The organism is Enterobacter sp. EGD-HP1 (assembly GCF_000733275.2).
Taxonomy (GTDB): domain Bacteria; phylum Pseudomonadota; class Gammaproteobacteria; order Enterobacterales; family Enterobacteriaceae; genus Enterobacter.
Genome location: NZ_AVOP01000036.1, coordinates 57,672 through 113,999 on the forward strand (window position 1 = coordinate 57,672; position 56,328 = coordinate 113,999).

The window sequence follows — 56,328 nt, forward strand, 5'->3', positions numbered from 1 at the left end:
GCCATGGTGGGCGATAAACTGAAACGCCTCCCAGCACTGCCCCTCGTTCAGCTCGCCGTCACCGACGATGCAGAAAACCCGATTCGGTCGCCCCGCCAGCCTGTGCGAGAGCGCCATCCCGCCGGCAATGGAAATCCCCTGCCCCAGCGAGCCGGTGGTGGCGTCCACGCCCCGCGTTTTAAGGCGGTCCGGGTGGCTTGGCAGGCGCGTGCCGTTCTGGTTCAGGGTGCTCAGCTCTTCCACCGGGAAGTATCCCTTGATCGCCAGCGTGCTGTAGAGCGCCGGGCCCGCATGACCTTTCGACAGGACAAAATAGTCTCGCTCCGGCCAGTCCGGATCCGCCGGGTCGATTTTCATCACCGCGCCGTACAGCACGGCCAGGGTTTCGACCACCGACATACTGCCGCCGTAGTGCCCAAAGCCCAGCTGCGTCAGGGATTTTAGCGTCTCAAGACGGATCTGACGCGCGAGTTCGGTTATCTCTTTCTCATTCATGATTTGGCTCCGGTGTTTTCCTGCGCGTTACCGCCGGCAGGTTTGTTTTTCGCGAAGACGTTGTACGCCACCAGCAGCGCGAACAACGCCACAACCAGCCCGGTGATGGCAAGCGGCGACAGGAAGCGCGCCAGGTTGCCGAGGACAATCCCGACCGCGCCGAAGTCGGCGTCCGAGAAGGTGGTGTTGGCAAAGCCAATGGCGCCCAGCACCGGCAGCAGCAGGACCGGCAGGAAGGTGATCAGCAGGCCGTTAGCAAAGGCGCCAATCATTGCCCCGCGACGTCCGCCGGTGGCGTTACCGAACACGCCCGCCGTGGCGCCGGTGAAGAAGTGCGGCACCACGCCCGGGAGGATCAGCACCCAGCTAAACTGACCGCAGATGAACAACCCTACAATCCCGCCGAGGAAGCTGAACAGGAAGCCAATCAGCACCGCGTTTGGCGCATACGGATACACCACCGGGCAGTCCAGCGCAGGACGCGCGTTAGGGACCAGCTTTTCCGAGAAGCCGGTAAAGGCCGGAACGATCTCCGCCAGAATCAGGCGCACGCCCTGCAGGATGATGAACACGCCCGCCGCAAAGGTGATCGCCATGATGATGGCGTAGACCAGGTAGTTCTGGCCGCCGCTGAAGGTGGCCTCCACGTACTCGCGCCCGGCGCTCACCGCCAGGATGAGGTAGATAATCATCATGGTCAGGGAGATGGAGATCGAACTGTCGCGCAGGAAGCTGAGGTTCTTCGGCAGGTTCATCTCTTCGGTTGAGCGGGAGCCTTTGCCGACCTTGCTGCCAATCCAGCCGGACAGCACGTAGCCCAGCGTGCCGAAGTGTCCGAAGGCAATTTCATCGTTGCCGGTAATGTGCTTCATGTAGCGCTGGGCAATCGCCGGGAAGAAGGCCATGATCAGTCCGAGGATCAGCGAGCCGGTAAAGACCAGCCCCACGCCCTCGAAGCCCGCCACCGTCAGGATCACGCCAATCATGCACGCCATATAAAACGTGTGGTGTCCGGTCAGGAAGATGTACTTCAGGCGAGTAAAGCGCGCGACGATAATATTCGCTACCATGCCGAAGGCCATAATCAGCGCGGTCGCTGCGCCGTATTTTTCCAGCGCAATTGACACAATCGCTTCATTGTTTGGAATAATGCCCTGAATCGTAAAGGCGTGCTCAAACATACCGCCCAAAGGATTTAATGACCCCACCAGCACCGTGGCGCCACCGCCCAGCACAATAAAGCCCAGTATGGTTTTAATCGTCCCTTTCACCACGTCCGAAAAGGCTTTCTTCTGCGCAACCAGACCAATTAGCGCAATTAAACCGACCAGCACCGAAGGGACTTTTAAAATATCAACAACGAAATTCAGCGTTTCAAGGATAAACATATCCACCTCGCCTTATCAGGATTATTGTCTGTCGAACCAGGCGCGCAGCTGCGCTTCAAGTTCGTTGATGTCGATGATGTTATTAATCACCACCAGCTGGCTTTCCGGCACGCTGGCGCTGGCCGCAATGTCCTTTGCCATCACGAAAAGATCGGCTGCGCCCGGTGTGGCCGAAGAGAGATCGGAATGTTCAACCTCAGCCTCAATCTCCAGTTTTTTAAGCACCTTTTTAATATTCATTTCGACCATAAAACTACTGCCCAGGCCGGAGCCGCAAATAGCCATGATTTTCATTGTTGTCCCCTTATTTTGAGTAGAGCACGCCCCATCACGCTGGCGCGTAATGTTGTGAATAATCGGATTAAAGAATTAAATCAGAAGCGGTCAATAATCGTTTTAATTTCCTCCAGGGTATTCGCCTGATGCAGTTCAGCCATATCTGCATCGCTGGAAAATAATTCAGCCAGCGATGAGATCATCTCAATATGGCTATTTTTGTCGGGTGCCGCGAGCATAATAATGACATCGACAGGGTCAAACTCACCGGCACCAAACGAGACGCCCTGTTTTAGTTTTAATAAAGACAACCCCAGTCCTTTGGCGCCTTCCTCCGGCCGCGCATGCGGCATCGCCAGCCCTGGTGCCAGCACATAATAGGGTCCTAACGTGTGGTGCTGCTGGATGATGGCCGTGACGTATTCAGGTTCAATCACCTGCAAATCCAGCAGCGGCTTCGCGCACAGCTCCAGCGCCTGCGGCCAGTTTTCCACGCTATCCTGCAGCGTGATGGTTGTATCATATATCCATTTTTTGAGCACTTTTCACTCCCGCTACACGCTAAAGATGAGCAAACTTTATTCAACACATCGCTGAATGACTGCGATCGCGATCACAAAGATAGCGCTACCAACCGTTAACATGCAGAAATGTGATAGCGCTATCAAATTGCAATCAAGGTGCTAAATCACAGCAAAAAAAGGGATTTAAGGCGTATACTGCCTGTCACGTGAAGCGAAGGAAATGAAGAACGCGTCTGGTCAGCAGGAAGGTGTATGTCTCTAACCCGAAAACGGCGCAGTACTGGTAAAGTGACACTCGCCGATGTCGCACAGCTTGCCGGTGTGGGCACGATGACCGTGTCCCGTGCACTCCGCACGCCCGAACAGGTTTCCGATAAACTACGAGAAAAAATTGAAGCTGCCGTGCAGGAGCTGGGCTATATGCCTAATCTTGCTGCCAGCGCGCTGGCCTCGGCGTCGTCATGGACGATAGCCATGGTGGTGCCTAATCTCTCCGAAGCCGGCTGCTCGGAGATGTTCGCCGGGCTGCAGCAGGTGCTACAGCCTGCCGGGTATCAGATCATGCTGGCGGAATCCCAGCATCGTCTTGAGCAGGAGGAGAAATTGCTTGAGACGCTGCTGGCGTCGAATATTGCCGCCGCTATCCTGCTCAGCGTTGAACATACCGACACCGTTCGCCACTGGCTGAAAAATGCCTCTATTCCGGTGATGGAGATGGGTGCCATGCGCGCTGACCCGATTGATATGAATATCGGGATTGATAACGTAGCGGCCATGTATGAACTGACGGAAATGGTGATTAAGCGTGGCTACCAAAATATTGGCCTGCTGTGCGCCAACCAGGAGCAGTGGATTTTCCAGCAGCATCTGCAGGGCTGGTACAAGGCCATGCTTCGCCACCATATGTCGCCAAACCGTGTCATTAACGCGGCGATGCCGCCGAGCTTCTCGACCGGCGCGGCACAGCTGCCAGAATTCCTGCTGGCATGGCCGGAGCTGGATGCGCTGGTGTGCGTCTCTGACGAGCTGGCCTGCGGCGCGCTGTACGAGTGCCAGCGCAGGCGAATCAAGGTGCCGGACGATCTGGCGGTAGTAGGCTTTGGCGATAGCGACGTGAGCCGCGTCTGTCAGCCGCCGCTGACGACGATGGCAGTGCCGCATCGTAAGATTGGAATTGAAGCCGGGAAAGCGTTGCTGGAGCGTCTGAATGACGGTGACTGGCGCGATCAAAAGCCCATCGCGTCCAGTCTGTGTCTGAGAGAGAGTTGCTGAATCTTACTCAGCCTCTTCCTCTTTCTCTGATTTGGTCGATTCGTTTTTGGCGTTGCGGGTCATCCACAGCGCCAGCGCTTTTAATGAATCCGGCGTAAACTCGTCGCAGCGCGCGGTGATCTCTTCCGGCGTCATCCAGCTGACTTCACTCACCTCTTCTTCCTGCAGGGCAAACGGGCCGTGAGAAACGCAGCTAAACAGCCCGCCCCAGACGCGGCAGTTTTCGTCTTCGAAATAGAACTGACCGTGCTCGGCAAACGGCACGCCGGCAATACCTAACTCTTCTTCCGCTTCACGACGCGCGGAATCCAGCAGCACTTCATCTGCCTGGACAACCCCACCTGCGGTGGCATCCAGCATACCCGGGAGAAAATCTTTGGTGTCCGTACGGCGCTGAACCAGAATTTTGCCCATCCCGTCATGCACAACGATGTACGTTGCGCGGTGACGCAGACGCTCCGCACGCATTTGTTCGCGGCTGGCCTGCGCGATCACTTCATTCTCTTCGCTGACAATGTCAACCCACTCTGTACTTGCCAAATGACTCTGCTCCACCATCGGGAAACCTTCTCTTCTAAGCGCTCTTTCGGCGCGTTTGCAGTTGAGGTGTAACTTACGGATTAATCGCTATCTGCGCAATAACTTGCTGATCATTAAGTGCGATAACGCTCAGGGTATTTCCATCCAGCATGCCGTAGCTCGCAGGATAACCGCCTTTCGGTATGCTGACCGAACCCGGATTGAAGTGATAAATCTCACCGCGTTTTTCAGCAACCGGAATATGAGTATGACCGTAAACCAGGACATCGCCAGCCGCGAGCGCCGGGAGATTATCCGGGCTAAAAAGATGCCCATGGGTCAGGAACAGGCGGCTTTGTTCCAGCAGCACCTGTTGCCATGGCGCGGTAAGGGGAAAATGCAGCAGCATCTGGTCCACTTCGCTGTCGCAGTTGCCGCGAACGGCGATAATGCGCGAGGCAAACGGGTTAAGCATTTCCGCGACCTGCGCCGGGGCGTAGCCCTCCGGCAGCGCGTTGCGCGGGCCGTGATTGAGCACGTCCCCCAGAATAATCAGCCACTGCGCGCCGCTTTGTGCAAACAGGGAGAGGACACGCTCGGTAGCGGGCAGCGATCCATGGATATCCGACGCAAACATCAGTTTCATCAGTCACTCCTCGGGAAAACAGACTGCCCCCATCATACCTGAAGCGTCAGGGCTTATCAGCCCGCGCGCTTAGCCGAGAGTGCCACATAGCGCTGCACAGAGGCGCGCTGCCACTGAAACGCGGCATAATCCACCAGCAGCTGCGGCACCTCATCGCCGTTGAGGATCAGGCGGTTAAGCATCAACGCCAGATCGGCGTCGGCAATGCACCACTCGCCGAACAGGTTCGGATTGCCGTGTGCGAGGAGCGAGGTGGCGGTTTCAATCAGTTTTTGTGCGCTTTCACGGCCTTCAGCGCTGAGCGCTGGCTTTTTCACCCCGGCGAACACGACGTCCGTCGAGCGTTCCACGCGAATTGGCACCAGATCGCTTCGCAGCCACGCCTGGATCTGCCGCGCCCGCGCGCGTTTTTGCAGGTCGTGAGGATAGATGCGCTCCCACTCCGGCGGCGCAAACCGATCTTCCAGATATTCATCGATCGCCGACGATTCGCTCAGGGCAAAACCGTCGATCTCCAGCACCGGCACGCGTCGGGTCAGGTCGTAGCCCTGCCACTGCGGTTTGAGATGTTCACCGCCGTCGAGATCGACGGTCTTCAGCGTAAAAGTAAGCCCCTTTTCGGCCAGCGCAACGTATACGCTCATAACATAGGGAGAAAAGAAATTGGCATCGGACCACAACGTGATGACGGGCTGGTTCATAACATCCTCATAGGCTGATCGGTTTTTACTCAACATATAATCTCTTTGCCTCGCTGTCACTTGATGAAAACTCACGATTTACAACAACCACCTATACTCATTTGTCATGGCACCCCTCTTCGCATGGACAGGAGTTGAGAATGATCGACCTTTATTATGCCCCTACCCCAAACGGCCATAAGATCACCCTCTTTCTTGAAGAAGCCGAGCTGGATTACAGGATCATTCGCGTGGATATCAGCAAAGGCGAACAGTTCAGCCCTCTCTTTCTGGCTATCTCGCCAAATAATAAAATCCCGGCCATTATTGATAACCGGCCTGCGGACGGGGGCAGACCGCTGAGCCTGTTTGAATCCGGTGAAATTTTGCTCTACCTGGCGGAGAAAACCGGCATGCTGCTGAGCGGCGAACTGCGCGAGCGTCACCATACCCTGCAATGGCTCTTCTGGCAGGCAAGCGGGCTGGGACCCATGCTGGGTCAAAATCATCACTTTACCGCTTACGCCCCGCAGCCCATCCCTTATGCGATAGAACGCTATCAGGTTGAGACTCAACGGCTGTATGACGTTCTGAACCGTCGGCTGGAGAAAACGCCGTGGCTCGGCGGCGATCATTACAGTATTGCCGATATCGCCTGCTGGCCGTGGGTGAATACGCATGAAAAACACCGCATTGACCTGGCTTCTTACCCGGCGGTGAACAACTGGTTTGAGCGCATCCGAACCCGTCCGGCCACTGAGCGAGCGATGCAAAAAATCCAGCAGATTTAACCGTCTATGAGGCTGGGTGCCCGCGAGCCTCTCATGTATGATGAGCAGGAAATACTGACACGGAGAAGACCTGCAATGTCACAGCCAGATGCTGTTATTCGTATAAAAAATTTACGCTTGCGTACCTTCATCGGTATCAAAGAGGAAGAGATCGCCAACCGTCAGGATATTGTCATTAACGTGGTTATTCACTATCCCGCAGACAAAGCGCGGGCCAGCGAAGACATCAACGACGCGCTGAACTACCGCACAATCACCAAAAACATCATCCAGTACGTGGAGAATAACCGCTTCTCTCTGCTGGAAAAATTAACTCAGGATGTGCTCGATATCGCACGCGAACATCACTGGGTCACTTATGCTGAAGTTGAGATCGATAAACTTCACGCCCTGCGCTACGCCGATTCCGTCTCCATGACGTTAAGCTGGCGACGCCAGGCGTAAACCTGGAGGTTGTATGAAGATTTTGCTGACCGGCGGTACAGGCCTGATTGGTCGTCACCTCATTGCGCGTCTGCAGGCCTTGCATCACGACGTTACCGTGGTCACGCGCAGCCCGGAGAAAGCGCGCCAGGTGCTGGGGGCGGGCATCGATATCTGGAAAAATCTGGCCGAGCAGCAAAATCTGGACGGCTTCGACGCCGTCATTAACCTCGCGGGAGAACCCATCGCCGATAAGCGCTGGACGGAAGAGCAAAAACAGCTGTTATGCAGCAGTCGGTGGAACATTACCGAAAAGCTGGTCGAGCTGATCCGCAATAGCCACACCCCGCCTTCGGTGCTGATTTCGGGCTCAGCGGTGGGCTATTACGGCGATCTCGGCGAGGTGGTGGTGACCGAGGAAGAGCCGCCCCATAACGAGTTTACCCATAAGCTCTGCGCCCAGTGGGAGCGTATCGCCTGTGCGGCGCAGAGCGATCGCACCCGCGTCTGCCTGTTGCGGACCGGCGTCGTGCTTGCGCCGAAAGGCGGTATTCTGGCGAAGATGCTTCCTCCTTTCCGGCTCGGACTCGGCGGCCCCATCGGCAATGGTCGTCAGTACCTGGCGTGGATCCATATCGACGATATGGTCAACGGTATTCTCTGGCTGCTGGATAACGATCTGCGCGGACCGTTTAACATGGTTGCGCCGTATCCGGTGCGTAATGAACAGTTTGCCCACGCGCTGGGACATGCCCTGCACCGCCCGGCGATATTGCGCGTGCCTGCCACGGTCATTCGCCTGATGATGGGTGAAGCGTCCGTGCTGGTATTAGGCGGGCAGCGGGCGCTGCCAAAACGGCTGGAAGCGGCCGGCTTTGCGTTCCGCTGGTATGAATTAGAAGAAGCGCTGGGGGATGTGGTGCGGTGAATATGTTACAGTGACAGGCCATGTTCCGAAGAAATGGCGTAACAATGGCAACAATCACCACACCCCGGCTTCACCTCACCCCTTTCGAACCCACTGACTGGGCCTTCTTCCGCTCGCTGCGAGAAGATCGCAGTATCATGCGCTACATGGCCGCCATCGCGCCGGAAAAAGAGACCCGACGCGTGTTTGCTGCACGCCTGATGTCGGAGCATGTCTTCGTGATCCGCTCTCTGGAGGACGATACGCCGCTGGGCGATATCGGCCTGCAAATCAGCTCTGAGAACCGTGAAGAGGCGGATATCGGCTACACGGTTGTGCCTGCCGCGCAGGGAAAAGGCATCGCCAGCGAGGCGCTGCGCGCGGTATGTGACTATGCGTTTAGCCAGACCAGCGTAAAAGCGATTAACGCATATGTGCTGGCGGATAACGGCGGTTCAGTGCGGGTGCTGGAAAAAGCGGGATTTGTACGTACGCAGGTGCTGGACAAGGCGTATGAAATTGACGGCGTGCGCTATGACGACTGGGTGTATCGACTGGAGTATGCCGGCCGGCAACGGAATTTGTAGGCCCGGTAAGCGAAGCGCCACCGGGCGATTGGGCTGCACTGCGGTTTGATGCCCTCACCCCGCCCCTCTCCCACAGGGAGAGGGAGAAAGGCAAAATCTACTTCAGAGATCCTTTGAGGAACTGCTGCAAACGCGGGCTTTGCGGGTTCGCCAGCACCTCGTCCGGGTGGCCCTGCTCTTCAATTTTCCCCTGATGCAGGAAAATCACGTGGTTCGAGACGTTACGGGCGAAGCCCATCTCGTGCGTCACCACCACCATCGTTTTGCCCTCTTCGGCCAGCTTCTGCATGATGCGCAGCACTTCGCCGACGAGTTCCGGGTCCAGCGCGGAAGTCGGTTCGTCGAACAGCAGCACCTCAGGCTCCATCGCCAGCGCGCGCGCGATGGAGACACGCTGCTGCTGACCGCCGGAGAGATGCACCGGGTATTTCATCTGCTGGCGCTCGTCGATACCCACTTTCGCCAGGTATTTCACCGCGCGCTCGCGGGCTTCCTGTTTGCTCAGGCCCAGCACCTGAATCGGCGCTTCCATCACGTTCTCCAGCACCGTCATGTGGCTCCAGAGGTTGAAGTGCTGGAACACCATCGTCAGGCGCGTACGCAGCAGGCGCAGCTGGTGTTTATCCGCGACCTTCAGCTGGCCGTCTTTGTCACGGACCAGGTTAATATTCTGCCCGCTCACCACAATCGAGCCTTCGCTCGGCTTTTCGAGGAAGTTAATGCAGCGCAGGAAGGTACTTTTACCCGAGCCGGATGAGCCGATGATACTGATCACGTCGCCCGCATTCGCCTGCAGCGACACCCCTTTCAGCACTTCATGTTCGCCGTAGCGTTTGTGCAAATCAATAACGTTTAATTTGTTCTCAGCCATCATCTTTCTCAGTGCGTCGAAGAAGGTTTTATATGCTGCAACCAGCGTTTTTCAGCCTTACGGAACAGGCTAATCAAAACATAAGAGATAATTAAATAGAGCACCGCCGCAATGCCAAACGCGGTAAACGGCTGATAGGTCGCGGAGTTAATATCGCGCGCGATTTTGAGCAGATCCGGCACCGTCGCGGTGAAGGCGAGCGCGGTGGAGTGCAGCATCAAAATCACTTCGTTACTGTACGCCGGTAATGCGATACGCAGCGCCGACGGCAGAATAATGCAGCGGTAAAGTTTCACCGAGGAAAAGCCGTACGCGCGCGCCGCTTCTATTTCACCGTAAGGGACAGAGCGAATTGCCCCGGCGAAAATCTCGGTGGTGTAGGCGCAGGTGTTGAGCGTCAACGCCAGCACCGTACAGTTCAGACCGCTGCGGAAGAACGCATTCAGCATCTCAGTGCCTTTTACGATCTCAAGCGTATACATCCCCGAGTAGAACACCAGCAGCTGCACGTACAGCGGCGTACCGCGAAACACGTAGGTAAACAGCCAGATCGGGAACTGGATAAATTTATTGTTCGACACGCGGCCAATGGCAAGAAACACCGCCAGAATGCCGCCCATCACCACGGAGGAGATCAGCAGCCAGAGCGTAATCGCCACGCCGGTAAAGCGGTAGCCATCCGTCCACAGCAGCGATTTCCAGTATTCCTGAATAATCTCAATCACAGGTCAGCCCTCTTCACACCCACGGAGTAGCGACGCTCGAGCAGAAGCAGCACACCATTGGAGGCGGTCGTAAAGACCAGATAAATCACGCCACAGACTACCGCAAAGTAGAACGGCTCCCAGGTGCTCTTGCCCGCCAGCTGAGTTGCTTTCACGACGTCTTCCAGACCGAGCAGCGAGACCAGCGCTGTCGCTTTGAGGATAACCTGCCAGTTGTTGCCGATGCCCGGCAGCGCGTAGCGCATCATGGCCGGGAACATAATCCGACGAAACGTTTGTGAAGAGGTAAAACCAAATGCGGTTGCCGCCTCAATGTGGCCTTTCGGCACGGCCATGTAGGCACCGCGGAAGGTTTCGGTGAAGTAGGCACCGTAGATAAAACCGAGGGTAATAATACCGGCCACCATCGGGTCGATATCTATTTGTCCCATGCCCATCGCGTCCGTTACGCTGTTAAGCGCAATCTGCAGACCGTAAAAGATAAGCAGCATCAGCACCAGATCGGGAACGCCGCGAATAAGCGTGGTGTAGCCTTCAAATATGAGCGCCAGCGGTTTGTTAGCCGAAAGCTTCGCCCCTGCGCCCGCCAGACCTATCAGCACCGCCAGCACCACGGAGCTGATAGCCAGCTCAAGGGTGACAAGCGCGCCCTGTAAAATAACGCCAGAAAATCCGTACAGCATACCGCGAGCCCTGTCGTATCGTGAGTGGTGGAACCGTGTCTTTTCCCCTCCCGCATCGGGAGGGGCCGCACGTTATTTGACGGGGCGATTAGCCGCCGTAAACATTAAAATCAAAGTACTTTTTCGCCAGCTTGTCGTAGGTGCCGTCAGCGCGCATTTCAGCAAACGCTTTGTTCAGCGCCTCACGCAGCTCGTTGTCTTCTTTGCGCAGGCCCATACCGGTGCCCACACCAAACAGCTTCACGTCCTTAATGGACGGGCCGCCAAACTTGTAATCTTTACCCACCGGCGTTTTCAGGAAGCCTTCGCTTGCCGCGACTTCATCCTGGAATGCCGCATCAATTCGGCCTGCCGTCAGGTCAGCGTAGATATTTTCCTGGCCCTGATAGGAGACGATTTCAATCCCCTTCGGCGCCCAGTGTTCGTTGCCGTAGGTTTCCTGCGTGGTGCCCTGCAGCACGCCGACGCGTTTGCCTTTCAGGGACTCCAGCGTTGGCTGCACGTCAGAGGATTTAGCCACCACCAGACGAGAATCGGCCGCGTAGAGTTTGTCGGTGAAGGCAATCTCCTGCTGGCGTTTTTCGGTGATGGAGAGCGAGGACATAATCACGTCGATTTTTTTCGCTTTCAGGGACGGGATCAGCGCATCCAGCGGGTTCTCAACGTAGGTACACTGTGCTTTGATGCGTTTGCACAGCTCATTGGCCAGATCGATGTCAAAACCGACCAGTTCACCCTTTGAATTCTTCGATTCGAATGGCGCATAGGTTGGATCGGTACCAATCCGAATTTTCTGCGGAATGGCTGCGAATGCCGCGGTGGCGCTGGAAAAGGCCAACACCAGAGATAGTGACAACACGAGTTTTTTCATATTTGTCCTCAACAAACTGTCTTCATACGGGATTTTTACGACGACGGGGTGGTGCTAATGTGCCATCAATTCCCTCTGTCAGGCAAAGACTAATGCCCTTCAGCCGGGAATTTTTGCATTATAAATGCGTAAGTATGCACAAAGCGATCCAATACGGTGCAAAAAACGCACCGTATTGGGTCAACCGCTCCCGTAACGCACCTTTGCGGTGCGTTAGCGCCGGGTATTATTCACCGTATACGTTGAAGTCGAAGTATTTCTTCGCCAGTTTGTCGTAAGTACCGTCTTTACGCAGCTCTGCAAAGGCTTTGTCGAAAGCGGCTTTCAGCTCGGTATCATCCTTGCGCAGGCCAATACCGGTGCCGTCACCAAAGTATTTTTTGTCTTTCACCGACGGGCCAGCAAACGCATAGTCTTTGCCCGCAGGCTGTTTCAGGAAGCCTTCGCTCGCGGCGACTTCATCCTGGAATGCGGCATCCAGACGGCCTGCGGCCAGATCAGAGTAAATCAGATCCTGGTTCTGGTAAGCCACCACGTCTACGCCCTTCTCACGCCAGGTCGCATTGGCATAACCTTCCTGAGTCGATCCCTGAAGCACGCCAACATGCTTGCCTTTCAGCGAGTCGATGGTGGGCTTAATCGGGGAGCCTTTCGGCGCAATCAGGCGAGAATCCGCGGCGTAGAGCTTGTCAGAGAAGGCGATCTCCTGCTGGCGTTTTTCGGTGATGGAGAGAGAAGAGATAATGGCGTCGATTTTCTTGGCTTTCAGCGACGGGATTAACGCGTCAAAGTCGCTGCCCACCCATGTGCATTTCACCGCAATGCGTTTGCACATTTCATTTCCCAAATCGATATCAAACCCCACGAAATCGCCTTTCGCATCCTTAGAAGAGAATGGCGCATAGGTTGCGTCTGTACCGATACGAACCGTCTGTGGAAGCGCTGCGTAGCTACCTGCTGCCGCACTTAACCCCACGAGCAAAGACAGAGCCAGAACCGTCTTCTTCATACATTTACCCTCAAGTACCGTGATTTTATTATGTATTGTGTTGTGTGTTGTGTTGCAGGCTTCATCTTGCAGGTCTTATGCCACATTGCCGTCTGGTCAAAACTTCGACGTTAAATATGTTAATAAAACGTTGCGATATTGCCTTAATGGTGAAAGATAGCAGGTCTGCCGAACGAACCGGAGAGAGAAAAAGGGAAAAAACGAATTAAATGTCGAGGATATGATCGCCGTTGCATAATTGCCCTGAAACAGGGCAACGTCTCTTTTCACGCACAGCATTTGTGCACAGTATCAGGCCCCTTGCCAGCGGATGAAGAGATCTTCCGGCAGATCGATGTCAAACTGATCCAGCACGCGGTTAACGGTCTGGTTAATGACATCGTCCAGCGACTGCGGGCGATGATAGAACGCCGGAACCGGCGGCATGATGACGGCCCCAAGCTCCGCGGCCTGGGTCATTAAACGCAGGTGGCCGAGGTGCAGCGGCGTTTCCCGCACGCAAAGCACCAGGGGACGACGCTCCTTCAGTACCACATCCGCCGCGCGCGTCACCAGGGTGTCGGTATAGCTGTTCACAATGCCGGAGAGCGTTTTAATTGAACAGGGCAGGATAACCATGCCGGCCGTTTTAAACGAGCCTGAGGAGATGCTGGCGGCGATATCACGGGCATCGTGAACGACATCCGCCAGTGCCTGAACTTCGCGCAGGGAAAGATCGGTTTCCAGTGAGAGGGTCTGCCGCGCCGCCTGGCTCATCACCAGATGAGTTTCGACCTCCGCCACGTTACGCAGAACCTGTAACAGACGTACGCCGTAAATCGCGCCGCTGGCACCGCTGAGCCCAACAATGAGTCGTTTCATGATTTTCGCCCTTACTGATTTCAGGGCAGACTGTGCAGGATTTTACGGGGAGTTGCAAGTGAGGGCATAGGCCCTCACCTGCCGGAGCATCAACCTTCGTTGTGCATCTCTAAGCTTTCGAGATCGTTCTGCAGCTGGACGGCTTTCGCATCGTCGTTGCGCAGCGAATCAAGATAGTCGAGGTACTGCTGGTCAACGTCTTTGGTCACGTAAATACCGTTGAACACGGAGCATTCGAACTGCTGAATTTCCGGGTTCTCGGCACGCACCGCGTCAATAAGATCGTTCAGATCCTGGAAAATCAGGCCGTCGGCACCGATGATCTGGCGAATCTCATCCACTTCACGGCCGTGAGCGATCAGCTCGTTAGCGGTTGGCATATCGATGCCGTACACGTTCGGGAAGCGAATCTCCGGCGCAGCAGAGGCCAGGTAGACTTTCTTCGCACCCGCTTCGCGCGCCATCTCGATAATCTGCTCAGAGGTGGTACCGCGAACGATGGAGTCATCCACCAGCAGAACGTTCTTGTCGCGGAATTCCGCGCGGTTGGCGTTCAGCTTGCGGCGCACGGACTTACGGCGCAGATGCTGGCCCGGCATGATAAAGGTGCGGCCAACGTAGCGGTTCTTCACGAAGCCCTGACGGTATGGCTTGTCCAGAATGCGGGCGATCTCCAGCGCGATATCGCAGGAGGTTTCCGGGATAGGAATAACCACGTCGATATCAAGATCGTCCCACTCGCGGGCAATCTTCTCGCCAAGCTTCGTGCCCATGTTGACGCGCGCGCTGTAGACGGAAATCTTGTCGATGAAGGAATCCGGGCGGGCAAAGTAAACGTATTCAAACAGGCACGGGTTGCTGACCGGGTTATCGGCACACTGACGGGTAAACAGCTGGCCCTTCTCGGTAATATAGACCGCTTCGCCCGGCGCAACGTCACGCAGGAACTCAAAGCCCAGGGTATCCAGCGCCACGCTTTCAGAGGCAACCATATATTCGGTACGGCCATCACCGAGGTCGCGTTTGCCGAGCACCAGGGGACGAATGCCGTTTGGATCGCGGAAGGCCACCATGCCGTGACCGATGATCATCGCTACGCAGGCGTACGCGCCGCGGATCTGGCGGTTTGTCGCGGCAATGGCAGCAAAGATGTTGTCTGCTTCCAGCGGGTAGTGACGGAAGTTATCCAGCTCGCTGGCGAACACATTGAGCAGGATTTCAGAATCAGAGGTGGTGTTAATGTGGCGACGTTTCTCTTCGAACAGCTTTTTACGCAGTTCATGCGCGTTGGTCAGGTTGCCGTTATGAGCAAGGGTGATGCCATACGGTGAGTTGACGTAGAAAGGCTGTGCCTCAGAGGCGCTGGAACTGCCAGCAGTAGGATAACGAACGTGACCGATCCCCATATTACCTTGCAGACGCTGCATATGGCGGGCTTCAAACACATCGTTTACGAGGCCATTCGCCTTGCGTAAACGGAAGCAGTTGTTTGCATCAATGGTGATGATACCCGCAGCATCCTGCCCACGGTGCTGAAGCACCGTTAACGCGTCATAAATCGACTGGTTTACCGGCATGAAACCGGCGATACCGACAATACCGCACATTCGTCTTTTCCTCGTTAAGCCACATCTCAGGGTTTATGCCCTGGGCAAAAAACTCGACGAGCTTTGCAGATAGTCAAAGAACCATCTGATGATGAAGCTGAACTCTGGAATGAGCTGCGATTTCTGCCAGTCTTCGCTTTTGGAGAACCCGGTGAAGGTATCCAGGAAGAACAGGATCGCGGCCACAATCAGCACGCCTCGTAATGCCCCGAAACAGATCCCGAGCACCCTGTCCGTTCCTGACAGACCGGTTTTCTCGACCAGCTGACCTATCACGTAATTCACGATAGCGCCGACAATCAGCGTCGCGATAAACAGCACCGCGATGGCGATTCCATTTCGGACCAGTTCATCTTCAAAGCCCGTGAACCAGACAGACAGGTAAGTGTAGTAATGACTGGCGACAAAGAAAGCACAACCCCAAGTCACCAGCGATAACGCTTCACGAACAAAGCCACGGATCAGGCTAACCAGACAGGAAAAACCAATCACCGCAATGATGGCGTAATCAATCCAGACCATATGTGTCCCACGATTTAACGCCCTGTCATCCAGTTCGGGGCGAATTCTAACAGAAAAAGAAAACGTTTGCGTAGGGATTTCCTTCCCACGCGTAAATAAAAAAGGCGCTGAAAAAATGTTCAACGCCGTGGCTTATCGCCTCTCTCTTTAAGGAGCAGGTCGTACTTAGTTCGCGCTGTAGCCCATCACCACACCGCTCAGGCCGGAGATCTGCTTCAGCTCACCGAGCGAACCTTTAAGCTTGTCTTTGGACGCTTCTGGCCCCACGAGGATACGGGTAATTTTACCCTGCACCGGCGTGGAAGGTGAAGTGTAAACACGATATCCCGCACTGCGCAATTTGCTCACGACCTCGTTGACCTTATCGGCGTTTTTCAGTGCACCGAGCTGCACAACGTAAGCTTTTCCGGTCGGTGCCGCGTCTTGTTTTGCCGGCGGAGGGGTTTCTGACGCCGCAGCCAGCTGCTCTGCGGCTTTATCCCGCTGCGGTTTCGGCTGCGGCTTCTCAACCGGCTTCGGTTTTTCAACAGGTTTAGGCTGCTCTATCGGCACCGGATCGATATCGCTGCTGCTCGCTGCCGCCAGACGAGACGGGTCAAGCGACGGTGCGGCGGCATCGCCTGCACGCACCTCTTCTGCCGCCCCTTCCGGCGGCTGAGCAGGCAGCGCCTGCGTCGCCGCTGGCAGCATATCCGGCTCATCGCGGTCACCCGGTTTAGGGACCAGCGGAATAGCGGCAAACTCATCCTGATAATGCTTTTTCTGCCCGTCGAGCAGACCAGGGAGAATAATCACCCCGAGCGCGACCAGCACAATGGTTCCTGTTAAACGGTTCTGAAACTTACTCGCCACCGGTTCTCCCCGCGTCCATCACTTCCATGACATGTGCCACCGTGTGGAATGAACCACACACCAGCACGGTATCTTCTGGTTTAGCATCCGCCATCGCGGCATGCCAGGCCTGAGCCACGCTACTGTAGATTGCGCCTTTGCCGAGATGTTCCATCAGCTGCTCAGCCGTCGCACCGCGCGGCCCCTCCAGAGGAGCACAATACCAGCTATCGACCGCACTCTCCATGCAGGCCAGCGTCCCGCCGATATCTTTATCATGAAGCATACCGATAACCGCCAGCACGCGCCCGGTTTTTGGTAACGATTTGAGACGTTCCGCGAGATACGCCGCTGCATGCGGGTTATGCGCCACGTCCAGAATCAGGCGCGGTGACTCGCTGACAATCTGGAAACGCCCGGGCAGAATTGCGCTCTGAATACCGTCGCGGATAGCCTGCTCGCTGACCGCTAATCCGCTGGCGCGCAGTGCCGCCAGCGCGGTGGCCGCGTTCGGCTGCGGCACCTGCGGCAGCGGCAGGTTGTCCAGCGCGCCCTGCGCATCGCTGAAGCGCCAGCCGTTGTCCCGAACCTCATACTGCCAGTCAACGCCGCGGCGCAGCAGACGCGCGCCCTTCTCGTTTGCCACGTCAGCAATGGTGTGCGGCATGTCCGGCTCGCCGACCACGGCGGGTTTATTCGCCCGAAAAATACCCGCCTTCTCGCGGCCAATGCTTTCACGATCCGGTCCCAGCCAGTCGATATGGTCCAGCGCGATGCTGGTGACCACCGCCACGTCCGCATCCACCATATTGGTCGCATCAAGACGTCCGCCGAGGCCGACCTCAAGGATCACCACATCCAGCTGAGCCTGTTTGAACAGCCACAGCGCCGACAGGGTACCGTATTCAAAATAGGTTAATGAGATCTCACCGCGCGCGGCTTCAATTTCCGCGAACGACGCCGTATGCGCCGATTCCGGCAGCTCGCTGTTCTGTACGCGAACGCGCTCGGTGTAGCGGACCAGGTGTGGAGAGCTGTACACGCCAACTTTGTAACCCGCAGCCATCAGGACAGATTCCAGCGTGCGGCAGGTCGTACCTTTACCGTTAGTGCCCGCGACGGTAAACACGAAAGGTGCCGGTTTGAGCACATCAAGACGCGCGGCGACCTGGCTTACGCGCTCAAGCCCCATATCGATGGTTTTACTGTGCAGGTTTTCCAGATAAGAAAGCCACGCGGCCAGGGGCGACGTGGCTTGTGGAATGCTTTTATTTTCCATAATGCCCGGTTGTCATTAACAGATTAGAAAGCAAAAGGGCAGCGCCAATCGGCCCTGCCCTTTTCAGTTATCAGGCCTCGGGTTCCTGATCCGGTACCACCACGCCTTCGCGCGGCTCATCCGGGTTCGGCGCTGGCAGATTCATCAGCTTCGCCAGGATGCTCGCCAGCTTCAGGCGCATTTCCGGACGGCGGACGATCATATCGATAGCGCCTTTCTCAATGAGGAACTCACTGCGCTGGAAGCCCGGCGGCAGCTTTTCACGAACGGTCTGCTCGATAACGCGCGGACCCGCAAAGCCGATCAGGGCTTTAGGCTCAGCGATGTTCAGGTCGCCCAGCATCGCGAAGCTCGCGGAGACGCCGCCCATGGTTGGGTCGGTCAGCACGGAGATGTACGGAAGACCGCGCTCCTGCATTTTCGCCAGTGCAGCAGAGGTTTTCGCCATCTGCATCAGCGACATCAGCGCTTCCTGCATACGCGCACCGCCGGAGGCAGAGAAGCAAATCAGCGGACAGTTGTCTTCCAGCGCCTGCTCAACGGCACGCACGAAGCGCGCACCGACCACGGAGCCCATTGAGCCGCCCATAAAGGCGAACTCAAACGCAGCGGCAACAACCGGCATCTCATGCAGGGTGCCTTTCATGACGATCAGCGCGTCTTTCTCGCCGGTCTCTTTCTGTGCAGAGGCCAGACGATCTTTGTATTTTTTGGAATCGCGGAACTTCAGCACGTCTTTTGGCTCAAGTTCGCTACCCAGCTCTACCAGAGAGCCTTCGTCCAGCAGGCTATGCAGGCGGTTGCGCGCCGACATACGCATATGGTGGTCACATTTCGGACACACCTCAAGGTTGCGCTCCAGCTCTGCGCGATACAGAACCTGACCGCAGCTATCACACTTCGTCCATACCCCTTCAGGAATGCTCGCTTTGCGCGTTGGGGTAATGTTGCTTTTAATTCGTTCAATCCAGCTCATTGATAACCTTTCTGCCTGAACCTGGTCGTATGCCAGTTTTGCTATAAGAGGCGAATAATGCCATTTTTGCCTCCAACAGACCATGAATGTTGCACATTAAAACATAACAGCCCGAAACTTTGGATAAAAAAGTGGTCGAACCGCCAGCGTGCATTTACTTCGCTTGTTTTGCCGCCGCACGTTTGTGACGAATGATTTCGATAACGCCCGGCAGTACGGAAAGCACAATAATCGCTACAATCAGTAACTTAAGGTTTTCCTGAACGATCGGTAGATCGCCAAACAGGTAGCCTGCGTAGGTGAACAGCAGTACCCACAGCAGCGCGCCAATCACGTTGTATGCCGCAAAATGACGATAGGACATATGCCCCATTCCCGCCACAAACGGTGCAAATGTGCGCACAATAGGCACAAAGCGCGCAAGGATAATGGTTTTTCCGCCATGGCGTTCATAAAACGCATGGGTTTTATCTAAATAGCTGCGACGGAAAATTTTCGAATCCGGATTGCTGAACAGCCGCTCACCAAACACCCGTCCAATCGTATAGTTGACCGCATCCCCGACAATGGCGGCAATCACCATCAGCACAACCATAAGATGCACGTTCAGGTCATTGGTCGGTAACGCCGATAGCGCGCCGGCAACGAACAGCAGTGAATCCCCTGGCAGGAATGGGGTAACGACCAGCCCGGTTTCACAAAACAGAATAAGAAACAGAATGGCATAAACCCAGACGCCATACTGCGCGACCAGCTCCGCCAGGTGAACATCAATATGCAGGATGAAATCAATCAAAAAACGAATTACGTCCATATTGTCTAAACCCTAATTGCACCTTTGTTTAGTCCGCTAAAAATAGCGGACCCATTGGCGGTTTCGGCAGGTCAAACCGATCCGGATAGTCAACCGAGACCAGATACAATCCTTCCGCTTTCGCCGTGGCTGCCGCAAGCGTTCTGTCCTTCGCTGCCAGCAGGTCTGCAATCCAGCTCTCCGGCTGGTGTCCGGCACCCACTTCCATCAGGCTGCCCACAATATTCCTAACCATATGATGTACAAAGGCATTGGCTTTGATATCCACCACCACATACGCGCCAAAACGGCTGACGTTAATGTGCATGACGTTGCGCCACGGCGTGCGGGACTGACACTGCACCGCACGAAACGACGTAAAGTCATTTTCACCAATCAGACACTGCGCCGCGCGATGCATGCGTTCAGCATCAAGCGGTTCATAAAAATGCGTGACGCCCTGGCTCAACACTGCCGGACGCAGGCGCTGATTGTAGATGACATAACGGTAGCGGCGCGCCGTGGCGCTGAAGCGCGCGTGAAAATCATCCGGTACAGCTTTTACCCAACGCACCGCGATGTCACCAGGCAAATTCGCATTTACACCCAGCGTCCAGGCGGCATCCTTACGCACGGCGGTGGTTTCAAAGTGCACCACCTGCCCCGTACCGTGAACACCCGCATCCGTACGTCCTGCGCACAGGACGTTAATCGGCTCGTTTGCCACCTGAGAGAGCGCTTTTTCCAGCTTCTCCTGGACGCTGCGCACCTCGTTCTGACGCTGCCAGCCATAATATTTACTGCCATCGTACTCAATGCCGAGGGCAATTCTATGGACCGGCTTTTGTTCCACGTCTGACATCAGTACAGGTACTCCTGCACCAATTTTTCAGCGATCTTGACCGCCATCAGCGCGCCGCCGAAGCGTACGTTGTCGGCAACGGACCAGAACTGAACCTGCTCCGGCATACCGTAATCGTTGCGCACGCAGCCAACGGAAAGATGCGCGCTACCGGTGGCATCGCCCACCTGGGTCGGGAACTCGCTCTCTTCAGAGAGCACGATGTCTTCACCGCGGCCAAACGCATCGCGCGCCTCTTCTGCCGCCAGCGGACGCAGCGCTTCAAAACCTACCATCTGCGCGTGGCCGTAGAAGACCGGAGACTGTACGACGTTCGCGGAGATCATCAGGCCATCGTCCTGCAGAATTTTGCGCACTTCATCGACGATACGACGCTCTTCGCGCACGGAGCCCTCGCGGTCCGGCAGCAGCGGAAGCATGTTGAACGCCAGCTGGCGGCCAAAGAAATCATCTTCATCAATCGGGATACCGTTCAGCAGCTTCGCGCTCTGCCCGGCCAGCGCGTCAACCGCCTTTTTGCCGTTCGCGGACGCGGACAGCAGGCTGGTGACAGTAATGCGCGACAGACCGCCGTCGTCGATCAGCGGTTTCAGGGCGGTCAGCAGCTGGCTGGTCAGGCTGTTCGGCACCGCAATGACGTTACGGTTGCGGTAGTCAGCCAGCACAAAGGGGTTCACGTCCGGCACCACCAGCGGCACGTCCGGCTCCATTGAGAACAGGCCGCTCAGGTCGATCACCAGGCAGCCTGCGTTGGTCGCCTCTTCAACGTACGCAGCAGTCGCTTCAGCGCCCGCGGCGAAAAACGCCAGCTGCGCCTGCGTCCAGTCGAACGCGGCCGCGTCCTGCACCATAACGGATTTACTGTTAAAACGCAGATGCTCACCTGCGCTGTCGGTACGCGCCAGCGCAAAGATGTCGCCCACCGGGAACTGACGCTCAGCAAGGGTTTCGAGCAGGGCTTCGCCCACGGCACCCGTGGCACCTAAAATGGCAATGTTCCAGCCTTCAGACATGGTGGTTTACTCCAGAAATAAAAAAGCGTCCCTGTCGGAGTATCCGACAGGGAGCATTAAGAAGACATTAATGCGCCGGGTGATGAACGGCGTTAAACCCAAGTTTATGCAGCAGCGTCGCCGCCGAAGCGTCGTCGCACATCACATACAGGGAAGACCACTCGCGGCGCTCAACGTAGTGCTTGCGCAGCTTATCAAACTCACCCGGGATCCCCGCCACTTTACGCAGCAGCGCATCATCGCGGCGCACATCATACACTAAATGCACCAGCCTTTTCAGCGTTGCCTGATCGAGCGGACCGTGCAGGGTAATGCGGCCAAATTCAGGTGCGGGAAGTAAGGTATCCAGCGCTACCTGCTGCGGATGGCCAATAAAGGCGCTGTAGGCCTCGAAGACCTGCGTCGTGCCGCGCGCTTTCCCCTCGAGGGTGTAACCGGCGATGTGCGCGGTGCCCACGTCGACCTTATTGAGAAGCTCAACGTTGAGATCCGGCTCCGGCTCCCAGACGTCCAGCACCACGCTGAGGTCTTGTCCTTCATTCAGACACGCCAGCAGCGCGGCGTTATCGACGACCGGGCCCCGGCAGGCATTTATCAGAATAGTGCCAGGCTTCAGACGACGGATCAGCGCGTCATCAGCAAGATGCAGCGTCTTATACGGCCCCTCTTTAAACAGCGGCGTGTGGAACGTCAGCACGTCGCACTGTTCAACCAGCTCGTCCAGCGGGCGGAAATCGCCGTCATCGCCGTTGTCTTTGCGCGGCGGATCGCACAGCAACGTGCGGATCCCTAAGGCTTCAAGGCGCTTTTGCAGGCGCCCGCCGACGTTACCCACGCCGACAATCCCCACGGTGCGGTCCTTCAGCGCAAAACCGTCGCGCTCGGCCAGCATCAGCAGCGAGGAGAAAACGTATTCCACGACGGCAATAGCGTTACAGCCCGGTGCGGCGGAAAAACCGATTCCGGCCTGCTTCAGCCATTGATCATCCACATGATCGGTCCCTGCCGTTGCGGTTCCGACAAACTTAATCGCTTTACCGGCGAGCAACGCCTCATTTACTTTGGTCACCGAGCGCACCATCAGCGCGTCTGCGTCATCCAGTTCGTTGACCGGGATCGGGCGACCAGGGACAGCCTTAACGTTACCCAGGCGGCTAAACAGCTCACGGGCATAAGGCATATTTTCATCAACGAGGATTTTCACGTCTGAGTACCTGTTTGAGAGGAAGAAAACCTGCCAAGTGTGCCATAATCTGGCCGCCAGGCATATACGTATGCCGGGTTTACGCTGAGTTTTGACTTTAAGGATTTTTGACGATGCAGCCTATTTCAGGTACGCCGCCGCGCCCTCCGGGTGAAGGCCCTGTCACGCCAAACGTTGCCGGTGAACAACCGCTATCCACGCAACAGCGCACCGTGCTGGAGCGACTGATCACGCGCCTGATTGCGCTAACTTCGCAGCAAAACGCGGAAGTCTGGGCCGGGGTGAAACATGATTTAGGCGTGAGGAACGACGCACCGCTGCAGTCGCGCCATTTCCCTGCCGCCGAGCAAAACCTGAACCAGCGTATTACTACCGCGCAGCAGAACCACACCACGCGTCAGATTGTCGCGCAGCTGACCGAGCTGCTGGGCCAGGGAAATAACCGCCAGGCGGTGAGTGATTTTATCCGTCAGCAGTACGGCCAGACCGCCCTGGGCCAGCTGACGCCCGACCAGCTGAAAACCGTGCTGACGCTGCTGCAGAACAACGAGCTGTCTATTCCGCAGCCTCAGGTGCGCCCGGCGACCGAGCGTCCGCTGCTGCCTGCCGAGCACAACACGCTCAAGCAGATGGTGACAAAACTGGCTGCGGCCACCGGCGAACCGACGAAGCTTATCTGGCAATCCATGCTGGAGCTGTCCGGCGTGAAGGCGGGTGAGCTGATCCCTGCCAAACAGTTTACGCATCTGGCGACCTGGCTCCAGGCGCGCCAGACGCTCAGCACCCAGAATGCCCCTACCCTGCATACCGTCCAGGCGGCACTCAAACAGCCGCTTGAGCCGCACGAGTTCGACGTAATTCGGGATTACGCCCAGCAAAACTGGCAGGTCACGCCGCAAACGGTCCTGACCACCGCGCAGGTGCAGGATCTGCTCAATCAAATCTTTGTTCGTCGCGCCGAGCGCGAAGGCGGCGTGCCGGAGGTGAGAAACATTCAGCCAATCTACAGCCCGCTGTTTGCGCCGGTCGTCGAGACGTTCAGAACGCTCTCGGCGCGTCCAGGGTTAATGTTTATTGCGCTAGTGATTGCACTGGCGGTTTTCTGGCTGGTTGCCTGAGGTTTTGCCCGGTGGCGCTACGCTGACCGGGCCTACAACGGCTCGAACCGTAGGCCGGGTAAGGCACAGCCGCCACCCGGCAACAACGGCTCAAGTCCTGCGAAACGCCACCAGCGTCACCACGATCCCAACCACCGCAGAAACCGCACCGGCCAGGAAGACGGACGGATAACCAAACGAGGTGGCTAACACCCCGGCCAGCGGTCCGGTGACCCCGTATGAGATATCCTGAAACGCCGCGTAGCCTCCTAGCGCCGTCCCGCGCACCTGCGGAGCCACGCGCTTCACCACTTCAACACCCAGCGCCGGAAAAATCAGTGAACAGCCACAGCCGGTTAGCGCCGCGCCCAGCAGCGCAACGGATGCCACGGGTGCATTCCACAGCAGCAGCAGGCCCACGGTCTCTATCATCAGCGACGCCACCGCCACCTTCACGCCGCCGAAGCGATCCGGCATCCAGCCGAAGAAGACGCGCATCAGCACAAACGCGCCGCCAAACGCGGTAAGCGTAAAACCGGCCATCGCCCAGCCGCGGCTCATAAAATAGAGCGAGACAAAGGTACCAATCACCGCGAAGCCTACCCCCTGCAGCGCCAGCCCGAGACCCGGCTGCCAGATTTGCCCCACCACGCTCCACAGGGAAGGACGATCGCCTTTGTGCGCGGGCACCTTACGCACCGAGCCGTTGAACGCCCATGCCACCAGCGGCAGCACCATGGTAGTGGCAGCCAGCGCCGCAAATCCAAACTGGCTATTAATCAGCAGCCCAAGCGGTGCGCCTGCGGCCAGCGCGCCATAGATGGCCATACCGTTCCAGGACATCACCTTGCCTGAACGTGCCGGGCCTACCAGGCCCATTCCCCAGGTCAGGGTGCCGGTCAGCAGCTGGCTTTCACCAAATCCAAGGATTAAACGGCCCAGCACCAGCAGCGCAAATTTATACGCGGCGTCTACCGGCAGGAGAGCCGCCAGCAGCCATGCGCCGCCCGCCAGCCCACAGGCAAACATCCCCTGTAACGCCGAACGTTTTGCACCGTGCTGATCCGCCAGCCGTCCGGCGTAGCCGCGGGTTAATACCGTGGCTAAAAACTGAATGCCCACGGCAATGCCGACCATGGTGTTGCCATAGCCCAGCTCCTGATGAACGAACAGCGGTATAACCGGCAGCGGCAGGCCAACGGTCATATAGGTCAGAAATACCGCAAACGCGATACGGAACAGCGAGACGTTCGCTGAAGGGGTTGTTTCTGTTTGAGTTACTGCAGTCATGCTTTACTCCGAAATGAAGAGTAAGGCGGGGAAATGCCACGCCCCCTCTACCTGATTATCAGGATTAAGGTGCGTTGGTTGACGTTAAACGCTTACGCATTATCGTGAGGATAATGTTGAGTGGTGAAGTTTGCCTTTGAGATCAGCCGCTTGTCAATGCATAAAAAAAGGGAGCCTTATGGCTCCCTTCCGGAATCAAACGTAAAACTTATGCTTTCAGCTTACGCATGACCAGCGTGGCGTTGGTGCCACCGAAGCCGAAGCTGTTTGACATGACGGTGGTCAGCGTCGCGTCCATTGGTTTGGTCACGATGTTCAGGCCAGCAGCCTGCTCGTCCATCTCATCAATGTTGATGCTTGGCGCGATAAAGCCGTTTTCCAGCATCAGCAGCGAGTAGATCGCTTCCTGCACGCCAGCCGCACCCAGAGAGTGACCGGTCATGGCTTTGGTCGCGGAGATCGCCGGGCTGTTGTCGCCGAAGACTTCACGGATCGCACCCAGCTCTTTCACGTCGCCTACCGGAGTAGAGGTACCGTGGGAGTTCAGGTAGTCGATAGGGGTGTCAACGCCGTGCATTGCCATCTTCATGCAGCGCACCGCGCCTTCGCCGGATGGCGCAACCATGTCGGCGCCGTCAGACGTTGCGCCGTAGCCCACGATCTCAGCGTAGATGTGTGCGCCACGTGCCAGAGCATGTTCCAGCTCTTCAACCACAACCATGCCGCCGCCGCCCGCGATAACGAAACCGTCACGGTGCGCATCATAGGTACGGGAGGCTTTATCCGGGGTTTCATTGTACTTGGTGGACAGTGCGCCCATCGCGTCGAATTCACAGGCCATTTCCCAGCCCAGCTCTTCGCCGCCGCCAGCAAATACGATGTCCTGTTTACCCAGTTGGATCTGCTCAACAGCATTACCGATGCAGTGTGCGGAAGTCGCACACGCGGAGCTGATGGAGTAGTTCACACCGTGGATTTTGAATGGGGTCGCCAGGCACGCGGAAACCGCAGAACCCATGGCTTTAGTCACCACGTACGGACCTACTGCTTTCAGACCACGCGGGCTACGCATTGCGTCAGCGCCGAATACCTGCGCTTTTGATGAGCCGCCGGAACCGGCGATCAGACCCACGCGCGGGTTGTTCTGATAAACCTCTTCACTCAGGCCGGAATCTTTGATCGCTTCCTGCATGGAGAGATAAGCATAAATAGAGGCATCGTTCATGAAACGAACCACTTTGCGGTCAATCAAACCGGTGGTGTCCAGTTTGACGTTACCCCATACGTGGCTACGCATACCTGAATCTTTAAACTCTTCAGAGAAAGTGATCCCGGAGCGTCCTTCACGCAGAGATGCCAGGACTTCCTGCTGGTTATTACCGATGCTGGAAACAATGCCCAGGCCAGTAATCACTGCACGTTTCATTCAATACCTCTGTAAGTCGCACTATAGTAAGTTTCGAGTCGCACAATAGCGTACACTTGTACGCCGAACAAGTCCGATCAGACATTTTCTGCGGAAATTTGCACCGATGGACTCACATCGTTAAGATCGTGCCACTGCCTGTCAGACGAGTAACTTACGTGAAACAAAACGCTATACAACCCGCCAACCTCGAATTCAACGCTGAGGGTACACCTGTTTCCCGAGATTTTGATGACGTCTATTTTTCTAATGATAACGGACTCGAAGAAACTCGCTATGTTTTCCTCGACGGAAACCAGCTCAGCACCCGCTTCCCGGCGCATCCGCGGAGCCTGTTTGTGGTCGCGGAAAGTGGATTCGGCACCGGGCTGAATTTTTTAACCCTCTGGCAGGCGTTTAACCAGTTTCACGCTGCACACCCTGAGGCTACGCTACAAAGATTACATTTCATCAGTTTCGAAAAATTCCCGCTCACCGCGCACGATCTGCGGCTCGCTCATCAGCGCTGGCCAGAGCTTGCCACCCTGGCGGAGCAGCTTCAGGCGCAGTGGCCGCCTCACGTCGGCGGCTGCCACCGTCTGATTCTGGAAGGCGGACGCGTAACGCTCGATTTATGGCTTGGCGACATCAATGACCTGACCGATACGCTCGATGATTCGATGAATCAGACGGTTGACGCGTGGTTCCTGGACGGTTTTGCCCCCGCCAAAAACCCGGACATGTGGAGCCAGCATCTGTTTAGCGCGATGGCGCGGCTGGCGCGTCCTGGCGCAACGCTTGCCACCTTCACCTCGGCAGGCTTTGTCCGCCGCGGACTGCAGGAGGCGGGCTTTACCATGCAGAAGACCAAAGGCTTTGGCCGCAAGCGCGACATGCTGGTCGGCAGAATGGAGCAGACGCTTGACGTTCCCGCTCAGACACCCTGGTTTGCACGCCGCGCCAGCGCATCACGTGAGGTGGCGATAGTCGGCGGGGGGATCGCCAGCGCCCTGCTGTCTCTCGCGCTTCTCCACCGCGGCTGGCAGGTTACGCTCTACTGTGCTGACGACGCGCCAGCAAACGGCGCGTCCGGCAACCGCCAGGGGGCGCTCTATCCGCTTTTAAGCGCGCACGACCCGGCCCTGTTCCGGTTTTTCCCGGCGGCGTTTACCTTCGCCCGCCGCATGTACGACGCCCTGCCGTTGGCGTTCGACCATAACTGGTGCGGCGTGACGCAGCTCGGCTGGGATGAAAAGAGCCAGCAAAAAATCACGCAGATGTTGTCGCTGGGTCTGCCGGAGGAGATTGCTCGCGCGGTCAGTGCGCAAGAGGTGGCAGCCACCGCTGGCGTGGACACCGGCTGCGGCGGCATTCAGTATCCTCTCGGCGGCTGGCTGTGCCCGGCTGAGCTGACCGCGGCGGTCATTACCCTGGCGCAGTCGCGCGGGCTGACGGCGCATTATGCTCACACCGTTGAATCGCTGAGCCGAAGCGAGCGCTGGAATCTGCGTTTTGCTGATGGCAAAGCGGCGAGCCATGCCAGCGTTGTGCTGGCAAACGGGCATAACATCAGCCAGTTTGTCCAGACAGAAGCGTTGCCGGTTTATCCGGTCGGCGGCCAGGTAAGCCATATTCCTTCCACACCTGCGCTCGGCAAACTGCGTCAGGTGCTGTGCTATGACGGCTATCTGACGCCGCAAAATCCGTCTAACGGCCATCACTGCATCGGAGCCAGCTACCATCGTGGCGAAACGGATATGCGCTACAGCGACGCGGATCAGGCGCAGAACCGCCAGCGCCTGATTGACTGTTTCCCGGATGCGGCGTGGACGCAAGAAGTTGACGTCAGCGCCGGAGACGCGCGCTGCGGCGTGCGCTGCGCCACCCGCGATCATCTGCCGATGGCGGGCAATGTGCCGGACTATGAGGCAACGCTTGAGGCCTATCAGGATCTTGCCGATAACCGGGATAACGCGGTAAGCGCGCCGGTTTATCCGGAGCTGTATATGCTCGGTGGATTAGGGTCTCGCGGGCTGTGTTCCGCACCGCTGCTGGCGGAAGTGTTAGCCGCACAAATGAGCGACGAGCCAATTCCGTTGGACAGGGTTACGCTTGCGGGACTGAATCCGAATCGCTTGTGGGTACGGAAACTGCTGAAGGGGAAGAAGGTTAAGTAGGGGGGCGGGCGCCTTCACCAATAGGGCTGAGGGGATATTCGTAGGCCCGGTAAGCGCAGCGCCACCGGGCGAAATACGATGACTTAGCGTTTAGCCTGCTGGAACAAATTGTCCCACATGCCCAGCACCAGCGACTGGTCGCGCGGAGAGAGCTCCCCGGCCAGAATGGCTTTTTCCAGGCTGCGGGTCACTTCAGCGTGAACGGCGTCGGCAGAGTGATCGTCACCCGCTTCCAGCTCGGCTACCGCGAGCGTCAGGTGACCACGCAGATAACCGCTGGCGAACAGCTCATCATCACTGGCGTGTTCCACCATGTCATCAATTAACGCCAGAATGCGTGATTCAAATTCTGCGATCATCTTCTTTCCTCTGTTAAAGATCTTCCGGCCAAGGGAAGCATTCCGCCGTGATAACCGGCGTGTGGTAATAATTCTGTAAGGCCTCAATCAGGCGTGCTGGACGTGCCGGGATGCCTTTCTCAAGATATTCCATCACCTGCGCATGCACGCGGCGCTGGAAGACGATACGGTCTGGCTCGAAGTCGCCTTCGAGGTTGTCACAGCTCACGTTGAACGGGAAACCCGCCGCGACGCAGAATAGCCATTCCAGCGCCTGCGGCTTCACTTCCACATCTTCAAACTGTCCCTGCGTGGCGGCGTCACGTCCGTCCGGGCAGTACCAGTAGCCAAAGTCCACCTGCTCGCGCCGCGCTTTCCCCGCAATGCACCAGTGCGAAATCTCGTGCAAGCCGCTGGCGTAAAAGCCGTGGGCAAAAACGATGCGGTTATACGGAATCTCTGCATCAGCAGGAAGATAGATCGGTTCGTCGTCGCCTTTAATCAGACGGGTATTAAAATCGTCAGCAAAACAGCTGTCGAAAATCTCAATCAGCTGTTCGTATTTATGCGTACTGTTCATTAGTGCATCCCCAACCAGGTGAGGATCTCCTGTCCATGGCTGTCATAAAGAAGTTTGGCGCTCATTACGGCCGAGACGATGACGATCATCGGGCGAATAAGTTTTTGTCCTTTGCTTAACACCAGACGCGAGCCCGCGCGCGCGCCCAGGAACTGTCCTGCCATCATCACAAATCCGGTTGCCCAGATGACCTTACCTCCGATGATAAACAGCAGCAGGCCGCCGACGTTTGAGGTCGCGTTGAGCACTTTGGCATGAGCGGTGGATTTGGCGAGGTTAAACCCGGCCAGCGTCACGAAGGCCAGCGCATAAAATGAACCGGCCCCCGGGCCGAAGAAACCGTCGTAAAAACCCACACAGCCACCGGCAATCAGGGCAAACGGCAGGCCGTGCAGACGACGCTGACGGTCTTCTTCACCGAGCTTTGGCATCAGCAGGAAATAAAGGCCGATGCAGATGACCAGAATCGGCAGGATCTGGCGCAAAATATCGGATTGCACGTGCTGAACCAGCAGCGCGCCCGACGTCGAGCCGATAAAGGTCATCAGGATATTGAGCTTCTGATCGGCCAGGCTCACCACCTTGCGGCGGATAAAATAGAGCGACGCCGAGAGCGAGCCGCCGCAGGCCTGCAGCTTGTTGGTAGCAAGGGCCTGAGCCGGGCTCATGCCTGCCGCCAGCAGCGCGGGTACGGTTAATAATCCGCCGCCGCCCGCGAGCGCGTCGATAAAACCGGCCAGCATAGCCACAAAGAACAGCACCACCAGCAGCAGCGGTGACACCATAAACAGATCGACGAAATTATCCATTAAAGTACATGCTCATCCAGTAGCGCCTGGCAGGAAGGCGGCAACGGAGGCGGTGTCTTCTTCTCAGGCTTAGAGGTTCCAGGTTTTGCCGGTTCAAACCAGCTTTGCAGTTCCGCACCGCAGCCATCGCCTGGCGGTGGTAGCGGCTGATCTTCACATTCCAGGCTGTTCGCCGGGCAGCGCAGACGAACGTGCATGTGCGCGCGATGCTGGAACCACGGGCGTACTTTGCGCAGCCAGTCGCGATCGGTTCCGGCATCCAGGCAGAGCTGCTGCTTGATGGCTGGGTTGACGAAAATCCGCGTGACGTCGTTATCTTCTGCCGCGAGCTTGATCATGCTGGAGACTTCCCGCGTCCACAGGGACGGCACAACGCGCTTGCCGTCGCTCGCGACCAGATCCAGCGCCTGCGGCTTCAGCAGCTGGGCAGACGTCCAGCGCGCTTTCGGCAGCTGCAGGAAGATATCAACATCCAGTCCGGTCTGGTGACTGGCGTGTCCACCGTTAAAACGACCACCGGCAGGCATCCCCATATCGCCAATCAGCATCGTACCCAGCCCCAGGTTATGCACCTGGTTTCCCAGACGCTGGATGAACAGCACCAGATCCGGGTGGCCGAAATAACGCCGCTGGTCGGTACGCATCACCTGATAGGTATCAGACTGAAGAGGCAGCTCCTGGGCACCGACGATACAGCCGTTGGAAAAGGCGCCAATGGACTGCGCGCTCCCTGCCACCGGGTGGGTGATTTTTTGCCATGGCGTCGCAGCCAGACTGGCTCCACTGGCGAGCAGCGCCAGCAGAGCAATTGCGGTTTTTTTCATGTTTACCAGCGTGGAATGGTGGTCGTCACATCCGCATTCTGCGCGCGCTGGCGCAGGAAGTGATCCATCAGCACGATCGCCAGCATCGCTTCTGCGATCGGCACCGCGCGGATCCCCACGCACGGATCGTGACGTCCTTTGGTGATCATCTCAACTTCTTCGCCAGAGCGGTTAATCGTGTGACCCGGCACGGTAATGCTGGAAGTCGGCTTCAGCGCGATGTTGGCAACAATCTGCTGCCCGCTGCTGATCCCGCCCAGGATGCCGCCCGCATGGTTGCTCTGGAAGCCCGCCTTCGTGATTTCGTCGCGGTTCTGACTGCCGCGAAGCTGAACCACGTCAAAGCCGTCGCCAATCTCTACGCCCTTCACCGCGTTGATGCTCATCAGCGCGTGGGCAATGTCGGCGTCGAGACGGTCAAATACCGGCTCGCCCCAGCCAGCCGGGACGCCGTCTGCCACCACGGTCACTTTCGCGCCAATGGAGTCGCCCTCTTTTTTCAGACCGCGCATCAGTTCGTCCAGCGCCTCCAGCTTGTCGGCATCGGCGCAGAAGAACGGGTTTTGTTCAACCTGATCCCAGTCTTTGATCGCCAGCGGAATGTCGCCCATCTGGGTCAGACAGCCGCGAATGACGATGCCAAATTTCTGCTGCAGGTATTTTTTCGCAATCGCCCCTGCCGCCACGCGCATCGCGGTTTCACGCGCGGAAGAGCGTCCGCCGCCGCGATAGTCGCGGAAGCCGTACTTTTGTTCGTAGGTGTAGTCTGCGTGGCCTGGACGGAAGACGTCTTTGATGGCGCCGTAGTCCTGGGAGCGCTGATCGGTGTTTTCAATCAGCAGACCGATGCTGGTCCCGGTGGTGCGGCCTTCAAAGACGCCGGAGAGAATTTTGACCTGGTCCGGCTCGCGACGCTGCGTGGTGTAGCGAGAGGTGCCCGGACGACGACGATCGAGGTCGTGCTGTAAATCGGCTTCGGTCAGTTCGATGCCTGGCGGTACGCCATCAACGATACAGCCCAGCGCCAGCCCGTGCGACTCGCCAAAGGTGGTCACGCGGAATAACTGTCCAATACTGTTTCCTGCCATCACGGCTCCGATGTTGTTGTTTGTGTTTGAGCGTTGTGAAACGGGCCGAAGCCCGCTGGATTAATCTTTATAGATGCTGAAGTGTTCGCGCGCGTCGAGCAGCTGCGCTTTGGTCAGCATAAAGACGCCGTCACCGCCGTTGTCGAACTCAAGCCAGGTGAACGGCACATCCGGGTACTGCTCTATCAGATGTACCATGCTGTTGCCCACTTCACAAATCAGAACGCCATCGTCGGTCAGATAATCCGGCGCGCAGGCCAGGATGCGGCGCGTCAGCTTCAGGCCGTCAGAGCCTGACGCCAGACCCAGTTCCGGCTCGTGACGGTATTCGTTTGGCAGATCGGACATGTCTTCCGCATCGACGTACGGCGGATTGGTGACGATCAGATCGTACTGCAGCGTTGGCAGATCGCGGAACAGATCGGAGCGAATTGGCGTAACGTGATGGATCAGCCCGTGCTCTTCAATGTTGTGCTCGGTCACGGCCAGCGCGTCGGTGGAGATATCGACGGCGTCCACTTCCGCTTCCGGGAAGGCGTACGCGCAGGCAATGGCAATGCAGCCGCTGCCGGTACACATATCCAGAATGTGCTGCGGCTGATGGCCGATCAGGCCTTCAAAGTGATTGTTGATCAGCTCACCAATCGGCGAGCGCGGCACCAGCACGCGTTCATCGACATAGAACTCGTGGCCGCAGAACCAGGCTTTGTTGGTCAGGTAGGCCACCGGAATGCGCTCGTTCACGCGGCGGATCACGCGCTCAACAATACGGTGTTTTTCGCTGGAGGTCAGGCGCGCGGTGCGCATGTCTTCGGGGATATCCAGCGGCAGGTAGAGGGACGGCAGCACCAGCTGCACCGCTTCATCCCACGGGTTATCGGTACCGTGACCGTACCAGATATTGGCGGCGCTGAAGCGGCTAACCGACCAGCGCAACATGTCCTGTATGGTATGCAGCTCGTTTACTGCTTCATCGACAAATATTTTATCCACTCTTTCCTCCAGGGCATGCTCGCATAATTTTCGGCGGCTAGTTTGCCATGAAGACGGCGATAAATCAGCAATGACGCGTCTCGCTTGAGGTTAAAAAATGCGTTTAGTCGGGTACACTGTCGGAAATACGAGATGAGAATGACGAATGAAAAAGAAAACATCGCTCAGCGAGGAGGATCAGGCGCTCTTCCAACAGCTAATGACCGGGACGCGTAAAATCACGCAGGACACCATCGTTCATCGCCCGCAGCGTAAAAAAATCAGCGAAGTGCCGGTCAAACGCCTGCTGCAGGAGCAGGCGGATAACAGCCACTATTTTTCAGATGAATTTCAGCCGCTGCTCAATACGCAGGGGGCTGTGAAGTACGTACGGGAAGATGTCAGCCATTTTGAGCTGAAAAAATTACGTCGCGGAGATTATTCGCCGGAGCTGTTTCTCGATCTGCACGGGCTAACGCAGATGCAGGCGAAACAGGAGCTGGGGGCATTGATTGCGGCCTGTCGCCGCGAACATGTTTTTTGCGCCTGCGTGATGCATGGCCACGGTAAACATATTCTCAAGCAACAGACGCCGCTGTGGCTGGCTCAGCATCCACACGTGATGGCTTTTCATCAGGCACCCAAAGAGTACGGCGGAGATGCCGCATTGCTGGTGTTGATTGAAGTGGAAGAGTGGCAGCCGCCAGAGTTACCCTGACAGAATGGCGGGAAGCACATTGCACCCGCCATATCGCACGTCACGTCAGATCGCTTTTGCCATCTTCAGGTTGCACGGACTCATTTGCCAGTTGAAGACACCTTTGCCCGTTTCGTCGAGAGAAACATTGGCAATCGCGGATGTCGTGAACATCGGCGGGGTCTCGCCAGGGCACAGCTCAGATACCAGATAGCCAACCAGTGGCAGGTGGGAAATGACCAGCGCGGAAGCGACACCTTCATTGCACAGCGCCTGAAGATAAGCGCTGACAAGGCCTACATCGCCACAGGGGGTAAGTTCAGGGAGAACATCCACGCTGGATGGCAGGTTCATACACTCCCCTACCACCTCCAGCGTCTGTTCTGCACGCAGGAACGGACTCACCAGAACGCGTTCGATGTCCACTTTTTGACCGTTGAGCCAGGTCGCCATCAGACGAGATTCGTCGCAGCCGCAGACGGTCAAAGGTCGTACTGAGTCACTGGCGGCATCGAGTGCCGCGTCGCCGTGACGCATGATAAAAACTTGCATATTGCACCGCTTTTGTTAACCAGAATCACCGGCGTTAACTACCCGCGATAAATGCTGAGAGGTAGAAAACCCGATGGCCGGGCATTGTGCCTGATCCATTCGGTGAATGAAACGCTGTTTTTTACCTCAATGGCGTAAGTATAGTCAATCTCTGTTTACAAAATCGCCAGAACAGGTTCATTCACTTCAGGATTTACCCTTCTTTGACCTCAGCTTACGAGGACAGTTTCCCTTGCAGGCCAAAATGTCTGGCCGCGTTCCGCCATCTGCAATAATTCGTCACACGGTGTAAACCGTGGACCATATTGCGAAGCCAGACGTTGCAGGATAGCAACCACTTCACCCGCGCCGAGCGTATCCATGTAACGGAACGGCCCGCCCAGGAACGGCGGGAAACCAATGCCAAAAACCGCGCCAATGTCACCATCGCGTGCGCTCTTGATCACCTGTTCACCAAAGCAGCGCGCCGCTTCATTGAGCATCATCATCACGCAGCGTTCAGCGCACTGAACGGCGGACAGTTTTCCCTGACCGGTGGTCGGAATAAGCCCATAAACCGAAGGGTCGACCTGTTTCTTGCTTTTACGCCCTTTCGCGCCGTAAAGATAGAAACCGCGTTCATTTTTTCTGCCTTTGCGATCGTCCTTCAAAATTGCAGAAACAATGTTTGCAGGGGGGCTAAAACGATCGCCATAGGCGGCTTCCAGCACTGGTATAATTTTAGTGCCGGTGTCTATTCCCACCTCATCCAAAAGTTGGATTGGACCAACGGGGAAACCAAACTTTACCAGCGCTTCGTCGATGTGTTCGATTTTCTCGCCTTCCGTCAGCAACCGCATTGCTTCATTAATGTAGGGAGCCAGAATGCGGTTAACGTAGAAGCCGGCTTTATCTGCTACCACGATCGGCGTTTTCCCCTGCTTCTTCGCAAGCTTGACTACCGTGGCGATAGTTTGCGGACTGGTGGTCGCGTGCGGAATCACTTCCACCAGCGGCATTTTTTCGACAGGGCTAAAGAAGTGCAGTCCGATTACCTGCTCCGGACGCACGGCTTTCGCCGCGATATCGCCAATCGGTAATGACGACGTATTGGAGGCAAAAATGGTATGCGGGGCGCAATGTTGCTCAACGTCTGCCACCATCTGCTGCTTAAGCGCCAGATCCTCAAACACGGCTTCAATCACCAGATCGCGGTGCGCAAAACCGCTGTAATCCGTCGTGCCGGAGATCATCGCCAGGGTTTTATCGCGCTCGCTTGCCTTGATATGGCGGCGTTTGACCTTTTGATCAAGGTTCTGCCAGCTGTACTGCAGCGCGTGGTTGATCCCTTTAGGAGTAATGTCTTTGATTCGTACCGGCAATTTGCCTTTGCTGGCGGTAACAAAAGAGATTCCGCCGCCCATGAGCCCGCCACCCAGCACGCCAATGGCCCGCAGCGGAGCGGGCTGCGCCTCGCTACCGGGATCTTTTTTCACGTCCGTACTGGCGAAGAAGATGCTGCGCAATGCCTGAGACTGTGGCGTCATCGCCAGTTCGCCAAAAGCTTTCGCTTCAGCGGCATAGCCGCTGCTGCTGCCCTGCGACAGCCCGGTTTCGATTACTTCAAGGATCCGCTTTGCCGCCGGGTAATTGCCTTTGGTTTTTTGTTCGGTCTTTTTGCCCACCATGTTGAACAGGAGCGTTCTTCCCAGCGGGCCAGCCAGCACGCGCTCACGTACCGGCAGAGGACGTCTTGCCTGACGCCCTTTGAGCACAAGCGCAACGGCGGCCTCCAGCAAAATGGATTGCGGCACGACGTCATCGACCAGACCGGCTTTCAGCGCCTGACGGGCACGCAGCTGTTTACCGGTTAAGATCATCTCCAGCGCGGTGCTGACGCCCACCAGGCGCGGCAGTCGTTGCGTTCCGCCGGAGCCAGGCAGCAGGCCCAGCTGCACTTCCGGCAAACCCAGGATGGTTTTCGCATCGTCAGTACAAATCCGGCTGTGGCACGCCAGCGCCAGCTCTAGCCCGCCGCCCAGACAGGCGCCGTGGATCGCGGCGATGACCGGGATCGGCAGGCTGTTGATCTCCGCCATCACCTGCTGGCCCTGACGCGCCAGCTCTTCGGCCTCGAGCGCGCTTTGCGCCCGGGCGATCATGTTGATATCCGCCCCGGCGATAAAGTTGTCGGGCTTGGCAGAGATAAACACCAGGCCGCGAATAGCTTTGTTGTCGCGGATCTGCTTTAGCATCGCGCGCACCTGAACACCAAATTCGGCCTTCAGGGTATTCATCTTTTCATCAGGCACATCAATAGTGATAACGGCCACGTTATCGAGGCGAACCGTCAGATTAAATGCAGATGGCATATCCATTATTCAGCCTCCAGAACCATTGCTGCGCCAAGACCGCCCGCCGCACAGGCGGTGACAAGGCCAAACCCGCCGCCACGGCGACGGAGTTCATGTAATGTTTGTGTGATCATCCTCGCCCCTGTGGCGGCAAACGGATGACCATAGGCGATAGAGCCGCCCAGCACGTTGAATTTACTCTGATCCACTTCGCCTGTGGCGTGGGCGCGGCCCAGTACATCGCGCGCGAAACGCTCGCTTGCCAGCAGCTGAACGTTTGCCAGAGTTTGCGCAGCAAACGCTTCGTGCATATCAATCAGGGTTAAATCAGCCAGCGTTAGCCCCGCGCGCTCCAGCGCCAGCGGCGTGGACCACGCCGGACCTAACAGCATGTCCTGCCAGACATCAATGGCGGTGAAGGCATAGCTGCGTAAATAGCCCAGGGGAGTGATGCCCAGCTCCTTCGCGCGGGATTCTGTCATCAGGATCACGGCGGCGGCACCATCCGTGAGCGGCGTACTGTTCGCCGCCGTCACAGTGCCGTGTTTGCGGTCAAACGCCGGGCGCAGTTTGGCGTAATCCGCAAGCGTTGAGGTGCCGCGAATATTGTTATCTTCCACGAGCGGTTCACGGTAAGGAGGAATATAGGCGGTCATGACCTCGTCGGTCAGCTTGCCTTCAGACCAGGCTTTTGCCGCAAGCTGATGTGAACGATGCGCCAGGGCATCCTGCTGTTCACGGGTAATGCCGTACGTTTTAGCCATCTGTTCGGCGGTATCGCCCATGCGCAGGCCGGTGGAGTATTCCGCGACGGCAGGTGGTACGGGCATGAGGTCGCGCAGGCGTAAACGCGAGAAGAGTTTGAGTTTCTGACCCGTCGTACGGGCTTTATTGGCATCCACCAGGATGCGCGCCAGCTTTTTACTGACCCCAATCGGCAGCACCGAAGAGGAGTCCGCCCCACCCGCAATCCCGGCGCGGATCGTGCCCGCCATCAGGCTTTCAGCGACGTTAGCCACGGCCTGGAAGCTGGTTGCACAGGCGCGGCTGACGCTGTAGGCATCCGTATGCACGTTCATCCCGGTACCGAGGACGATTTCCCGCGCAATGTTGGGCGCTTCAGGCATCTGCACAACCTGACCGAATACCAGCTGTTCGATGACCTCAGGCGGAATTTCGCTGCGAGCCAGCATCTCCCCCACTACCATTTTCCCCAGGTCGACGGCCGGTATGCCATGGAACGCCGTTGCCTGACGCGCAAATGGCGTGCGCAATCCACTGACTATGGCAATGCGATCGCCCTGACGGGTAATAAGCGGTAATGCCTGACTCATAACACTCCCCTGTAAAAAATTTTTCGCAAACATAAAGTGGTCTGACCTGATAATAGTCTTAACCATTTTTTTACATTCAGCCAATCGGGGAAACGAAAAAGTGCGAGCTAAGGCACAGAGAAGAAAAAGAAAATGCCCCTGCATGGCAGAGGCATTTGTGCGGTTTGTTGCCGGGTGGCGGCGTTGCCTTACCCGGCCTACACGATCGTAGGCCCGTGCAAGCGAAGCGCCGCCGGGCAATTAAGGATTAACGCAGGCCTAACTGGAAAATCAGCGTTTCTGCTTCGCAGGCGAAAACAAAGTCGATGTCCAGCTTCACGCCGCCTTCCACTTCGGTAAAGGTCGACTTGATTTCACACGGATCGGATTCAACGTCACGCGCACGCTTGCTCAGCGCGGCCAAGGTCTCTTCCGCTTCGGCGCGGTTGGTGAACACACGGCTGTAAGACGCGGTGCAATCGGTGTTGTCCATGATGGTCCCAACATCCATACAGCAGCAAACCGGGGTTTCATCAGCACTGCATTTACTCATAGCTCAATTTCCTCTGTATTCGCGCAGCGCGCGAGATAAACACGATGCTGCTATTTTACGCCCCGGCTTGGGCTCTCTCCAGCCGTTAATGGCGCAAAATCGGATAAGTGACCAATATCACACTAAAAAATGATCTAAAACAAAAACCACCCTTTTGGGTGAGTCGCGATGGTCACAATTTTGCCAACCAGATCTCGTTTCACGAAACATGTTTGAAAATATTAATAAACAAACTTGCAACATTCCGGCTGGTCGGACCTATACTCTGGCCACTGGTCTGATTTGTCTGTCATACCTCAGACCCTACACTTCGCGCTCCTGTTACGGTATGTAACAATTATTGAATAAAAATAACTCAATGAGGTTATGGTCATGAGCCAGAAAACCCTGTTCAACAAGACTGCGCTGGCAGTCGCAGTGGCACTCGTCTCCACTTCCGCCTGGTCAGCGGGCTTTCAGTTAAACGAATTTTCTTCCTCTGGCCTTGGCCGTGCATATTCCGGGGAAGGCGCTATTGCTGATGATGCAGGTAACGCGAGTCGTAACCCTGCATTGATCATGATGTTTGATCGTCCGACGTTCTCTGCCGGTGCGGTTTATATCGATCCTGATGTCAACGTTTCTGGTAAGTCGCCTTATACGGGTGCGAGCCTTAAAGCGGACAATATTGCCCCAACAGCATGGATCCCGAACCTGCACTTCGTTGCGCCTATCAATGAACAATTTGGCTGGGGTGCATCCGTAACGTCTAACTACGGCCTTGCTACCGAGTTCAATAACAACTACCCGGCAGGTGAATACGGCGGTAAAACAGACCTTACTACGCTGAACCTGAACCTGAGCGGTGCTTATCGCCTGAACGATAGCTGGAGCTTTGGTCTGGGCTTTGATGCCGTTTACGCCGATGCCAAAATCGAACGTTATGCCGGGGAACAAACCTCCAGCCTGCCAAGAAACAGCAACAAAATTGCCAGTCTTAAAGGTGATGAGTGGGGCTATGGCTGGAACGCCGGCATCCTGTACGAGTTGGACAAAAACAACCGTTGGGGCCTGACCTATCGTTCTGAAGTCAAAATTGACTTCGACGGCGATTACAAGAGCGGCATCCTGACGCCTGTGAACAACCTGGTTCCAGGTGCTGGTACCACCATTCCTTGGGGAACGTCAAACCAGACCGTACCAGGCTCACTGTCGCTGCATTTGCCAGAAATGTGGGAAGTCTCCGGTTACAACCGCGTTGCACCACAATGGGCTATTCACTACAGCCTGGCCTATACCAGCTGGAGCCAGTTCCAGGAGCTGAAAGCAACCGGAACCAATGGTCAAACGCTGTTCTATAAGGACGAAAGCTTCCACGACGCCTATCGTATTGCGTTGGGTACCACCTACTACTACGATAAAAACTGGACTTTCCGCTCCGGTATCGCATTTGACGACAGCCCGGTTCCGGCAGATAAACGATCCATTTCTATTCCGGATCAGGACCGCTTCTGGTTAAGCGCAGGCGCGACGTATGCGTTCAACGAGAATGCGTCCATCGATGCGGGCGTATCTTATATGCACGGTCAGAAAGTGACGTTCCAGGAAGGCCCTTACGAGTTTACCTCTGAAGGTAAAGCCTGGCTGTTCGGTACGAACTTCAACTACGCGTTCTAATCGCGCTGAAATCAAAAAAAGGTGAGCATTGCTCACCTTTTTTATTTACTCCGAATCGATGTCTTTTAGTTCGTTTTCGATCGCCTTCGCGTTTGGATTCTCTTCTGGCTTCAGCTTACCGCCGTTGGCAATAAAGTCATGATTCTGGAAGTACGCTTCACGTACCATAATGTACGGGTCAGAAGACTGGCGCAGCAGACCATCCGAGTCGAGCAGTTGCGCGCGAGTTTCAATCCCTTCCACCGTCCATTTACCCACCGACAGCGGCCAGGTCAGCCACGACAGAACTGGATACAGCGTATCGACCATATCACCGCCGTCATCACGCACGGTGAAGCTGCCATAGAACGGCAGATGAACGTAAGGGCCGTAGCCGACACCATAATGTCCCAGCGTACTACCAAAACGGTGCGGCTGTTCACGCTGCAGTTTCGGGTTCGCCATGCCCGCGACATCAATAAAGCCCCCCATCCCCAGAATGGAGTTCAGGAAGAAGCGGGTAAAGTGGACCATCCCCTGATACGGGTCACCCTGCAGGAAATAGTTCACCATTACCGCAGGCTCTTCGAGGTTGCTGGTAAAGTTACTTAGCCCGTTACGCGCAGGTTGTGGAACATAATCGCGCCATGCTACTGCCACCGGACGAACCACATACGGGTCCAGTACGTTGTAGTTGAAGCTATACATTGAGCGGTTAAATCCTTCGAGAGGATCGGAGCGTCCCGTTTGCTCACCGGAGCTGGCGCAGCCCACAAGCATCGTCGCGCCAAGCGCAAGCGCCGACAGCCGAAGTTTCATAAATATCTCCCTGTTCAGTATGGCTATCGTTGATTGCCATCCGTAACGGAGCCGTTGACGCTCCGTCTGTAAACGTGCAAGCGATTGTAACAGCACGTTTACCGATGTCTATGAGCACAATTACGGGCAGTAATCACCGTGACTCTGATCTCAGCATAGCCTGGCTTTTGGAATTCGTTTCGCTGCCAATTTTATAATGTCTTTGAAAGAGATGTATCACCTTTGTTGTCATTGCCGCCAATTTAAGAGCATCCCCACAGGCATCCCGATAAAAGCCGCTACGCTTAACAGAAAGATCAACCTCCGGGAGCAAATATGAAAGACGTGAATGAAGAAAAAATTGGCGAGAACACTGAGGATCTTGAAATTGAAAGCGAGGAGAAAGCGCGCGGTGAGAAGATAGAAATTGACGAAGATCGCCTCCCCTCCCGCGCGATGGCCATCCACGAGCATATACGTCAGGATGGCGAAAAAGAGATGGAGCGCGACGCGATGGCCCTCTTCTGGTCAGCTATCGCTGCCGGGCTCTCAATGGGCGCGTCACTCCTCGCAAAAGGGATATTTCATGTTCAACTCGAAGGCGTACCCGGCGGATTTTTACTGGAAAATCTCGGCTATACCTTCGGCTTTATTATTGTCATCATGGCCCGCCAGCAGCTGTTTACTGAAAACACGGTGACTGCCGTTCTGCCGGTGATGCAAAACCCCACCCTCGGTAATTTCGGTTTATTGATGCGTCTATGGAGCGTAGTCCTGCTGGGTAATATTATCGGCACGGGCATCGCGGCATGGGCGTTTGAATATATGCCGATCTTTGATGAACCCACCCGGGATGCGTTTGTGAAAATTGGCATGGATGTGATGAAAAACACCCCGGTCGAGATGTTCTCAAATGCCATCATCTCTGGCTGGATTATCGCCACGATGGTCTGGATGTTTCCTTCAGCGGGGAGCGCTAAAATCGTGGTGATCATACTCATGACCTGGCTGATTGCGCTGGCAGACACCACGCATATTGTGGTCGGCACCGTGGAAATCCTCTATCTGGTCTTTAACGGTACGCTTCACTGGAGCGATTTTTTCTGGCCGTTCGCCCTTCCGACGCTGGCGGGAAATATCTGCGGCGGAACGTTTATCTTCGCGCTTTTAAGCCATGCCCAAATCCGTAACGACATGTCGAACAAACGCAAAGCGGAGCTTAAGGCACGGGAAAATGATGATAAATCGACAAAAAAATCGACCTGAATGGTGACTCTTTGAGCAGTCAGGCGGCGATGTGCTTAACGCAAAGTGTAAATAACGCTATACTCGTGCCGCCTCGTCCCCTTAGTTAAATGGATATAACGAGCCCCTCCTAAGGGCTAGTTGCAGGTTCGATTCCTGCAGGGGACACTTTAACCTCCTCGCTTTTTCCAGCATATTCACCTGTCCGCCGCCAGAATTGAAGAACCCTGTTTTATTAGAGCATACCGCGCTGCCAGTTGTTTAAGGTGCAGTTCCAGTTGGGTCTTTTCAGCTTCAGGAAGCGCATCTCCTGCAGGATACTGCGACAAGCGTCTAAGTTGCTCTTCAGCCGGTATCGCATGGTTAAATGACTGTATAGTTGAAAAAACCACGGATTTAAGCTCGCTCACCGTTATATATTTTCCTTTTTGCTCATCCAGACTACTCAGTCGATTACTCAATTGCTGAAGCTTCATCATTCCCTGATACCAGCTATTCATTGCGTCGACAGGCAACGCAGCCGCGTTAAATTTCTGCTGCCACTGCATGGTGAGCGGTTTCGCCTCATCCGGCCGCAATGTCTGGAGTTGTGCTAACAGCTGAAGGCTGTAGGAAATATTCCAGTCAGCAGGCAGTTTATCCAGTCGGGCAAGCTGCTGCTGTGTGTCTGTGACAAACGTGGCCGGTAAAGCACCTCGCTGTATTAACGCGTCTTGCTGAGCAGGTGTAAGCACTTCAGGTAACGGCGCCAGCGAGGCAATAGCCTGAGTCGTTAGGGGATCGGGCCTGGAGAGAAAGCCCCCTCCCCACGCTACGGCGATGCATACCACCAGCGTAGAACCCATCCCGGCGACAAAGGGTTTCCAGTAACTGACAAGTGCGGCAGTGGTGCTACGCTCCTCTACATTCGGCTCATTTTCCTGCTGCACAACATATACCCATTTCACCTCTTCGATCGGTTCAGCCCTCTCAAGAGAAGATTCGATACCGGGCTTCATGGCCACATTCAAACCTGATGCGCTATTACTTTTTTCCAGCCTTGCAGCACTTGAATGTATCAACGTTCGTAAGGTATCGAACTGACTGAGGTGTTTGAGCTCAAGGCGCTGGAGCGCCGCCCCCAGACCGGTTAGCAATTCTTCAGCGCTATAAAGCTCGCTAAGATTACCATCGTTAAATGGAAGCATACGCATGAGCTGCTGCAGACGCTGGCTCAGGCTGCTCAGGATTTCCATACGAACCTGTAACGACTGCGGCCAGAGAACATCCCACTGGCGGCTAATCAAGGCCTCCAGGATCGCCAGCCCTTCATTCATGCCAGCTAATCCAGACCGCTGCGTACGGGCAAGGGTGTACCAGGCTGCAGTCTGCAACTCAACACCGTTTTGTTCAAATAATGAAAGGCAGCATTTTTCCACATATACCCAGTTCACATCCGGGCGTGCGGGATGGCTTAGCTTACTCAGTTCATTACGCAGGGATGTATATTCCGGAAGAGTGCGCGGGTCGCCGCCAGTTTTTATTTTGCGTGGGGTGATGTCATTCATGACCAGATATCCCTTTGATATGTCTGGAATGATGTAATACATTAAAATTTAATGTTCAAAACATATAAGGACTGATAGCCGTTCGAGACCTGATTAATCAACCAAAGGTCTGAAAAAGTAATATGTACAATGAAACAAGCCACAATGCCACCAAAGAAAAAATAGTTTTATAAAATATAATCGTAGCCCCACACCAACGTTCAACCAGAGAGCGATTAATTCCTTTTCTGTTTGCCCACAAATGCGCCATTCCGTTATCAAATTCAGTAAGGTCGTTTTCATTGTCAATGAGCTGAAAAAGTCGCTCATCCAACCACAGACGCCAGCAGTAATAATGGGTTAATAAAAAAAAACCAATCATTACCCCTGCGTGCGCTGAGAATGAAATGTTATAGATGAGTGCCAACGGTGGTAGCGTCAGTGCCGCAAAATAGCGCCAACTTGACAGATGAATTTGCATGATTCGGTTAGTCATCATGATGTCTGACATTGTAGTTCCTTGTTGAATAATTCCAGAACTTGCAGATGGGCGGCTGTAAGAACAGCCTGAGGGCGTTGAGATTTAATTAAAGCCACCGCCGATAATACAGAGTCGGCATGTTCCTCACTCAGTAACCACCCCGCTACAATCATTGCACTACGGGATAATCCCAGAGCACAGCACACCAGCACTGTGTCATGTGACATACGCAACTGCCGGAGATTTGTCACTGCTTGCCGGATGTCCTGTAAGCTCGGTACCTCTAAATCCATCAGTGGGTAACTTTCCCAACATTCTGTTTTGTGGCTTCCTTTGTGAAACTCAGCTGTGAGGTCAAAGACTGCGCTCTGCTCCACTGTTTTATCCGGAAAGCAACCCAATGACACGCCGTTATAAATAATGTTGCTCGCGGCAATTCGTCGGGAAAACAAGCATTTTGAAAGCCTTGCTCCGGCTAAATACGGGAATAAAAGCCAACGAGCAGAGAGGGATAACTCGCCGTGTCTGTTTTTCTGAAATACAGACACCCCCAGCCCGGCATACCCCGCTGCCACCAAGAATAATGCCGCTGCAGGCCACAGCATAATTAAACTGTATTGGAACCATAATCCCATCTGTAAAAAAACAATCCCACTAGCACAGTATTTCGTGGCGAGACGCAATGCATGTGCTGAAGGACGTTTCCACCGCCAATGCCCTTCAACCGGAATGAGATAACTGATCACCACGCCGACCACGATTCCGCTGAGAACATCAATGAAATGGTGCTGCCAGGTAGTAAGCACGGAAGCTGCAATTAGCATAAACCATGCACCGGAAAGCAGCCTTTCGCTCTTCCCCAGATGCTGACGAAAACGCAGCCATAGCAACCACGTCAGGATGATATGCAGTGACGGGGCCTGGTTATAAGGTAAATCAAACTGTTCGAGCTGATGAAACAACCAGCCAAACATCCCTTGCGTTTCCGGGCGAACGAAGGTGAATTTAAGTGGAAAAAGAAGAAATCCAGCACAGGCAATTAGAGATGCGGCAAGCATCCGTAAGCCATGTTGAGTCAGCTCCTGTTTTGAAGTACAAATAAACAGAGAAATGCCATATAGAAGGTCAATGCTCCAGTAAGGAACAATAGTCCAGGGTATAAATGGGATCACATGTTCCCAGCCCATAACTATGCTTCCCACGTCACAACGGGTGGTCGTGAACTGATTTACCTGCCCGTAGCTGACAAAAAACAGGGGTGCCAACAGCCCCAGCCAGCATAGCCCCTGTTTCCAGAGGCTGAATTTGAACTGCATGAGTACGGACTCAGCCATGTTGCTGTCTCACTGCCAGTGAGACAGTGAAAATACCAAACTCATCAATTACCTGATGGCATTTCTCGAAACCCGCCTGTTCAACCAGAGTGTCCATCTCTTTTTGGCTACGCACACGCATCATCCACGGAATGCCGCTCTGGTGGCTGGTTAAGGTATAAGCGATGGTTTTCAACTGCGGATGCCATGGCTGTCCGGTATAGATCAGGACGCCGCCTGGTGGGATCACGGCAGCCAACCCGTCGAGGGAAGTTTTAATTAAGGTGTTATCCGGGAACAGTTCATACAGCCCGGACACAATCCCCAGTGTCGGCGCTGGTTCAAGCGTGGCAAGGGAGTCATAATCAAAGGCATTACCCTTTCTAAACTGAGCGATGTGACTTAACCCTCGCTCTATAATCATGGCCTGTCCTTTTTCCACATTCAGATCACTGTAATCTCGCAGCAGGATGCTTTCTACATTCTGATGTTTTTCCAGCGCATCGAGAACATAGCGCCCATGTCCGGCCGCAATATCTACCACGCGTACCGGCATATCACTTTCTACAAGCCTGATGACCGCCTGTTCTATAACCTGCTGAATATTGACTTTTCGTGCCCTGATACCTCTCCAGCCAATGCTGTTAAGGTAGTGCCGGTCTATCATACGTCCCAAAAAACCATTACCTTCTGGGTAGTTACGATACACATAATCCAACGTACTGCCGGAATCAAACCCTGTATCAAAGCCTAGACGCATCCCTTTTGAAAGTCTGCCAACCGTCTTCATGCCATAACTTAGCGAGCTGTAGAACATGCCTTCCAGCGAGAGTGGTTTTGGTGGTGCCTGTAGTTCACGATATGCATCAGCACTCGGACTCCACTGGTCTTCATGTTTGTAATCGAAGGCATGAGGCTGAGTCGCATAGAGTTTGTTGATAAAAATTTTCATTTTATCGAAGGCAATAGCACGGTCTTTCTCACCAAGCGTATCGTGATAAAATCCAGGTAAAATATGCTGCTCCTTTATAGTACTGCGCAAACCGGCATAGAACTGTTTTTGCGGTTTAGCGTGTACTACAAAATCCTCACCAGAAATAAGGAGTTGGGTAGGAAGCGTAATTGCAGCGGAGTCAGAAACTATTCTTTCCGCAGTTTTGTAGAGTTCGAGAAGAATATTCACGGCAATAGCCCGCGTGATGAGTTTATCCTGCTCAAAGCTAGCGATACGCTCAGGATCGTGACTCAGGAACTTCCCTTTGACATACGAATTCACGTAAAACAGACCGCGAATGCGGCGCATTAACCCCAAACAGGTTCGGGCAAACGGTACATACAGCTTGACCTTAAATGCCGGGGAAGCCAGCACCATTCCCCGAATTTTCGGCGCATAGTCATGAACCCAGGTGGAAACCAGCACAGCCCCAACGCTCTGCGCAATCACCACGATATCTTCGAGGCTGACCTTCGCATCCTTCGCTACAAAGCGTACAAACTCATCCACGTCCAAAACAGAGCGAGCCAGATTCGGACTGTACCCACGAGCGCCGGGTGACCGGCCGTGACCGCGTGCATCCCAGGCGTAAAAATGCGTATCGGGGGTTTGCAGTTCATCGACTATGTGCTGCAGACGCCCGGAATGTTCATGCCCACGGTGAAACAGAACGATCACTTTCTTGCCGTTGCCTTCCGTTGCAGGCCAGTGGCGAAAATAGAGCGCCTCTCCATCGCTGGTTGCAAATATACTTTCCTCAAATAAACGCGCTTCCTGACTCATGTGATTTTCCCTGTCGCCTGCTGCTGTAATGTGACGAAACGAGTTAATAACGATTGTTTAAAGTTGACTTTATCCGCGTCGTAAAACAGCGGTTCTTCGATGAAGATGTCGATAAAAAACGGCACGGGGATTTTCTGCCCTTTGCCCATTGAACGATCCAGACCGTGCATATAGACAGGAATGATGGGCACCTCTGGACAATGCTGGCTTAAATGCCAGATGCCAGACTTGATCTCTGAAAATTTCCCTGGTTCGCCGCGCGTGCCTTCGGGAAAAATGATCACAATTTTCTTTGCTGCCAGCGCATCGACGCAGGCCTGTAAAGGATTTGCCTGATGTGCACCGCGACATACGGGAATGATGCCAATGACTTTCTGGGCAAACCAAGCAATAACTTTGTTGCGCAGGAAATAGTCTGCCGCCGCCACAGGCTGCACTTTTACCAGAGTAGAAAGTGGAAACAGCGTGAAAAGCGTCAGCACATCCAGATGGCTGTTATGGTTCGCCACGATAATGGCCGGGCCTTCAACAGGTAGCTTTTTGCGGCCAGTTACGCGTACGCCCAACCAAATCCAGACCACGGGGTATGCGATGCACAGCGTAAAAATCCAGCGTAGAATGCGGTTCATCTGCGCCTCTTAGACATAGAAGTAGTAATAGAAGTGGAAAAACAGCGGTGCGGTGTAAATCATTGAATCCAGACGGTCAAGAATACCACCGTGCCCCGGCAACAGTTTTCCTGTGTCTTTCACACCAAAATCACGCTTGATCGCCGACATCACTACGTCGCCACAGAAACCACTCAGCCCGATAATCACTCCGGCACTCAGCGAAAAGGTCCAATTCATCGGCGTCAGTAAAGGACCGAAAATAGCTGCCAGCAGCGTGGTGGTCAGCACGCCCCCTAATAATCCAGCCAGCGTTTTATTCGGGCTGACTGTCGGCGTAACCTTGATTTTTCCGAGCGATTTCCCCCATAGATATTGCGCTATATCGTTAAGCTCGGTGTTCAATACCAGGAACATAACCAGCAGTGCACCTGCTTTCGTATCCACTCCTGGTAATGTCATCAAATAAGCGACATGGCTTAAGGCAAAGACCGTTGTCATCATTCCCCAGTGCATGACGGACGCAGAGTGCAAAAAACCTTTGGTATCACCGATAAGCACCATGCGTGCGGGCAGGAATAAAAAGACGTAAATAGGGATGAAGATAATAAACATGCCGTACCATGACATACCCACCCAGAAATATTGCAGCGGGATCGCGGCGTACATCCAGAGCAAAGGCATGCTGTCGGAGCGGCGAGTCGGTGCCAGCGTCAGAAATTCCTTCAAGGACAGAAAACTGAGAAACCCGAAGAAAGTGAGCGCCAGCCCTTTTGGTGAAAGCATTGCCAGCGAAAATATGCCAACGATAATCCACCAACTGTTGATACGTTGCTGAAGCTCAAGCCAGTTACGCTGTGGCCGACATTTTTTTAAGACGAAAATGATAAAAGTTGCTAACACTAAAACACTGAAGATCCCACCGAGACAATAATACAAAGTATGCAGAGAATCAGGCATTTTTGACCTCCAGCGCGCTGCGGCAGCGGTTGATTGAGGTCCAGGCCAGCAGTATTGCCGAGAAACCGAACACAATATCCACCATACATGTATACTGCGGCCAAAAAGCGATAAATAAACCCAAAGCTCCCAACACAAAAGCACGATCGCTCTTGCCCATTGGCCCCCGATAATTACGTATGCCGATAAGCGTTTGAGCAATAAGACCGCAAAACTCTGTCAGCCACGACAGCAACACGACCAGAACAACCAGCCATAGTGATACTCCGGTCAAAAAAGCAAATGCCAGATAAAGCGCCGCGTCAGCTATGATATCCCCGACCTCATTGAGAATGGCACCGAGCTGGCTCTTCTGACTGAATTCTCGGGCCAGCATGCCGTCTATCGCATTCAGCGCCATACGAATAAACATAAAAATAGGTAGTAAAATATAGAGGCGGGGTTCGCGAAATATCATCAGCACTGCGCCGAGTATCACCGAAAAAATTACTGCACTGATGGTCACCTGATTGGCCGTCACACCTCGAATAAAAATCACACGAACTAATGGTCGTAATAAATCCTGAAATCTGGGTTTAATGTCGTAAAGAGTCATATAATAATTTTACAGTCCATTTATCAGAAAAACATTCACCATCTGGCAACCCAATGTTCACTGGTATTCATATGATCCAGCTAAATTTCTGCACATTTTATATTATTGCTATTGCCTTCGATGACATCGCTATCAAGTTTCTAGCGTACAGACATACCTGCACGCTTTCTTATTAACCCTCCTCGGTAGTTTCTTTTTTACTCAAATCGCCGTGAGATAATCCTTCTGATACACCTTGATTATCTCGCACATTTTTTTGTACTGAAATGGAACCAAACAAGCAAAGAAAATAGGCAAGAGCATAAAACCCTTTTTCACTTGGTAGTAAATCTGCATTCCACAGACCAACCGTTAGCAAAATAATGGCGATTGTAAAGGAACTCACACAGGAAATATAATAAATCTGACTTGTCGGGATCTCCTCTATGCGATCGCGTACGGTTTTCTGTAAAGAAACAGAAGAGAATACCCCAAGCACCATGATCGAAAAATAATAACCCTTTTCATTCAACATCATATCAGAACGCCACAACCCGATCAGGTACACAATAATACCGCCAGCCAGCGCCATCCAGGACATGATATTAAATGCCGGAGAAGATGTTTTTACACTGTATTTCATAGATAATTTTTTTCCTTATTGCTTTAACTGGGCATACCCCAAGATAAAAGCGTCAATTAGATGATTCGCCCAACCTGGACGTTTGGTAATTAAACCTGAGTTCCCATTAAAAGCCGAACTCTCCTTTATAATCGGTCTATTAAAACTTCAGCGATGAATTATTTACTCCCATCAGTGCAGCAGAATGATGCCATAAATAGGTAAGACTGCGGCACCACTTAGAAGGTAAAGCGGAGATAGCACAACATCCGTTGCCACCGCAGCCGGATAGAGCAGCCGTTTTGCTGAAAGAGTATTGCGGGTATAGAATGACACTTTAATTGGATGGTCAAACCGGAAAACGTCAGCAGGCACAGATGCTTTTTGATGTATCGTTTCCGTTAGATCGGAAAGCCTGATCTCACACTCCCCCCCACCTTTATTATTACTATTGCAATACTGCTCTGATAATTTGAAAGTATTTAAGATTAGTATTTCTTCAGACTGATCCCGATAGCTATATTTCAGAGTAATATCTCCGCTAAATTGATTTCTTTCTTTACTTAGCGTAAATGAACCGTCTTCAGATACCCTGACACGGGTCTTATCAATTTTACCCGTCACCAACGCATGCAAAAAAAACACTGGCGCCTGAAGTAAGAGCATAATCAAAATTATCACCAATAAATACCCAGCTATAACTTCCTTTTCCCGATTCGGTGATGGTTGCGGCAGTGATCACATCATTATTATGCAGCGTATAATCACTCTCACAACCCTTGATGTTGTTTTTCAATTTTCTTGTTACACAACCCGATAAAGCCAGCACGGTCAGAATTAACGAAAGACCATAAGCTATTTTCCTCGAAAAATTATCCGAAATAATCCCCTTCATAAATAATATTAATATATAAGACTATCACTAGCGGTATTTTTTGTAAGATACTCTGACGGCGGCCATTGTCAGCTATTATTGTTTCACCAAGGTAATACGAATGATTAACTGTCAAAAAAAATTATTATTCATCCCCATTTCACTATGGAAGAAGCGCTAAAATCAGGCCAAAAAACGTGCTTTCATCAAAATTCTGCCCAAGAAGAGATAAGGCACCCGGGGGAGTAAAAGTCCATTCGCTCGCAATACTTGACCGCATGTATAAACGTCCCAATGAAGCCACACACGTTCCATCATGAAAAGTCGCCTCCACGCACCCGGTTACGCCCTGTCCATACAGAAAGATTGGCATAAATTTGACCGCCCGGCTGTCATAGTGCAAAACGAGACCGGAGATCTCGAAAGCCCCGCCTTCAACCAGAAGATCCAGAACGGATACCGTCAGTGGCTCTACATTCAGTCCGGTATCTGTCAGCCACTCATCCATCTGTGTCTGAAGTTGCTCCACTCTCAGGCGAAACTCTGCAATATCAGCCTGGCTCTTACTGCCAGGAGAAGCCGGAACGGGTTGTCTGTCCTGAAGCTTCTTCAGGAACTGTGATTTTACGGACATGGTGTTATCAGACCTTATATACGGGTTGTTGTGTCGAGATACTGCTGTTGCCTGAGATGCCGCAACAGAACCCGTCCTTCGGGCATAAACTCAGTGCCGTAGCGCACCAGACCAATCCCTTTAAGTTCGGCGTCAATCGCATAGCGCAACTCGCCGGGTACGTTCTGCTCCAGCAGAACAACGTCTATCTTTTTCAGGCGCGGCTCATATTTGAGCAGGACGGCAGACAATGTGCCCATAAGCTCATGGGCCGTTCCCGGCATCCCCTGCAGGATTTTGGTCATATCGGGTAGCCCGTAATCAGGCAGATGCGCCAGCGTGCCGGCGCGACAGTTGAGAACGCGCTGCATGTTGTCTAATACCGAGAGAATGACCTGATTCTGATCGCTCACCTGATGCAGGTCGAGGCCGCCGGTGAAGTTGCCATAAAGTGTTTCATACAATGAAGGACGAGATGACTCACTCATTTTTCAGCGCCTTCAGGGTCAGGCGGTTATTGCCCGCTTCGATGACGCGCGCCCTATCCGGATCAAGGTCATCGCGGCTCAGTACGACACGCCAGGTGTTGTTTTCCTGATCTGGTGACATAAACATCCCGGCCACCGCCACGTACTGCGCACTTTCCTCCATCGGCATATCAACCGGTACCGCCCCGCCCGGCTGCAGGCGGATATCTTTCTCCGCTACCAGGTCTGCTTTAATGGCCTGACTGTCAGCCTTAAACAGTGACGGATAGTCCGTGCTGTCGAAGGTTTTGCGGTCTTTAAGCTGGTAAATACGTACCACCGTCGACAGTGCCACACCACCAGCATTGCTGTTGACGGCCTCACGGGCGCGGATATCAAGGTGGAGGGTTTTTACCTGTTTGTAAAAAATCGATTTAGTCACGGCAACGGTGCCGTCTGTCACTTTTTGAGTCAGCCCACAGCCAGCCAGCATCAGTGTGATACCGGCGGCCAGCGCAATCAGAGGAAATTTACCAGCGGTAATCGCCATCTTCATCGGTCTCCCTGCGGTGAATATTTTCCTGTACCCGCTCATAGCGGCCCAGATTAATGGTGATCGTTTTGGGGGTTGATGCGGTCTTAGCCGCATTCAGCGGTCGCATCACGGCAGTGCGGCCCAGCTGCACCGCCCCGGCGTTGGGTTTACTGCTCATGGTCGCGTCAGGCAGCAGAGTTCGGTCGACGCACAGCTGCAGGCGGACATCGAGTCGTGCCCCAAGATACACGTGCAGCAGCGCCATCAGGTCCGTGTGAAGCTCCCCACCCGGTAACCAGCCCTGCACTTCTGCCGGGTCAGTGGTGGTGAGATGCATCAGCACCTGACTGTTTACGTCGGTGGCATAGCTGCCCATCACCGGACGGTTTGTCAGGGTGACGGGCTGACTGACGCTCATGGTCAGGAGCTTCTTCAGCGGCACACGGCGTTTGTCGTGGTGCCAGACTTTCGCCTGCGTGTTGGGTGCCAGCAGGCGCACCAGCGAGGCCATGCCTTCCGCGGTACGCCCCGGCAGCAACATGACCGGCAGTAGTGCCAGAAAGCGCGAAGCCGGGGTCGCGATATTGTCCGTGCAGCCGTTAATCCCGAGCCCGGCCAGCCCCAGAAGATACTGCGAGGTGTTGTCCTTACCGCCTTCCTCAAAGGTTGCCGGGTAGGAATATTTACGCCAGATGCGGTAGTACTGTGCTATCAGCCGGTGGTTGAAGATATCGAGGAAATCCGCAGTGGCCTCATACCCTTCCCGTCGCTGGGTAATGTCATCGATATAGTGCGTCGGCAGCGGGGACTCCACGCCGTAGAGCCCCATAAAGGTGATACGTACCGTCGGCGAAAGATGCGGGTACTCAGCAGCTTCGAATGACCTGATTTCTGAAGCCGGGAAGCCCATCCCCGGGTGCGGTCGAAAACGTACCGGCTCATGACGTACCTGCCAGGTGCTGCCCGTAACCGGTTTGTCCGGCTGGCTCTGCTCCAGCAACTGACAGAAGCGGTAAAAGTTGATATATGGCAGCCGGTCACCCAGCCGCTCCATCAGCCTGGCAGGCGCGGACTGTGATTCTCTTTCCACCGAATGCATTTTCCTTCTGGCTGAACGATGAGGGTGAGTTGGTTGAACTGGTTCATATCGGCATACAACGCAAAAAACCGGTTAAGCATTTCACCGAACAGATGAATATCGCCCTCACCGGTAAAACCATTGCTGTCGAGGGTCACTTCGATATCCAGGCCCCGTAGCAGATAGCCCTGCTCAAAGCGCTGAAGACGATGATGCTCCACATGCTGAATCGCCTCAAGGCGCCGGGTGTTCAGTTCATCTTCCTGCCAGTTATAGAGTGCCAGCGTCCCGCGCAGCACTTCGGCGGTGCTCATCATGTTCAGGAATCCGGAGCCGAGGTGGCTTAATACCCGCCAGTGGAAACGGTCTTCCGCAGGCGGGTAAACCGGCAGCGTCGGCTTACAGAGGTTTCTTACCGACAGCGGCGTCTGTACCACCTGCTCACAGCGATCCAGCAGCGTACTCTGTAATGCCCGGCGCGGTAACTGACCGTTGGTACCGGTGATTTGCAGTGACACGGCTTCGCGCTCAAACAGGCGGTCATCTTCCCACTGGTGCCCACCGAGGATAAGCCAGGTGTCATATAGCCCGGTGACACCGCGCTTAACGCGGGTGTGGTAATAGCGGGGCGGCGCATGACGGCGCATCATTCCCCCCTTGTGGCGGAAGCTGCTGAACGGCACGTATTCGGCATCACTGGTACGGTTTGAACCGGTAACCGAATCCACCGAATAAATCTCCGTATGTCCGTCCTGCAGTCGCTTAGGACGTAGCAGGTACTCGCTTTCAAGCCCGGTAATGGTGAGCGGGTCAGCTTCCAGCGTGAACAAGTTAATCACCGGCACACAGTGCAGACGAACCGCGTCGTCGGTGACCGGCAGGTCTGATGGCCACGGCGTGCTGAACACAACTTCGATGTCGAAGTACTCCGCCCCGGCAGGCGGCGTGATACCCTTAAGGCCGTTGAGATGTACAAACATAAACTTGTCGCGGAAGGTGAAATACTCCAGCAGAAGCTGGTAGCCGCTGAAGGCGGTATCACCCTTCGGCCACAGTCCATCATCCTCCGCAAATCCTCCCGGCGAGAAGTACCCGTCAAGGCGAATGCGGTCGGTTTGTCCGGGCAGGCGCATATACAGGGCAGCCTGTCGCCTGGTCAGCATCAGATGTAACTGACTGCTGACAGGCGCATCCGCGCCGAGATAGAGACTCAGGTGGCTGAGATCGGCATGAGACCAGTCCGCCTGTGTGCTGCAGGCAAAGCGCATCCGCAGCAGCGAACGCCCGTCAGGCTCGGTGGTCATGGTCACCCCGGAGATATTCAGCGGGTTGAGCATCACATCGCGGGTGGTACGGTAACGGCAGACCGTGTTTTTCGGCCCCACCGGGCGGGAATACACTTCCAGACCCGCGGGCATCACTTCTGCCATCTTAACAGTCTGAAGCGCAGGCGTGAACGCAACCACCGAGAGTGACGGAATGGTTTGCAGGTAGTGTGGCCAGAGCATACTGACCAGCCCTTCGGTCAGTTCCGGCAGGTCGTCGTCGATTTTCTCCCGTAGCCGTCCCATTGAGAAAGCAAAGCCTTCAAACAGCCGTTCAACATACGGATCGGGTGTGCCGGCCTTATCCAGGTCGAGCATTGCTGCGCGATCGGGGTGGGTTTGCGCGAACTCTTTCGCGGCTTCACGCAGGTAGCGCATTTCCGCGTCGTAATAACGCAGGGTCAAATCTTCCATTTATTTCAGTTCCTGTGGATTTAACCGCAAAGCACGGCGGCACGGGCTGGATCGACTGCTATCAGCCCGGCAAGTAACTGGTCCATTACCGGTGTAAGGCGGGCCTTATCAGCCTCACTGCGAACGGCTTTCAGTCGCAGGAGTTTCAGATGGCGGGCCTGTACCTCGAACAACAGCTCAGGCTCCCAGTCACTGAGGGTCACTTCTCTTGCACGTTCACCCAGCTCTGCAAACAGGTGTACCGCCAGGTCATTTTTACCGTACTGCTCAGCAATGCGCCCCATCAGCAGACGCAGCAGCCACTTCTGACGATCGGTGGTCATACCCGGCCGGGTCTGTAACCACCCCAGCGCGGCATCCGGGCCTTCACTGTCTGCCAGTGCCACGGCTTCCGGCTCCAGCGCCAGAATGTAATCATTGCTGGCAGGCATCTGTACGGATGGGGTGTCATTGCCCCATCCGCCAGTTGTGTCCATCACGCTTTGCTGGATCCAATTCAGGGTTACTTCATCCGCAAATGGCGTTCCGTCACTGAACGCGAGGGTTTCCAGACCGGTCAGGCGGGTCAGTAACCCTTTCAGGTCAGCGGCTATAATGCCAGCCAGAGTGTCCTGACCTGATTTCGCCAGGGCCTGGTAGATGTACCACTGCAAATCCAGCCAAAGATGATTAGCACCACGGGAAAAAGTGCTATCTGCCGTGTCCAGCATCTCAACCCAGTTCTGCTGCAAGTAGAAGCGTTTCAGTAGCGCGCGCTGGTCTGCTCTTGGCGGTTCGATGCGGGTACGGCCCTGTGCATCCGGGGCAGGAATGGCCCGCAAGGTATCGTGACGCAAGCTT

At 54.9% G+C, this 56,328-nt stretch carries 61 protein-coding genes and 1 tRNA gene (2 of these 62 running past the window's edge); 11 read left to right on the top strand and 51 right to left on the bottom strand.

Going from position 1 to position 56,328, the window contains the following annotated elements:
- The 4 genes from N037_RS21535 to N037_RS21550 form a co-directional block, all read right to left on the bottom strand.
- Window positions 1-495 carry the 5' portion of a transketolase gene (locus tag N037_RS21535; protein WP_032643433.1) on the bottom strand. It extends 336 nt beyond the left edge of the window, so only the first 495 of its 831 coding nucleotides appear in the window; the start codon lies at window positions 493-495; the stop codon falls past the left edge of the window.
- Window positions 492-1,883 carry a PTS ascorbate transporter subunit IIC gene (locus N037_RS21540; protein ID WP_032643435.1) on the bottom strand — a complete coding sequence of 464 codons (1,392 nt, stop codon included), beginning with the start codon at window positions 1,881-1,883 and terminating at the stop codon, window positions 492-494. Before N037_RS21540 ends, N037_RS21535 begins: the two co-directional genes overlap by 4 nt.
- A 21-nt stretch (window positions 1,884-1,904) precedes the next feature.
- The gene (locus N037_RS21545) at window positions 1,905-2,177 is read right to left on the bottom strand and encodes a PTS sugar transporter subunit IIB (protein ID WP_023336413.1); all 273 of its coding nucleotides are present in this window, start codon (window positions 2,175-2,177) and stop codon (window positions 1,905-1,907) included.
- 80 nt (window positions 2,178-2,257) lie between these two features.
- The gene (locus N037_RS21550) at window positions 2,258-2,701 is read right to left on the bottom strand and encodes a PTS sugar transporter subunit IIA (protein WP_023336414.1); all 444 of its coding nucleotides are present in this window, start codon (window positions 2,699-2,701) and stop codon (window positions 2,258-2,260) included.
- 234 nt (window positions 2,702-2,935) lie between these two features.
- Between N037_RS21550 and N037_RS21555 the strand changes: the two genes are divergently transcribed.
- Window positions 2,936-3,955, top strand: a complete 1,020-nt coding sequence (locus tag N037_RS21555; protein WP_029741925.1) for a LacI family DNA-binding transcriptional regulator — start codon at window positions 2,936-2,938, stop codon at window positions 3,953-3,955.
- Between the two features lie 3 nt (window positions 3,956-3,958).
- Here the strand turns inward: N037_RS21555 and yfcD are convergent, their stop codons facing one another.
- From yfcD to yfcF, 3 genes are read right to left on the bottom strand one after another with little or no spacing between them, the layout of a single operon-like run.
- Window positions 3,959-4,513 carry an NUDIX hydrolase YfcD gene (gene yfcD / locus N037_RS21560; protein ID WP_023312551.1) on the bottom strand — a complete coding sequence of 185 codons (555 nt, stop codon included), beginning with the start codon at window positions 4,511-4,513 and terminating at the stop codon, window positions 3,959-3,961.
- A gap of 55 nt (window positions 4,514-4,568) precedes the next feature.
- Window positions 4,569-5,120, bottom strand: a complete 552-nt coding sequence (gene yfcE, locus N037_RS21565; protein ID WP_032643439.1) for a phosphodiesterase — start codon at window positions 5,118-5,120, stop codon at window positions 4,569-4,571.
- Window positions 5,121-5,176: 56 nt separating this feature from the next.
- Complete coding sequence (yfcF, locus tag N037_RS21570) at window positions 5,177-5,821, bottom strand: glutathione transferase (protein ID WP_032643441.1); 645 nt, start codon at window positions 5,819-5,821, stop codon at window positions 5,177-5,179.
- A 140-nt stretch (window positions 5,822-5,961) separates the two neighbouring features.
- On the opposite strand from yfcF, the gene yfcG reads away from it, so the two are divergent.
- From yfcG to N037_RS21590, 4 genes are all read left to right on the top strand, one after another.
- Entirely contained in the window at window positions 5,962-6,591 is a 630-nt protein-coding gene (gene yfcG, locus N037_RS21575; RefSeq protein WP_023336418.1) for a GSH-dependent disulfide bond oxidoreductase, read from the top strand.
- Between the two features lie 75 nt (window positions 6,592-6,666).
- A complete protein-coding gene (folX, locus tag N037_RS21580) occupies window positions 6,667-7,035 on the top strand; it encodes a dihydroneopterin triphosphate 2'-epimerase (protein WP_023336419.1) in 369 nt (122 codons plus the stop codon).
- A 13-nt stretch (window positions 7,036-7,048) separates the two neighbouring features.
- Window positions 7,049-7,942, top strand: coding sequence for a TIGR01777 family oxidoreductase (locus N037_RS21585; protein ID WP_023336420.1), 894 nt, complete (start codon window positions 7,049-7,051; stop codon window positions 7,940-7,942).
- Between the two features lie 44 nt (window positions 7,943-7,986).
- Window positions 7,987-8,508, top strand: coding sequence for a GNAT family N-acetyltransferase (locus tag N037_RS21590; protein WP_032643443.1), 522 nt, complete (start codon window positions 7,987-7,989; stop codon window positions 8,506-8,508).
- Between the two features lie 97 nt (window positions 8,509-8,605).
- On the opposite strand, the gene hisP is transcribed toward N037_RS21590, so the two are convergent.
- The 15 genes from hisP to pdxB all read right to left on the bottom strand — a co-directional run bounded on the left by hisP (window position 8,606) and on the right by pdxB (window position 22,615).
- On the bottom strand, window positions 8,606-9,379 hold the full coding sequence (gene hisP / locus N037_RS21595; protein WP_023312558.1) for a histidine ABC transporter ATP-binding protein HisP: 774 nt from the start codon (window positions 9,377-9,379) through the stop codon (window positions 8,606-8,608).
- Window positions 9,380-9,387: 8 nt separating this feature from the next.
- A complete protein-coding gene (locus tag N037_RS21600) occupies window positions 9,388-10,104 on the bottom strand; it encodes an ABC transporter permease (protein WP_008502590.1) in 717 nt (238 codons plus the stop codon).
- On the bottom strand, window positions 10,101-10,787 hold the full coding sequence (locus N037_RS21605) for a histidine ABC transporter permease HisQ (RefSeq protein WP_023336422.1): 687 nt from the start codon (window positions 10,785-10,787) through the stop codon (window positions 10,101-10,103). Before N037_RS21605 ends, N037_RS21600 begins: the two co-directional genes overlap by 4 nt.
- Before the next feature lie 88 nt (window positions 10,788-10,875).
- Window positions 10,876-11,658: a histidine ABC transporter substrate-binding protein HisJ gene (hisJ, locus tag N037_RS21610; RefSeq protein ID WP_024908950.1), complete on the bottom strand. Its 783-nt coding sequence runs from the start codon at window positions 11,656-11,658 to the stop codon at window positions 10,876-10,878.
- Window positions 11,659-11,884: 226 nt separating this feature from the next.
- On the bottom strand, window positions 11,885-12,667 hold the full coding sequence (gene argT, locus N037_RS21615) for a lysine/arginine/ornithine ABC transporter substrate-binding protein ArgT (RefSeq protein ID WP_023312560.1): 783 nt from the start codon (window positions 12,665-12,667) through the stop codon (window positions 11,885-11,887).
- Between the two features lie 291 nt (window positions 12,668-12,958).
- Window positions 12,959-13,528, bottom strand: a complete 570-nt coding sequence (locus N037_RS21620; protein ID WP_023336424.1) for a UbiX family flavin prenyltransferase — start codon at window positions 13,526-13,528, stop codon at window positions 12,959-12,961.
- Between the two features lie 89 nt (window positions 13,529-13,617).
- On the bottom strand, window positions 13,618-15,135 hold the full coding sequence (purF, locus tag N037_RS21625) for an amidophosphoribosyltransferase (RefSeq protein ID WP_021241570.1): 1,518 nt from the start codon (window positions 15,133-15,135) through the stop codon (window positions 13,618-13,620).
- A gap of 33 nt (window positions 15,136-15,168) precedes the next feature.
- Entirely contained in the window at window positions 15,169-15,657 is a 489-nt protein-coding gene (gene cvpA / locus N037_RS21630; protein WP_000262116.1) for a colicin V production protein, read from the bottom strand.
- A gap of 165 nt (window positions 15,658-15,822) precedes the next feature.
- Window positions 15,823-16,509, bottom strand: coding sequence for a cell division protein DedD (gene dedD, locus N037_RS21635; protein ID WP_023336425.1), 687 nt, complete (start codon window positions 16,507-16,509; stop codon window positions 15,823-15,825).
- Window positions 16,499-17,767, bottom strand: coding sequence for a bifunctional tetrahydrofolate synthase/dihydrofolate synthase (folC, locus tag N037_RS21640; RefSeq protein WP_032643446.1), 1,269 nt, complete (start codon window positions 17,765-17,767; stop codon window positions 16,499-16,501). Before folC ends, dedD begins: the two co-directional genes overlap by 11 nt.
- A gap of 70 nt (window positions 17,768-17,837) precedes the next feature.
- Window positions 17,838-18,743, bottom strand: coding sequence for an acetyl-CoA carboxylase, carboxyltransferase subunit beta (accD, locus tag N037_RS21645; protein WP_023336427.1), 906 nt, complete (start codon window positions 18,741-18,743; stop codon window positions 17,838-17,840).
- 154 nt (window positions 18,744-18,897) lie between these two features.
- Window positions 18,898-19,557, bottom strand: coding sequence for a DedA family protein (locus N037_RS21650; RefSeq protein WP_023336428.1), 660 nt, complete (start codon window positions 19,555-19,557; stop codon window positions 18,898-18,900).
- Between the two features lie 28 nt (window positions 19,558-19,585).
- A complete protein-coding gene (truA, locus tag N037_RS21655; RefSeq protein WP_023312566.1) occupies window positions 19,586-20,398 on the bottom strand; it encodes a tRNA pseudouridine(38-40) synthase TruA in 813 nt (270 codons plus the stop codon).
- Complete coding sequence (locus tag N037_RS21660) at window positions 20,398-21,411, bottom strand: aspartate-semialdehyde dehydrogenase (protein WP_023336429.1); 1,014 nt, start codon at window positions 21,409-21,411, stop codon at window positions 20,398-20,400. Before N037_RS21660 ends, truA begins: the two co-directional genes overlap by 1 nt.
- A 67-nt stretch (window positions 21,412-21,478) precedes the next feature.
- The gene (gene pdxB / locus N037_RS21665) at window positions 21,479-22,615 is read right to left on the bottom strand and encodes a 4-phosphoerythronate dehydrogenase PdxB (RefSeq protein ID WP_032643448.1); all 1,137 of its coding nucleotides are present in this window, start codon (window positions 22,613-22,615) and stop codon (window positions 21,479-21,481) included.
- A gap of 113 nt (window positions 22,616-22,728) precedes the next feature.
- Here pdxB and flk point away from each other — a divergent pair, with 113 nt between their 5' ends.
- Window positions 22,729-23,733, top strand: a complete 1,005-nt coding sequence (gene flk, locus N037_RS21670) for a flagella biosynthesis regulator Flk (protein ID WP_023336431.1) — start codon at window positions 22,729-22,731, stop codon at window positions 23,731-23,733.
- A gap of 90 nt (window positions 23,734-23,823) precedes the next feature.
- On the opposite strand, the gene N037_RS21675 is transcribed toward flk, so the two are convergent.
- Both N037_RS21675 and fabB read right to left on the bottom strand, forming a co-directional pair.
- Entirely contained in the window at window positions 23,824-25,002 is a 1,179-nt protein-coding gene (locus N037_RS21675; protein WP_032643449.1) for an MFS transporter, read from the bottom strand.
- A gap of 208 nt (window positions 25,003-25,210) precedes the next feature.
- Window positions 25,211-26,428 (bottom strand): beta-ketoacyl-ACP synthase I, encoded by a 1,218-nt coding sequence (gene fabB / locus N037_RS21680; RefSeq protein WP_023312571.1) that lies wholly within the window; start codon window positions 26,426-26,428, stop codon window positions 25,211-25,213.
- A 158-nt stretch (window positions 26,429-26,586) separates the two neighbouring features.
- Between fabB and mnmC the strand changes: the two genes are divergently transcribed.
- Entirely contained in the window at window positions 26,587-28,584 is a 1,998-nt protein-coding gene (mnmC, locus tag N037_RS21685) for a bifunctional tRNA (5-methylaminomethyl-2-thiouridine)(34)-methyltransferase MnmD/FAD-dependent 5-carboxymethylaminomethyl-2-thiouridine(34) oxidoreductase MnmC (protein ID WP_032643451.1), read from the top strand.
- Between the two features lie 83 nt (window positions 28,585-28,667).
- Here the strand turns inward: mnmC and N037_RS21690 are convergent, their stop codons facing one another.
- From N037_RS21690 to prmB, 6 genes are read right to left on the bottom strand one after another with little or no spacing between them, the layout of a single operon-like run.
- Entirely contained in the window at window positions 28,668-28,943 is a 276-nt protein-coding gene (locus N037_RS21690) for a YfcL family protein (protein ID WP_028013966.1), read from the bottom strand.
- 13 nt (window positions 28,944-28,956) lie between these two features.
- Window positions 28,957-29,502, bottom strand: coding sequence for an elongation factor P hydroxylase (locus tag N037_RS21695; RefSeq protein WP_023336437.1), 546 nt, complete (start codon window positions 29,500-29,502; stop codon window positions 28,957-28,959).
- Window positions 29,502-30,311 carry a sulfite exporter TauE/SafE family protein gene (locus tag N037_RS21700; RefSeq protein ID WP_032642026.1) on the bottom strand — a complete coding sequence of 270 codons (810 nt, stop codon included), beginning with the start codon at window positions 30,309-30,311 and terminating at the stop codon, window positions 29,502-29,504. Before N037_RS21700 ends, N037_RS21695 begins: the two co-directional genes overlap by 1 nt.
- Window positions 30,311-31,135, bottom strand: coding sequence for a penicillin-insensitive murein endopeptidase (gene mepA, locus N037_RS21705; RefSeq protein WP_023336439.1), 825 nt, complete (start codon window positions 31,133-31,135; stop codon window positions 30,311-30,313). The genes N037_RS21700 and mepA overlap by 1 nt, the downstream gene beginning before the upstream one ends.
- Window positions 31,136-31,137: 2 nt before the next feature.
- Window positions 31,138-32,223: a chorismate synthase gene (aroC, locus tag N037_RS21710; RefSeq protein WP_032643453.1), complete on the bottom strand. Its 1,086-nt coding sequence runs from the start codon at window positions 32,221-32,223 to the stop codon at window positions 31,138-31,140.
- Window positions 32,224-32,283: 60 nt separating this feature from the next.
- Window positions 32,284-33,216: a 50S ribosomal protein L3 N(5)-glutamine methyltransferase gene (gene prmB, locus N037_RS21715; protein WP_008502612.1), complete on the bottom strand. Its 933-nt coding sequence runs from the start codon at window positions 33,214-33,216 to the stop codon at window positions 32,284-32,286.
- Window positions 33,217-33,361: 145 nt separating this feature from the next.
- On the opposite strand from prmB, the gene smrB reads away from it, so the two are divergent.
- Window positions 33,362-33,913, top strand: a complete 552-nt coding sequence (gene smrB, locus N037_RS21720; RefSeq protein ID WP_032643455.1) for an endonuclease SmrB — start codon at window positions 33,362-33,364, stop codon at window positions 33,911-33,913.
- Between the two features lie 45 nt (window positions 33,914-33,958).
- On the opposite strand, the gene sixA is transcribed toward smrB, so the two are convergent.
- From sixA to N037_RS21740, 4 genes are all read right to left on the bottom strand, one after another.
- Complete coding sequence (gene sixA, locus N037_RS21725; protein ID WP_023336442.1) at window positions 33,959-34,444, bottom strand: phosphohistidine phosphatase SixA; 486 nt, start codon at window positions 34,442-34,444, stop codon at window positions 33,959-33,961.
- A 209-nt stretch (window positions 34,445-34,653) separates the two neighbouring features.
- The gene (gene fadJ, locus N037_RS21730; protein WP_032643457.1) at window positions 34,654-36,801 is read right to left on the bottom strand and encodes a fatty acid oxidation complex subunit alpha FadJ; all 2,148 of its coding nucleotides are present in this window, start codon (window positions 36,799-36,801) and stop codon (window positions 34,654-34,656) included.
- Window positions 36,801-38,111 carry an acetyl-CoA C-acyltransferase FadI gene (gene fadI, locus N037_RS21735; RefSeq protein WP_032643460.1) on the bottom strand — a complete coding sequence of 437 codons (1,311 nt, stop codon included), beginning with the start codon at window positions 38,109-38,111 and terminating at the stop codon, window positions 36,801-36,803. Before fadI ends, fadJ begins: the two co-directional genes overlap by 1 nt.
- 247 nt (window positions 38,112-38,358) lie before the next feature.
- Window positions 38,359-38,643 carry a YfcZ/YiiS family protein gene (locus N037_RS21740; RefSeq protein WP_023336445.1) on the bottom strand — a complete coding sequence of 95 codons (285 nt, stop codon included), beginning with the start codon at window positions 38,641-38,643 and terminating at the stop codon, window positions 38,359-38,361.
- Between the two features lie 372 nt (window positions 38,644-39,015).
- On the opposite strand from N037_RS21740, the gene fadL reads away from it, so the two are divergent.
- Complete coding sequence (gene fadL, locus N037_RS21745; RefSeq protein WP_023336446.1) at window positions 39,016-40,299, top strand: long-chain fatty acid transporter FadL; 1,284 nt, start codon at window positions 39,016-39,018, stop codon at window positions 40,297-40,299.
- 45 nt (window positions 40,300-40,344) lie between these two features.
- On the opposite strand, the gene mlaA is transcribed toward fadL, so the two are convergent.
- A complete protein-coding gene (gene mlaA, locus N037_RS21750; RefSeq protein WP_023336447.1) occupies window positions 40,345-41,097 on the bottom strand; it encodes a phospholipid-binding lipoprotein MlaA in 753 nt (250 codons plus the stop codon).
- Window positions 41,098-41,412: 315 nt separating this feature from the next.
- Between mlaA and N037_RS21755 the strand changes: the two genes are divergently transcribed.
- Together N037_RS21755 and N037_RS21760 are read left to right on the top strand one after the other, a co-directional pair.
- On the top strand, window positions 41,413-42,342 hold the full coding sequence (locus tag N037_RS21755; RefSeq protein WP_023336448.1) for a formate/nitrite transporter family protein: 930 nt from the start codon (window positions 41,413-41,415) through the stop codon (window positions 42,340-42,342).
- A gap of 75 nt (window positions 42,343-42,417) precedes the next feature.
- A tRNA-Arg gene (locus N037_RS21760) sits at window positions 42,418-42,489 on the top strand.
- A gap of 29 nt (window positions 42,490-42,518) precedes the next feature.
- On the opposite strand, the gene N037_RS21765 is transcribed toward N037_RS21760, so the two are convergent.
- The 16 genes from N037_RS21765 to tssA all read right to left on the bottom strand — a co-directional run.
- Window positions 42,519-43,868: a VasL domain-containing protein gene (locus tag N037_RS21765; RefSeq protein ID WP_032643462.1), complete on the bottom strand. Its 1,350-nt coding sequence runs from the start codon at window positions 43,866-43,868 to the stop codon at window positions 42,519-42,521.
- 97 nt (window positions 43,869-43,965) lie between these two features.
- Window positions 43,966-44,358, bottom strand: coding sequence for a hypothetical protein (locus N037_RS21770; RefSeq protein WP_032643464.1), 393 nt, complete (start codon window positions 44,356-44,358; stop codon window positions 43,966-43,968).
- The gene (locus N037_RS21775) at window positions 44,343-45,662 is read right to left on the bottom strand and encodes a phosphatase PAP2/dual specificity phosphatase family protein (RefSeq protein ID WP_032643466.1); all 1,320 of its coding nucleotides are present in this window, start codon (window positions 45,660-45,662) and stop codon (window positions 44,343-44,345) included. The genes N037_RS21770 and N037_RS21775 overlap by 16 nt, the downstream gene beginning before the upstream one ends.
- Window positions 45,655-47,418, bottom strand: coding sequence for a bifunctional alpha/beta hydrolase/class I SAM-dependent methyltransferase (locus N037_RS21780; RefSeq protein WP_032643468.1), 1,764 nt, complete (start codon window positions 47,416-47,418; stop codon window positions 45,655-45,657). Before N037_RS21780 ends, N037_RS21775 begins: the two co-directional genes overlap by 8 nt.
- Complete coding sequence (locus tag N037_RS21785; RefSeq protein ID WP_032643470.1) at window positions 47,415-48,047, bottom strand: lysophospholipid acyltransferase family protein; 633 nt, start codon at window positions 48,045-48,047, stop codon at window positions 47,415-47,417. The genes N037_RS21780 and N037_RS21785 overlap by 4 nt, the downstream gene beginning before the upstream one ends.
- A 9-nt stretch (window positions 48,048-48,056) precedes the next feature.
- Window positions 48,057-48,986 (bottom strand): phosphatidate cytidylyltransferase, encoded by a 930-nt coding sequence (locus N037_RS21790; protein ID WP_032643472.1) that lies wholly within the window; start codon window positions 48,984-48,986, stop codon window positions 48,057-48,059.
- On the bottom strand, window positions 48,979-49,581 hold the full coding sequence (locus N037_RS21795) for a CDP-alcohol phosphatidyltransferase family protein (RefSeq protein WP_032643475.1): 603 nt from the start codon (window positions 49,579-49,581) through the stop codon (window positions 48,979-48,981). The genes N037_RS21790 and N037_RS21795 overlap by 8 nt, the downstream gene beginning before the upstream one ends.
- 172 nt (window positions 49,582-49,753) lie before the next feature.
- Window positions 49,754-50,203 (bottom strand): inner membrane protein YiaA, encoded by a 450-nt coding sequence (gene yiaA / locus N037_RS21800; protein ID WP_032643477.1) that lies wholly within the window; start codon window positions 50,201-50,203, stop codon window positions 49,754-49,756.
- A 171-nt stretch (window positions 50,204-50,374) separates the two neighbouring features.
- Window positions 50,375-50,806 (bottom strand): hypothetical protein, encoded by a 432-nt coding sequence (locus N037_RS21805; RefSeq protein WP_156369749.1) that lies wholly within the window; start codon window positions 50,804-50,806, stop codon window positions 50,375-50,377.
- Window positions 50,796-51,077: a hypothetical protein gene (locus N037_RS24985; RefSeq protein WP_156369750.1), complete on the bottom strand. Its 282-nt coding sequence runs from the start codon at window positions 51,075-51,077 to the stop codon at window positions 50,796-50,798. Before N037_RS24985 ends, N037_RS21805 begins: the two co-directional genes overlap by 11 nt.
- A gap of 142 nt (window positions 51,078-51,219) precedes the next feature.
- The gene (locus N037_RS21810) at window positions 51,220-51,690 is read right to left on the bottom strand and encodes a hypothetical protein (protein ID WP_032643478.1); all 471 of its coding nucleotides are present in this window, start codon (window positions 51,688-51,690) and stop codon (window positions 51,220-51,222) included.
- Window positions 51,691-51,704: 14 nt separating this feature from the next.
- Window positions 51,705-52,157: a type VI secretion system baseplate subunit TssE gene (tssE, locus tag N037_RS21815; protein WP_032643480.1), complete on the bottom strand. Its 453-nt coding sequence runs from the start codon at window positions 52,155-52,157 to the stop codon at window positions 51,705-51,707.
- Window positions 52,150-52,686, bottom strand: coding sequence for a type VI secretion system lipoprotein TssJ (tssJ, locus tag N037_RS21820; RefSeq protein ID WP_023336452.1), 537 nt, complete (start codon window positions 52,684-52,686; stop codon window positions 52,150-52,152). Before tssJ ends, tssE begins: the two co-directional genes overlap by 8 nt.
- On the bottom strand, window positions 52,667-53,770 hold the full coding sequence (gene tssG / locus N037_RS21825; protein ID WP_032643483.1) for a type VI secretion system baseplate subunit TssG: 1,104 nt from the start codon (window positions 53,768-53,770) through the stop codon (window positions 52,667-52,669). Before tssG ends, tssJ begins: the two co-directional genes overlap by 20 nt.
- Complete coding sequence (tssF, locus tag N037_RS21830) at window positions 53,725-55,488, bottom strand: type VI secretion system baseplate subunit TssF (RefSeq protein ID WP_032643485.1); 1,764 nt, start codon at window positions 55,486-55,488, stop codon at window positions 53,725-53,727. Before tssF ends, tssG begins: the two co-directional genes overlap by 46 nt.
- A 20-nt stretch (window positions 55,489-55,508) precedes the next feature.
- Window positions 55,509-56,328: the 3' portion of a type VI secretion system protein TssA gene (gene tssA / locus N037_RS21835; protein ID WP_032643487.1), read on the bottom strand. Its footprint extends 776 nt past the window's final position; the window shows 820 of its 1,596 coding nt (coding positions 777-1,596); the start codon falls outside the window, past its right edge; it ends in the stop codon at window positions 55,509-55,511.

Bases quoted from the DNA above. Each gene is read 5' to 3' on its own strand.
- N037_RS21540 (WP_032643435.1), bottom strand. From the start codon at position 1,883: ATGTTTATCCTTGAAACGCTGAATTTCGTTGTTGATATTTTAAAAGTC.
- N037_RS21545 (WP_023336413.1), bottom strand. From the start codon at position 2,177: ATGAAAATCATGGCTATTTGCGGCTCCGGCCTGGGCAGTAGTTTTATG.
- N037_RS21555 (WP_029741925.1), top strand. From the start codon at position 2,936: ATGTCTCTAACCCGAAAACGGCGCAGTACTGGTAAAGTGACACTCGCC.
- yfcD (WP_023312551.1), bottom strand. From the start codon at position 4,513: ATGGTGGAGCAGAGTCATTTGGCAAGTACAGAGTGGGTTGACATTGTC.
- yfcE (WP_032643439.1), bottom strand. From the start codon at position 5,120: ATGAAACTGATGTTTGCGTCGGATATCCATGGATCGCTGCCCGCTACC.
- yfcF (WP_032643441.1), bottom strand. From the start codon at position 5,821: ATGAACCAGCCCGTCATCACGTTGTGGTCCGATGCCAATTTCTTTTCT.
- yfcG (WP_023336418.1), top strand. From the start codon at position 5,962: ATGATCGACCTTTATTATGCCCCTACCCCAAACGGCCATAAGATCACC.
- folX (WP_023336419.1), top strand. From the start codon at position 6,667: ATGTCACAGCCAGATGCTGTTATTCGTATAAAAAATTTACGCTTGCGT.
- N037_RS21585 (WP_023336420.1), top strand. From the start codon at position 7,049: ATGAAGATTTTGCTGACCGGCGGTACAGGCCTGATTGGTCGTCACCTC.
- N037_RS21590 (WP_032643443.1), top strand. From the start codon at position 7,987: ATGGCAACAATCACCACACCCCGGCTTCACCTCACCCCTTTCGAACCC.
- hisP (WP_023312558.1), bottom strand. From the start codon at position 9,379: ATGGCTGAGAACAAATTAAACGTTATTGATTTGCACAAACGCTACGGC.
- N037_RS21605 (WP_023336422.1), bottom strand. From the start codon at position 10,787: ATGCTGTACGGATTTTCTGGCGTTATTTTACAGGGCGCGCTTGTCACC.
- hisJ (WP_024908950.1), bottom strand. From the start codon at position 11,658: ATGAAAAAACTCGTGTTGTCACTATCTCTGGTGTTGGCCTTTTCCAGC.
- argT (WP_023312560.1), bottom strand. From the start codon at position 12,667: ATGAAGAAGACGGTTCTGGCTCTGTCTTTGCTCGTGGGGTTAAGTGCG.
- N037_RS21620 (WP_023336424.1), bottom strand. From the start codon at position 13,528: ATGAAACGACTCATTGTTGGGCTCAGCGGTGCCAGCGGCGCGATTTAC.
- purF (WP_021241570.1), bottom strand. From the start codon at position 15,135: ATGTGCGGTATTGTCGGTATCGCCGGTTTCATGCCGGTAAACCAGTCG.
- cvpA (WP_000262116.1), bottom strand. From the start codon at position 15,657: ATGGTCTGGATTGATTACGCCATCATTGCGGTGATTGGTTTTTCCTGT.
- folC (WP_032643446.1), bottom strand. From the start codon at position 17,767: ATGGAAAATAAAAGCATTCCACAAGCCACGTCGCCCCTGGCCGCGTGG.
- accD (WP_023336427.1), bottom strand. From the start codon at position 18,743: ATGAGCTGGATTGAACGAATTAAAAGCAACATTACCCCAACGCGCAAA.
- N037_RS21650 (WP_023336428.1), bottom strand. From the start codon at position 19,557: ATGGACGTAATTCGTTTTTTGATTGATTTCATCCTGCATATTGATGTT.
- truA (WP_023312566.1), bottom strand. From the start codon at position 20,398: ATGTCAGACGTGGAACAAAAGCCGGTCCATAGAATTGCCCTCGGCATT.
- N037_RS21660 (WP_023336429.1), bottom strand. From the start codon at position 21,411: ATGTCTGAAGGCTGGAACATTGCCATTTTAGGTGCCACGGGTGCCGTG.
- flk (WP_023336431.1), top strand. From the start codon at position 22,729: ATGCAGCCTATTTCAGGTACGCCGCCGCGCCCTCCGGGTGAAGGCCCT.
- N037_RS21675 (WP_032643449.1), bottom strand. From the start codon at position 25,002: ATGACTGCAGTAACTCAAACAGAAACAACCCCTTCAGCGAACGTCTCG.
- fabB (WP_023312571.1), bottom strand. From the start codon at position 26,428: ATGAAACGTGCAGTGATTACTGGCCTGGGCATTGTTTCCAGCATCGGT.
- N037_RS21690 (WP_028013966.1), bottom strand. From the start codon at position 28,943: ATGATCGCAGAATTTGAATCACGCATTCTGGCGTTAATTGATGACATG.
- N037_RS21695 (WP_023336437.1), bottom strand. From the start codon at position 29,502: ATGAACAGTACGCATAAATACGAACAGCTGATTGAGATTTTCGACAGC.
- N037_RS21700 (WP_032642026.1), bottom strand. From the start codon at position 30,311: ATGGATAATTTCGTCGATCTGTTTATGGTGTCACCGCTGCTGCTGGTG.
- mepA (WP_023336439.1), bottom strand. From the start codon at position 31,135: ATGAAAAAAACCGCAATTGCTCTGCTGGCGCTGCTCGCCAGTGGAGCC.
- aroC (WP_032643453.1), bottom strand. From the start codon at position 32,223: ATGGCAGGAAACAGTATTGGACAGTTATTCCGCGTGACCACCTTTGGC.
- smrB (WP_032643455.1), top strand. From the start codon at position 33,362: ATGAAAAAGAAAACATCGCTCAGCGAGGAGGATCAGGCGCTCTTCCAA.
- sixA (WP_023336442.1), bottom strand. From the start codon at position 34,444: ATGCAAGTTTTTATCATGCGTCACGGCGACGCGGCACTCGATGCCGCC.
- fadJ (WP_032643457.1), bottom strand. From the start codon at position 36,801: ATGGATATGCCATCTGCATTTAATCTGACGGTTCGCCTCGATAACGTG.
- fadI (WP_032643460.1), bottom strand. From the start codon at position 38,111: ATGAGTCAGGCATTACCGCTTATTACCCGTCAGGGCGATCGCATTGCC.
- N037_RS21740 (WP_023336445.1), bottom strand. From the start codon at position 38,643: ATGAGTAAATGCAGTGCTGATGAAACCCCGGTTTGCTGCTGTATGGAT.
- fadL (WP_023336446.1), top strand. From the start codon at position 39,016: ATGAGCCAGAAAACCCTGTTCAACAAGACTGCGCTGGCAGTCGCAGTG.
- mlaA (WP_023336447.1), bottom strand. From the start codon at position 41,097: ATGAAACTTCGGCTGTCGGCGCTTGCGCTTGGCGCGACGATGCTTGTG.
- N037_RS21755 (WP_023336448.1), top strand. From the start codon at position 41,413: ATGAAAGACGTGAATGAAGAAAAAATTGGCGAGAACACTGAGGATCTT.
- N037_RS21765 (WP_032643462.1), bottom strand. From the start codon at position 43,868: ATGAATGACATCACCCCACGCAAAATAAAAACTGGCGGCGACCCGCGC.
- N037_RS21770 (WP_032643464.1), bottom strand. From the start codon at position 44,358: ATGTCAGACATCATGATGACTAACCGAATCATGCAAATTCATCTGTCA.
- N037_RS21775 (WP_032643466.1), bottom strand. From the start codon at position 45,662: ATGGCTGAGTCCGTACTCATGCAGTTCAAATTCAGCCTCTGGAAACAG.
- N037_RS21780 (WP_032643468.1), bottom strand. From the start codon at position 47,418: ATGAGTCAGGAAGCGCGTTTATTTGAGGAAAGTATATTTGCAACCAGC.
- N037_RS21785 (WP_032643470.1), bottom strand. From the start codon at position 48,047: ATGAACCGCATTCTACGCTGGATTTTTACGCTGTGCATCGCATACCCC.
- N037_RS21790 (WP_032643472.1), bottom strand. From the start codon at position 48,986: ATGCCTGATTCTCTGCATACTTTGTATTATTGTCTCGGTGGGATCTTC.
- N037_RS21795 (WP_032643475.1), bottom strand. From the start codon at position 49,581: ATGACTCTTTACGACATTAAACCCAGATTTCAGGATTTATTACGACCA.
- yiaA (WP_032643477.1), bottom strand. From the start codon at position 50,203: ATGAAATACAGTGTAAAAACATCTTCTCCGGCATTTAATATCATGTCC.
- N037_RS24985 (WP_156369750.1), bottom strand. From the start codon at position 51,077: ATGAAGGGGATTATTTCGGATAATTTTTCGAGGAAAATAGCTTATGGT.
- N037_RS21810 (WP_032643478.1), bottom strand. From the start codon at position 51,690: ATGTCCGTAAAATCACAGTTCCTGAAGAAGCTTCAGGACAGACAACCC.
- tssE (WP_032643480.1), bottom strand. From the start codon at position 52,157: ATGAGTGAGTCATCTCGTCCTTCATTGTATGAAACACTTTATGGCAAC.
- tssJ (WP_023336452.1), bottom strand. From the start codon at position 52,686: ATGGCGATTACCGCTGGTAAATTTCCTCTGATTGCGCTGGCCGCCGGT.
- tssG (WP_032643483.1), bottom strand. From the start codon at position 53,770: ATGCATTCGGTGGAAAGAGAATCACAGTCCGCGCCTGCCAGGCTGATG.
- tssF (WP_032643485.1), bottom strand. From the start codon at position 55,488: ATGGAAGATTTGACCCTGCGTTATTACGACGCGGAAATGCGCTACCTG.